This window comes from Bacteroides sp. AF39-16AC (assembly GCF_003602735.1).
Lineage (GTDB): Bacteria > Bacteroidota > Bacteroidia > Bacteroidales > Bacteroidaceae > Bacteroides > Bacteroides uniformis.
Genome location: NZ_QTLN01000001.1, coordinates 351,829 through 409,499, shown reverse-complemented (window position 1 = coordinate 409,499; position 57,671 = coordinate 351,829). Strand labels below are relative to the sequence as shown.

Here is a 57,671-nt window from a genome sequence, read left to right as displayed (position 1 = left end):
TTATTCTTGTGCATTGTCTTTTCTCTCTTCCATCTTCTTTTTTACAAATTCGATTTTGAGATTGGCTTCTTCCATATTCTTCTTTATTTCCGTCATGGATGACAGCAGTTGTGCCAGTTCGTAGACGCTGGCAAGGGCCTGGCGATCGGCGGTAGTCATGGTGATGGAATAGGGGCGTTCCCCTTGATAGTTGACTTTGATATTCTTGTCCTTGTTCAGATAAAGGAACCCCATGACGTTTCCGTCTTCTCCCAGTTTGAAGTCTGCCTTTTCAATCTTTTCACCGAGGTCAGTGGTTTCGTAGCTGTCTTTGGCGGCGGGTGTTTCGGCAAAGCTACCATCGGGAGCAGTGACTTTGACGGCCACATGGTGGATATTATGGGCTCCGCAATAAATGGAAGTCATGCTCATGACTCCGTTTTCGTCTACCTGGAAGCGAAGGAAAGAGCGATGCAGATTTTTTTCTATCACTTGGGAAGGATGAAGGTAATTGCCGATATTCTGGTATTCGGCATCTTTTTCAAAAGTGTATTTCCCTTTGATTGCATCGAAATCCTTTTGCTTGGCTTGAAGCATACTGTCCAGATAGACCAGGCTCTTTTCCTGCTCTTTCAGTTCCACTTCCTGCATCAGGCCGATGCCTGCACGGCGAGTTTCAAACGCTTTGGGATAGAGCATCTTGATGCTGTCAATCAGAATCTTCGCTTCATTGTAGTTGCCGAGTTCAAACGCTTCGCGGGCAGCTTGTAGTTTTTCACCAGCCTTCTTCTCCACATCTTCGCAAGAGAAGAGTGTACAGCATAGGCATGCAAGGAGTATTACTTTTTTCATATTTGTTGTTCTTGGAGTTAGAGTCCACAAAAATAGAAATAATATCTTTATCTTTGCAGCATTTTAATGTGCAAATGTGCTAATAGACCATTAACACATTTGCGTATTCATTACATTAGCGCATTATTTATGATAGATTTGACGGCAGAAGAACTGAAGCAATATTTTAGTGATGATATATTCAAGCGGATATCCGAAACGGCTGATGAATTGGGATTGGAATGTTACGTAGTCGGTGGATATGTACGTGATATTTTCCTGCAACGTCCTTCCAAGGATATTGATGTGGTGGTGGTAGGCAGTGGCATTGCCATGGCCGAGGCGCTGGGTAAGCGTCTGGGGCGTGGGGCGCATGTTTCCGTCTTCAAGAATTTCGGTACGGCACAATTGAAGTACTATGGTACGGAAGTTGAGTTTGTGGGTGCAAGAAAAGAATCGTATACACACGATTCCCGCAAGCCTATTGTAGAGGACGGTACATTGGAGGATGACCAGAACCGCCGTGATTTTACCATCAATGCACTGGCTGTTTGCCTGAACCGGGTGCGTTATGGCGAGTTGGTCGACCCCTTTGGCGGTATTGGAGACTTGAAGGAAAAGACCATCCGGACTCCCCTCGACCCTGATATAACTTTCAGTGATGACCCTTTGCGCATGATGCGCTGTGTCCGTTTTGCCACCCAGCTGGGATTCTATATTGACGATGAGACATTCGATTCTCTGGAGCGTAATCGCGAACGCATCTCCATCATCTCCAAAGAACGCATTGCAGACGAACTGAACAAAATCATCTTGTCACCTATTCCGTCTAAGGGATTCATTGAGCTGGACCGCTGTGGTCTGCTGGAACTGATATTCCCGGAACTTGTCAGGCTGCAAGGCGTGGAGACGCGCAATGGACGCGCCCATAAGGACAATTTCTACCATACGCTCGAAGTACTCGACAACATCAGCAAGAAGACCGACAACCTTTGGCTACGCTGGGCAGCTCTTCTGCATGATATAGCCAAGCCTGCCACCAAGCGTTGGGAACCCCGTGCGGGCTGGACGTTCCATAACCATAATTTCATTGGCGAGAAGATGATACCCGATATTTTCCGCAAGATGAAGCTCCCTATGAATGAGAAGATGAAATATGTGCAGAAAATGGTGAGCCTGCACATGCGTCCCATTGTGATAGCGGATGATGTAGTGACCGACTCGGCAGTGCGTCGTCTCTTGTTTGAGGCAGGTGATGATATAGACGACCTGATGACACTGTGCGAAGCCGACATTACTTCCAAGAATATGGAGCGTAAGAAACGCTTCCTTAATAATTTTCAGTTGGTACGCCAGAAGCTGAAGGATTTGGAGGAACGCGACCGTATCCGTAATTTCCAGCCTCCGGTCAGTGGTGAAGAAATCATGAAGACTTTCGGCCTTTCTCCTTGCCAGCAGGTAGGTGCCTTGAAGAGTGCCATTAAGGATGCCATTTTGGACGGCATCATTCCCAATGAATACGAAGCCGCCCGTGCATTTATGTTGCAACGGGCGGAGAAGATGGGGCTTAAGGAGTTATGAGTTATAAGTTGCATGTTATGTACCATGCGTTATAACTCATAACTTATAACTTATAACTCTTCTTTCTCTACTTGGAACTTGCGGCTTACTTTCATCAGGTTGATGGTGTAGGTCACTACGTTCTGGGCTTCTTGTATCATAGTCAGGTATACCATGCTGACTTTGATGCTGCCGCTCTGGCTTTGGATGCGTTGCAGCTCTTCGCGTTTCAGGTGAGACAACTGTCCGTTGAGGTCGTTGGCTTTGCGAATCTCTGTTTCCAGTTCATCATAATTGTTCGTTTCCAGCTTGTGGCGGCATACTTGTAACAGATAGCAGATGTCTTCGGCTACGTCTGTAAATTCTCCTTTCTGAATGGCATCCAGCGGATTGAAGTTATTGTCTATGTGCTCTAAGCAAGGTTCGCAAAGACGGCCTACGCTGTACACCAGTTCGCTGGCAAAGTCGTTGCCTTGATAGTAATAGAGTCCTTTTTCCAGTACGGTATTGTTGTCGAGACGGCACATGGCAAGTGTTCCGGTACGCTTCATCTGCTTGATGAGTTGTTTTTCGAATTTTACTGAGCCCATGGCACGACGCAGTCCGCGTAGATTCTCGTGTAGGAAGGAAGTGACGGTACGTTCAAAATTCTCTTCTGTGAATTCCATAATCTTCACCAGTTCTTCACGGGTATGCTTGCGGAGCAATTCGATGACTTCATTGTTGTCCGTACTCTTCATCAACTGTTTCAGGGTCTCGTTGCCTTTTTCTTTCTCCTTGCGCTTTTTGTACATCACTTGGCTACGAATCAGCATGAAGACTGCCAGACCAATCAGTGCCAGGATGGCAACCGTACCGCCGAAATGGATAATCAGTGCTACGAAGAAACAGATGGTGAACGCTGCTCCGGCAGTGATGAACCAACCGCCGATAACGCTGAGCACACCCGTAATGCGGAATACCGCCGAATCACGTCCCCAGGCACGGTCGGCAAGCGATGTACCCATGGCTACCATAAAGGTGACGTAAGTGGTGGAAAGGGGAAGTTTCAAGGAAGTTCCCAAGGCGATGAGCAGACCAGCCAATACGAGATTGACGGAGGCGCGAACCAAGTCAAAAGCGGCGCCGTCGGCTATGATGGCTTCATCCTTCTGGAAGCGTGTGTTCATCCACCGCTTGCTGCTTTCAGGCATCGTTTTGGATATTCCGTTAGCCAGAGTCATGCTGAAGCGTACCAGCGTACGGGCTATCGGGGTACTTCCGAAGTTCTCTTCACCGTCATCCTGGCGGGCAAGGTCCACGGAAGTCTTGATAACGTTGTGGGCTTTCTTGGATGTGCAGAGTGCATAAACCATAATGGCGCCTGCACCGATAAGGAAATACCACGGGGTTTTGGCTGCACCGAGGAGTGAGGACATCAGGAATCCGTCGGGGCCGGCGGCCGTACCATTGGCTGTATAGTCAATAAATGAGGAATATCCTGCGAGGGGGACACCGATAAAGTTCACCAAGTCATTGCCGGCAAAGGCAAGAGCGAGGGCGAAAGTACCCATCAGAACCACTACTTTGAAGACATTTATCTTGCACCAATGCAGTATCTGCATCAGTATGGTGAAGAATACAAAGAAACCGGTTATCAGCAATGCGGTATTGTCGTGTATCCATTGCTTGTTTTCAGGGGTCATGAATGAGCTGTCTTTCAGCCCCTTTATCAGCATGAAGTAGATGATGCTGGTGGCAGCTATACCACCGAACAGCGCGATGCTGTATTTCATGTTCTTCTTGTAGTTGAAGGTGAACACGATACGTGCCAGCCACTGTACCAGCATACCGAAGAAGAAGGCAATGGCTACGGATACAAAAATGGCCATGATGACAGACAGTGCCTTGTCTGTATTGATGAGGTCGCCCAGTCCCAATGCATCGCTATTATAGACCTTGATGAGCGCCAGTGCGAACGTACCTCCCAACAGTTCGAACACCATGGATACAGTGGTGGAGGTAGGCATTCCCATAGTGTTGAAGACATCTAATAGCACGACGTCCGTCAACATGACGGCAAGCAGAATGCACATGATTTCGGCAAAGTAGAAGTGCTCCGGTTGATAGATGCCGTGTCGTGCAATGTCCATCATGCCATTGCTGAGTGCCGCACCGATGAAGACGCCAATGCCTGCAATGAACAGTATGGTTTTGAAAGATGCTGCCTTTGCTCCGACAGCCGACTGAAGAAAATTGACCGCATCATTACTGACACCTACCACGAGGTCGAAAATCGCGAGTACGAACAGAAAGATGACGATACCCAGATAAATTGTTTCCATAGACATGTATTTTATTTCCGGCTGCAAAGGAAAGAGTTTGGTGTTGCAGGGAAATGTCATACATGTTACAGAAATGTTACAAAGCGATTGACGATTGATAATTGACGATTGATAATTATCGTTAATCCTTAATCCCTTGTTTCAAGTATTCGTAAAAGCTATATTGCGACCGTACCTTCTCCTTTTGCGGTCGCGACGACTTCCAGCGGTTTCGCAACCGGTCGTCCACAAAGCAGGCTTTTCGTTTGTCCGACAGTTGTATGTCGAGCATGTCGATGAGTTCTTGCTTCAAGTCCGGGTCCAGGATGGGGGTGACGGCTTCGATACGGCGGTACAGGTTACGCCGCATCCAGTCCGGCGAGCCGAGGAAGAGCTTGGGTGCGCCGCCGTTGCCGAAGTACCACACACGGGCATGTTCCAGAAAGGTATCCACGATGCGTGTCACGCGGATGTTGCGGCTGTACTTCTGCCCGGGGATGAGGCAGCAGATGCCGCGGACAATGAGGTCTATCTCTACACCGGCTTGCGAGGCTTCGTAGAGGCGGTCTATCATGGCAGGGTCTTGCAGGGCATTCATTTTTAGGATAATCCGTCCTTGCTTGCCTTGCCGGGCCAGTTCTATTTCGTGAGTGATGAGGCGGTTCAGCTCCGGAATGAGGTTGAAGCGTGCCACAAGCAGGCGGTGGAACACCGGATTTTCCTTTCCCTGCAGAGTACGGAACAAGTTGTGCAGGTCGTTTACAATCACCGGGTTGCAGGTGAATAATCCGCTGTCGGCATAGAGGGTGGCTGTCTTTTCGTTGAAGTTGCCGGTACTGATGTAGGCGTAGCTTGTCATTTTGTGCCCCTCCTTGTCGCGGCGTAGCACGAGGGCTACTTTGGCATGCACCTTCAGTCCCGGTATGCTGAAAATGATATTGATGCCGGCTGCTTTCATCATTTCGGCGGTGGCAAGGTTGTTCTCCTCATCGAAGCGCGCTTTCAGTTCCACGAAGACGGTGACTTTCTTTCCGTTCTGTGCGGCGGCTATCAGAGTATTGATGACGGTGGAGTTCTCGGCCACACGATACTGGGTCACCATGATTTCATGCACGGTGGGTTCGTGGACGGCTTCGTACAAGAAATGGATGAAGTGGTCGAAGGAATGGTAGGGATAATGCAGCAACAGGTCCTTCTTCTCCACATAGCGGAAGATGGATTCGCGTTCGTCCAGGCAGGTCAGCTTCATGGGCTGGGGTTTTTTGATGGGGCGTACGCTCTGGTTGGGATTGGGCAGATGCCGCAGGTCCTCCATGTTGAGGTGCTTGTCTCCCGGCACCAGTTCCCGGCGGTCTATGCGGTAGGCATCTACCAGAAAGTCGAGGAAGTCCCGGGGCATGGCGCGGTCGTATACAAAACGGCACACGGCGCCTATCTTGCGTTTCTTTACCTTCTTCTTCACCTGCTCGATGATTTCGGAGGTATTGGCGGCATCGTCTATCAGAATATCCGCATCGCGTGAAATCTTGATGCAATAACTGCTGTCCACTTCATAACCGGGGAAGATGGTATCCAGATTGGCTTTGATGATGTCTTCGATGAACATCAGATAATAGTCTTTCCCCACCTTGGGCAACTGGATGAAGCGCGGCACTTTGCTGTACGGCAGTTTCATCACGAAATATTGGATGCGGTTTGGAGAACCGACGGGAGCTCCTTTCAGATGAAGCCGTACGGCCAGATAGAGACGGTTGTCGCGCAGGAATGAAATCACCTTGTCCTTGCTTACGGGTACCGGGGCCAGATAGGGGAATATCTCTTCGCGGAAGAAATTGCGCACGAAGTCGTTATGAAACGGTTCCACGTTGCGGCTCTGATAGAATATGATGTGGTGTTTCCGTAGAGCGGGCAGTATTTTCTGTTCATAAATGCGGATACGCTCCTCCAGTTGACGGTTGACTTCCCGGTTGATTTCATCTACCAGCTCAGCGGCAGACTGCATGGTCTCTTCGTCGCTTTGTGAGGCTCCGGTGGCTATGGCCTTATGGTCGGCCACGCGTATCTTGTAGAATTCTTCCAGATTGGAAGAGTATATGGAAATGAAGTTGATGCGTTCGTATAGCGGCAGTGTATCGTCTTCGGCTTCCAGCAGCACGCGGTAATTGAAAGACAGCCAGCTGATGTCACGTTTGAAATATCTGTTCTCCATGGTATTGATGTGTTAATCACATTGTATTCTCCCCAAATATAATTACCTTTGTCCTAATAAACAAAGGAAAAATGACAAAAGTTGGTTTATTATCGGATACGCATGGCTTCTGGGATGAAAAATACCTGCGATATTTTGAAGACTGTGACGAAATCTGGCATGCCGGTGACATCGGGTCGCTGGAAGTGGCACAGAAGCTGGCGGATTTCCGTCCCTTCCGCGCCGTGTATGGCAATATTGACGGGCAGGAGATACGGCAGCTTTATCCGCAGATTCTCCGTTTCACGGTGGACGGGGCGGAAGTGCTGATGAAGCATATCGGCGGTTATCCCGGCAACTACGACCCTTCCATCAAGGGCAGCATCCTGGTGCGTCCCCCAAAGCTGTTCATCAGCGGGCACTCGCATATACTGAAGGTGAAGTATGACAAGACGCTGGATGTACTGCATATCAATCCGGGAGCTGCTGGCATTCAAGGTTTCCATAAGGTGCGTACGATGGTACGCTTTGCTATTGATGGAGGTACATTCAAGGACTTGGAGGTGGTGGAACTGGCAGGCTGATGCCATAAAACCGCTTGCTTCGACACACGGAACAGTCTGTTTCGGCGTGTGGAACACTTTGTTCCACTGTAGTGAACACTTTGTTCCACTATGGCGAACATTTTGTTTCATATTGTATGAACACTTTGTTTTATAGCATGTGAACAAAGTGTTCATCGTTGTGAACTAATATGTTATCTGTATTTTTGGCATGAGGATGCCGTGTGTCTTGAGTGTCTTTATACTCGATTTCGGGGCTTGCAGATACTTTATCTGCAAGGCATCTGCAAGGGGTATCTGCAAGCATTCAACTTGTTGTATTACAGTGTACTAGATGCCTAATCCTTGCAGATGGCAGATAAAATGAGAAAAAAACTTTATGTAGCGGCGCGAAAGAAAATCTATACCGATAAGACGAAACAAGTTTTCTCTTGATTCGCTTAATTGAATTTTTCCATTATCTTTGTACCCGAATAGCAAGTAGAGCCGTGGGGCATCGTCCTCCTTCTTATTTTATTCTCCATTTTGAAGTATCACCGAAAAAGAACTGAAATATGAAAGGAATTATTCTTGCAGGTGGCAGTGCCACTCGTCTCTATCCGTTGTCCAAGGCTATCTCCAAGCAGATAATGCCCGTCTATGACAAACCGATGATATACTATCCGCTATCTACATTGATGTTGGCGGGAATTCGCGAAGTGCTTATCATCTCTACTCCACGTGACTTGCCCATGTTCCGCGAACTGCTGGGAACCGGCGAAGAACTTGGTATGTCTTTCTCCTATAAGATACAAGAGAACCCCAACGGGCTGGCACAGGCCTTTGTGCTGGGCGCGGAATTCCTGAACGGCGGGCCGGGATGCCTCATTCTGGGCGACAACATGTTCTACGGTCAAGGCTTTTCGGCCATGCTGAAGCGTGCCGCTTCCATCGACAAGGGTGCCTGCATCTTCGGTTATTATGTGAAAGACCCCCGTGCTTACGGCGTTGTGGAGTTTGATGCCAACGGCAAAGCCATCTCGCTGGAAGAGAAGCCCGCAGAACCTAAAAGTAACTATGCCGTCCCCGGTCTTTACTTTTACGACTCCAGTGTAACGGCAAAGGCTGCCTCTTTGAAACCCTCTACCCGTGGTGAATATGAAATCACCGACCTCAATCGCCTTTATCTGGACGAAGGTACACTGAAAGTGGAACTTTTCGGCCGTGGCTTTGCCTGGCTCGACACCGGCAACTGCGACAGCCTGCTGGAGGCCAGCAATTTTGTGGCTACCATCCAGAACCGCCAAGGATTCCGCGTCAGCTGTATCGAAGAGATTGCCTGGCGCAAGGGCTGGATAGATGTAGACCAACTGTATCGTCTGGGCGAAAAACTTGGCAAGACCGAATATGGCAAATATCTGATGGAGTTGGCCGAGTCGAAACGCTGATAGAATGAGGATGCGTCTATATGTTTTTGATACCCCTCATTGCTGATACTATTATTTACTTTAGTTATTTCATTAATCATTAATCACTAATCATTTTCATGAAAACCTATCTCGTAACCGGTGCTGCCGGCTTTATCGGCGCCAACTATATTAAATACATCCTGGCAAGACATAATGATATTAGAGTGGTGATACTGGATGCCCTGACCTACGCAGGCAACCTGGGTACCATTGCCAACGACATTGACGACGAACGTTGCTTCTTTGTAAAAGGAGACATCTGCGACCGCGTACTTGCCGATGAACTGTTTGCTAAATATAAATTCGATTACGTGGTGAACTTTGCTGCCGAAAGCCACGTGGACCGCAGCATAGAGAATCCCCAACTTTTCCTGATGACCAACATCCTGGGTACACAGAACCTGCTCGACGCCGCCCGCCGTGCCTGGGTCACGGGTAAGGACGAGTCCGGTTATCCTGCTTGGCGCAAAGGCGTCCGTTATCATCAGGTATCTACCGACGAAGTCTACGGCTCACTTGGTGCCGAAGGCTACTTCACGGAGCAAACTCCGCTCTGTCCGCACAGCCCCTACAGCGCCAGCAAGACGAGTGCCGATATGGTGGTGATGGCTTATCATGATACTTATAAGATGCCCGTCACCATTACCCGCTGCTCTAATAACTACGGCCCTTACCACTTTCCGGAAAAGTTGATTCCGCTCATCATCAAGAATATCCTCGAAGGCAAGAACCTCCCCGTTTACGGCGACGGCAGCAACGTGCGCGACTGGCTCTACGTGGAAGACCACTGCAAAGCCATCGACTTGGTTGTCCGCAAGGGTGTGGAAGGCGAAGTCTACAACGTAGGCGGTCACAACGAAAAGACCAATCTTGAAATTGTAAAGCTCACTATTGCCACTGTCTACCGCTTGATGAAGGAGGAACCCCGTTACCGCGAAGTATTGAAGAAACAGGTAAAAGCAGCCGACGGCACGGTTGACATCAGTTGGATAAATGAAGATCTTATCACCTTCGTCAAAGACCGTCTGGGCCACGACCAGCGCTATGCCATCGATCCCACGAAGATTACCGATGCCTTGGGCTGGTATCCGGAGACGAAGTTCGAGGTTGGCATCGTCAAGACCATCGAATGGTACCTGAACAACCAGCCGTGGGTGGAAGAAGTGACTAGCGGCGATTATCAGAAGTATTACGAACAGATGTATGGAGGAAAGTGATAATCACTAACTCAGTGCCACTGCCAATAGTAATCCTAAGAACAGCATATTGCGCGAAGTCTCGCCCAGTATGCTGTTCAGCTTTTTACCGCTGCCTATGTTCACCATCTTGCGCCACGTCAGTGCGTGCATGTATAGGTAGACGCAGGGAGCCCAGATAAATTCCGGCGGAGTCAGCTTGCCCGTGTAGACAAACCAGAAGCAAAGCAGCACGGCGGCGATGCCCAGTGCCAGATACATATTCTCACCGAACCTTTTGCCGTAGCGCACCACCAGCGTACACTTGCCGCTTACGGCATCCTGCTCGCGGTCGCGATAGTTGTTCACCATCAGCAAGGTGTCTATGGCGAGGCCACTGACGAGCGACAGCACCACCGCATCCATATTCAGTGTATAGGCCTGCACGTAGTAGGTGCCGCATACGGGCACGAAACCGAAGAACACCAGCACCAGCACGTCGCCCCATCCCCGATAGGAGAGCTGTGTGGTATAGAGGAAAGCAAACAGTATGCACACCACGCCCAGCACTACCAGTTCCCAGCCTCCGTGGGGCAGCTGCCCCCAGACGGTGAACAGCACTGCCAGCCCTGCCAGACAAGACAGTGTCAGTGCGATGCCGATACCGGTTTTCATGGCCGTCGACGTAATCCAGCCTTCGGCGCAGGCGCGCTGCGGACCCAGCCGGTCTTCCCGGCGGTCGGTCCCTTTCTGAAAGTCGAAGAGGTCGTTGATAAAGTTGGCGGCAATCTGCATGCCGCAGGCAAAGAGGGCGCACAGCAGGGCAGGCGCGGTCTTGAACTGCCCGTCGCTGAAGGCAAGGGCACTGCCCAGCAGTACCGGGATGATGGCTCCCGTCAGCGTTTTGGGGCGGGCGGCGAGAAACCATGCATAGGGTGAATTCTGTTTAATCTCGTTCATTGTAGTTCCAATTTAGTTCGGCATCTGCCAGCAAAAATACTGAAAATCCCTATATTTGCACCCACTTATGATGAAGAAGTTAGTCTACATATCCATTCTTTTTTTGCTGCTCTTGTCTTCCTGCCGGTCCAAGCGGATGATTACCGTGTCGTTGCCGCAGCCAGTCATGCAGGCAGACAGCACGCAGCTTGGCGATACTATCGGGTTGCCTGCCCGCCTTTCGCCGATGTTCACCTTTGACCAGTCTGATTTGCGTAATGTCCGCCGCCAGCCGGCGAAGGGCGAGGTAAAGAAACAGCAGATAAAGAAAACGGCACCGGTACAAAAGGTAATTGTGCAGCGAGGTACAAGAATCACATCGAAAACCACCCACGTAGGCTCGGCCTATAAGGGCGTCAGCCGCATTAAGACGTACGACTTCACGCATCGCGACGTGCCTGCCGCCTTCGAGGGCTTCCGCATCGCCTTTGTCTCCGACCTGCACTACAAAAGCCTGCTGAAGGAGGAGGGATTGAAGGACCTGGTCCGCCTGCTCATAGACCAGAAGGCCGACGTGCTGCTGATTGGCGGCGACTTTCACGAAGGCTGCCAGTACGTGCCGCCCGTCATGGCTGCCCTGGCGCAAGTGAAGACGCCGTTGGGTACCTATGCCGTGCTTGGCAACAATGACTACGAGGCTTGCTATGACGACATCGTGCGTGAGATGAGGCATTATGGCATGCATCTGCTGGAGCATAAGGTGGACACTCTGCGGCGTGGCGGCGAGCGGATTCTTGTGGCGGGCGTGCGCAATCCTTTCGACTTGGGCAAGAACGGCACATCGCCCACACTCGGCCTTTCGCCCGACGATTTCGTAATCCTGCTGACGCATACGCCAGACTATGCCGAGGACGTCCCGGTGACAAACTCCGATCTCATCCTGGCCGGACACACGCATGGCGGGCAGGTGACGCTGTTCGGGCTTTATGCACCGATAGTCCCCTCGCACTACGGGCAGCGGTTCCTCTCCGGGCTGAAGTACAACTCAAAGAACATCCCGATGATTGTCACCAACGGCATCGGCACTTCGCAGAAAGCTATCCGCATGTTTGCTCCCGCAGAGGTGGTGATGATTGTGCTGCACCGGCTGACGGACTGATTTATTCTTCGGGCATCAGCACCACTCCCAGTTTCTTCTTGCCATCCATCTTTACCACCATCGGCTGGTGGAAATGTACATGCCGCAGGTACTTCGTCTCGTGTACGGCAGGCTGTGTATTCAGGAATTCCTGGTTGTATACGCCGTCATTCATAAAGGCGTTGATGGTAAAGTATCCCACTCCAAAGGAGGTCAGGTTCTGGAAGAAGTGGGTTCCCTGGCTGGGGTCTACCCGGTAGTTGGTCAGTCCGGCTTCCACTATCACGCGGGCGGCGCTGATGTGCGGCCACTTCACGGGGATGCCGAGCCAGGTGTCACTGCTACCCCAGCGTCCGGGACCTACAAGGACATAGTTGCGGCCTTCGTCCAGGAACTGCTGGTTCAGCTTCTCTATCTCCCAGGCAATCTCCTGGTTGTGGGAGGCACTATAGTCGTCTGTCTTCACATAGATAATGTCATGTATCTCGTTCATGATGCCATGTCCCAATGAGTTGTTGGAACGGAGCAGTACCTGGTTGTCTGGAATAGCGGTAAGGTCTTCATCCAGCATCTCCTTGGTGTCGACTATCGGGCGGATTTGCAGCAGGTAGAAGGTGCCGGTTTTGTCCTTCTCGCGGCTCATGGTGGCGGCAAACTCTATCTCTACGGGACGGCGCATCTCCTGCTCTCCGTATTTCAAAGCCAGTTGCAGGATGCGTGGCAGGGGGAATACGTCGTGTTGCAGGATGTTGGCAAAGGTGATGACTTTGCGTCCGCCGGGATAAAGCCCGTCGCGGATAATCTGGTCGTAAGGGTCGTAGGTGGAGGCTATGTAGTTCAGTGCTCCGTCCTTTTCCGCTTCTTTGACGTGCAGTTTCAGCAGGTTGAAGCCGTCGTCGATGGAGAAGTCGTGACCGGCATTGCGCAGGTCGAGGGCATAGAAGCGGGTCTGAGTCTCTTTGAGGGCAATCTCCATTTCGCTGGTTTGCAGCACCTGGTTGGGGTGATAGGGCGAGAAGCGGAGCGTCATGCCACCGTCCACGATGTATTTACCTAAACCGAGCGCCAGATTGACGATACCTTCTTCTGCCTTCTCGTCGCCGATGGGGTAGTAGTTGAGCGAACGTGCCACGCCGGACATGCTGGGGTAGTAGCGATCACCATACTGGTTGCCCACTACCTCTTGCAGGATGACAGCCATCTTTTCCTGGTCGATAACGTTGCTCGTTGCCTGCATGTATGCCTTCGAGTCGCGGAAGTAGACCGAAGCATATACTCCCTTGATGGCATCGCTCAGCATGCGCAGCATCTCGTACTTGTCGTCCAGATAGGGAATCATGTAGGTGTTGTAGATGCCGGCGAAGGGTTGGTAGTGCGAGTCTTCCAACAACGAGGACGAACGGATGGCAAGGGGCGACTTCACCACGTCGAAGAAGGTGAAGAAGTCCTCCACCAGGCGGTCGGGCAGCTTTGCTTTGAGGAAGTAGCGCAGGATGACGTCATCGTCGGCATCGGACAAGGCTATCTGATACAGATTGTTGGTATCCATAAACTCGTCGAACACATCGGTACAGAGCACGATGGTCTTGGGGATGGCGACACGGGCATTCTCAAACTCTTCGAACTCGGGGTGATGCTTCACCAGGTTGTCGATGAAAGCCAGTCCGCGCCCCTTGCCTCCCAGCGAACCGTCTCCAATACGGGCAAAGTTGGAGTATCGGTCAAAGCGGTCGCGCCTGAAGACTGCCACTACTCCCTGGTTTTTCATCTTGCGGTATTTCACGATAGCCTCGAAGATAATTTTACGGTGGGCATCCACGTCTTGCAAGCTATTCCAGGTGATGGGCCGCAGGAACTCTGCCACGGGAAACATGGCACGCGAGTAGAGCCAGCGGCTGACGTGGTTGCGGCTGATGTGGTAAAGGAATGATTCTGCCGGAACAGCAAAAAGAATGTTCTGCAGCTCTTTGAGATTCTTTACGCGGGCAATCTCTTCCAGCGTGTCCGGGTTGCGGAAGATAAAGTCGCCGAAGCCGAAATTGTCTGATACAATACGGCGCAGGTCCACATCCATCTTTTTGGAATTCTTGTCGATGAAGGCGGCATCGTATTTGGCTGCATACGCTACGTTGTCCGATTCGCTGGACTGTATGATAAGGGGTACAAACGGGTCTTCCTTGCGGATGGCGGCACAGAGCTTGATACCGGCCAGTCCGTCCTTCTCGCCCCGTTCTACGCGGGGGAAGCGTACGTCGGTGATGACACCTAATATATTATTCTTATATTTTTGGTAGATGCCAAAGGCTTCTTCATAGGTACGTGCCAGTACAATTTTGGGACGTCCCCTCATGCGCAGTGTGCGCTGGTGGGCATTCAGTGCTTCAGTAGAGAATTCCTGGCTCTGCTTCAATACGAATTTATACAGATTGGGCAGGATGGAGGAGTAAAAGCGGATGCCGTCTTCCACCAGCAGGATGAGCTGCACACCCACTTCGTTGACGTCGTGCTCCAGGTTCATCTTGTCCTCTATCAGCTTGATGATGGAAACCAGCAAGTCGGTGTTTCCCAGCCAGCAGAACACATACTCAAAGGGACTGAGGTCTTCATTGGCAATACGCTTGGTGATGCCGTGGCTGAAAGGGGTAAGTATCACCATCGGAATCTGTTCATACAGGTTTTTGATGTATCGTGCCACGTCGAAGCTGTCGTTGTCTCCCGTGCCCGGCATGCAGATGATGAGGTCGAAAGAGATGGAGGACAGCTGTGTCAGCGCCTCCTCGCAAGTGGAAACCTGCGTGAAACGGGGAGGGTAGCGCAAGGAGAGCGAAGTGTATTCATTGAATATCTTTTCGTCGATGCGGCCGTCATCTTCCAGCATGAAAGCATCGTAAGGATTGGCTATCAGAAGGACGTTGAAAATGCGCCGTGTCATGAGGTTGGCAAACTGTGTGTCCTTGAAATAGAGCTGGTTTAATTTGAACTTACTGAGCATGGCTTCTCATGATTTGTTGGTTTCGGAAGGCAAAAGTAATAGAAATCGAACCTATTCGGATAGTTTTTCGACCGTTTTTTTTATATTTATGCGTAATATTGCATCCGAAAAACAATATATGACCTATGTCTGCTCCATATCCGTTTCCATATAAATCCGTTGCATGTACATTTCTGCTGTTATGGGTGTTCGTTTTTTTGTCCGCTGACTTGTTTGCCGGTTCATTCCGCACCTTGGGTATCAAGGAGGGATTGGGCAGTCGGCAAGTATTCCAGATAAACAAGGATTCAGCCGGATTTGTCTGGGTGTATACTCATGTCGGGATAGATCGTTATGACGGGAATGAAATCAAGCATTACAAGTTGGACGGAATGGTTGATTCCAGGGACAATATCCAGTCTTCCACTACCATGATGTGTGATAAGGAGGGTATTGTCTGGGTTGCATTGAAGAATGGAAAAATCTATGCATACAACAAACTGACGGACTCTTTCCAATTGCGTGTGGACTTGGCCGATTACCTGCCTTCTCCGGTATTGTATAATATGCTGTTTGATGACGAAAACCGTTTGTGGTTGTGTATGTCAAAGGGGCTTTATTCTTGGGAAGAAAGTGCAGGGCTGTCTTTTGCCGGATTGAAGGGGCAATCTGTCCGTTGCATAGTCCAAATGGAAGATGAAGTGTTTTTTGCAGGCACCGACAAGGGTGTCTTCCGGCTGACGAAGGCAGGAGCGGCAGGTTCTTCGTCTTTTGAGACGAGGCCGGTTGACCTGCATACAGAGATGCATGTGGAATCGCTCTATGTCTTCGGAGCGAAGCTGTTCATCGGTACCTTTTCAAACGGCGTATTTGTGCTTGACGGTCCCGAAGGGCAAATACATTCCTTGAATGACCGGATTCCTCATGTACCTATCCGTTCGTTTGCAAGGACAAAGGATAATTTGCTGCTGGTGGGAGCCGACGGTGCAGGTGTTTTTTGCATGGATGTCGCTACCGGAGAACTTTTGAACCATTATATGAATAACGGGGATGATGACAAAAGCTTGAGTGGTAATACGGTATCCGATATTTGTGTGGATGAATCCGGAGTTGTATGGATTGGCACTTCTACGAATGGCATCAGCTATCTGGATCCGGAGATGCCGGATGTCTATAGAATCAGGCACGAACGCAATAATGATAATTCCCTGAAGTCGGACCATGTAAATGTGATGTTTCAGGACTCGGAGGGAGATTATTGGTATGGTACAAACAACGGCGTCAGCCTCTATCAACCTCGGTCACGCAAATGGACCCACTATCTGGACGGTACGGAATATAGTGGCAAAGTGGTATTGGCGCTTGCCGAAGACTCCGGGGGAAACATCTGGGTAGGTGGCTATGGTATCGGTGTCTATTGTATTCATAAACAGACCGGACGGGTACAGAAGAAAGAGAAAAGAAATGCACATCCGGAGAAGGGAATGGCCACCGACTATGTTTATGCCATTTATGCGGAAGGGGATTATGTCTGGTTCGGTGGTATTGAAGGAGAGTTTACCCGTTACGATATACGGACGGATACTTATACATATTACCCGATTGATTGCATAGGTGACATAAAGCCGGGTAAGGGGGGCTCATTACTGATTGCCGGTTGCAGCGGGTTGGCCGTCTTTGATAAGAAGTCGGGAGACACGCAGTGGCATCAGACGTTTGGAGACATCTCTCTGAATTATCCTATCCGTTGCCTGATGCAGTCCTCATCCGGCGATACCTGGCTGGCTACAGACGGGGAAGGCCTTATACGTGTTGGGCCGGATGGGAAAGAGGCGCATGCCTATACCGTAGATGACAATCTGGTTTCCAATTCCATCAACAGCCTGCTGGAGGATAACGAAGGGCGTATCTGGTTCAGTACGGAGAAGGAATTGTATTGCTTGGATTGTTCCCGGGATATTATCATCAGTGCCAATGATTTTTTGGATGTCAGCTGGGGATATTACAATCCGAATGCTGCCCTTAAGTTGAAGAATGGATGTCTTGCTTTCGGCACCGCAGAAGGGGTTCTTTCCTTTCTCCCGTCTTTGGACTTAGGGCCCCATGTGTCTGTTGAGCTGATTCTGACAGACTTTAAACTGCTTTACGAATCGGTCAAAGCGGGAATGAAAGGCTCTCTTTTGCAAACGAATATCAATGATACCCGGAAAATAGATTTGAAGTATAATCAAAACTCCTTCTCTATTTCCTTCTCTGCCATCAACTTTGCAGTCCCGCATCGTATCAGGTATGAGTATAGGCTCGAAAATCACAATGAAGAGTGGGAACACTCCAATTCAGTGCGGAACGTGAGCTATATGAATCTCTCGTCCGGTAAGTATGTATTCCGCTTGCGGGCATTTGATAAATACACCGGGCAACAGGTGGGAGAAAGAAGTCTGGACATTGTCATTCATAACCCTTACTGGGTTTCGTGGTGGGCGCTGTTCATCTATTTCATTTTGTTGTCTGTCTTTGTCTACATGTTTGTGCAGTATAGGAGGCATAAGGTGAACGAGGGGCGTATAAGGGACAAGATACGTTCCTTTATCAGTATAGCCCATGATATCCGTACACCGGTTACTTTAATAAAGGCTCCGCTGAGCGAGCTCGAAGCGCAGGAGGGACTTCCGGAGCAGGGTAAGAAAACCGTTGCGGTGGCTATGAAGAATGTGGAAAAACTGATGGGAATGATTACTCAACTGCTTGAGTTGCAGAAAACGGAACTGCATGCCGAGGAGTGTCTGAAGGTTTCTCCATACGACATTAAGGCTTATCTGGAGGAAAAAATGGCGGAGTTTCACTTAGCTGCCATGCAGAAGAGCGTCGGGATAGAGTTGGAGGTGGAGCCGGATATGCCCAAGGTTTGGATTGACCGGGAGAAGATGGATCATATCATAGACAATCTGCTCTCCAATGCCTTGAAGTATACAGAGAAGGGAGTCATCCATATACTGGTGAAGACTGCAAGAAAGAAATGGACTATTGAAGTGAAGGATACGGGCATCGGCATTCCGAAAGAGGAGCAGGGCAATATCTTCCACGAATATTATAGAGCCCAGAATGCCATGAACTTTGAGGAAACCGGTTCGGGCATCGGTCTGATGATTACGCGCCGCATTGTGAAACAGCATCACGGCACCATCTCTTTCAGTAGCGTGGAAGGGCAGGGAACTACGTTTACGGTAACTTTCCCGCAGAGGATAAAGGCGAGCGTGGCGGTGGAAGCGAAGGCTGACGGCCGGGAAGAAGCTCAGGCCGCTACCGGGGCTGTGCATGAAGAAACGGAACGTGCCGGGAAGAATGTCCTTCTTCTGGCAGAGGACGATGCGGATATGAGGGAGTATCTGGTGGACAGCTTGTCTTCCGAATATAAGGTAGTTGCCGTGCCCGACGGCGGAAAGGCATTGGAGACGGCAAGGGAAATCAATCCTGATATCATTATCTCGGACATTGTGATGCCGGTACTGGAAGGTGATGAATTGTGCCGGATTCTGAAGTCATCGGTAGATACAAGCCATATACCTATTATATTACTGACCGCACTGAGTGAGAGGGAAAATATCATCTTCGGACTGGAAGCCGGTGCCAATGACTACATCATCAAGCCTTTCGACTTGTCTGTGCTGAAAGTGCGTATCAGGAATATTCTTCAGAATAGGCAGCATTTGCGCGAAACCGTGTTGGCGATGGATGCGCAGCCCGAAGAGACAGACTATACCAGCCAGTTGGACAAGGAGTTTCTGGACAAGGTTATGAAAGTGATTGAGGAGGAGTTGTCCGATTCGGAATTCTCCATCAATGACTTCTGCCGGATGCTGGGCATGAGCCGCACTTCTGTCTACAATAAAATAAAGACGCTGACCGGGCAGGGACCGAATGACTTCATCCGCATTGTCCGTTTGAACAAGGCAAAAGAGCTGCTGGTTTCCCGGAAATATTCGATAGGGGAAGTGGCGAATATGGTCGGATTTTCTGACCCGAAATATTTCAGTACATGCTTCAAAAAGCAGTTTGGTACCAGTCCCAGCAAAATTTAGAGCCATGAAGACTGCTTTTGAACCACCGCTGACAAGTATTAAACCTTTTTTGTCAGAGAATAAACCCTTGTCTCCCTGATAGTGCGTAATATTGTGGACAGTAAACAATATTAAAAAACGCATATAAAAAATGGAAACGTATTTAGGTCTTGATTTAGGAGGCACGAAGTTGCTGATTGGCGAAATGGATAGCCGTGGCAACATTTTGAGGTATAAGAAATATGACTCCGGTTACTTTAATCAGCAGGCTGCGCTGGAAATCATCAAGTCGTCGCTCGATGATTATATCCGTACCGTGGGCTGGTATGACCAGAAACCGGTAGCGATGGGTGTTGGGCTGATAGGGCGTGTAGATCCCAACGAAGGTGTCTGGCTGCAGATTGACCCGAGCAGGACACAGCGGATTGAGTTGGCAAAGGAACTGTCGGATATATATGGCATGCCTTGCCATATAGACAATGATGTGAAGAGCGCTACAAGAGCCGAACGCGTCTGGGGATTCGGACAAATTTCCAAAAACTTCATATACGTAAATGTAGGTACAGGCATTGCCGTGGGTACGGTGATAAATGGGAGACAAATCCGTGGCAGTCATTTCAATGCCGGCGAAGTGGGACACGTGCGTGTAGGTGTGAACATAGGCATTAAATGCGGTTGTGGACGGATGGACTGTGTGGAGGCGATTGCTGCCGGCATAGGTTTTGACAATTGTGCCCGTCTGCTCCGCAACCAGTATGAGACCGGCCTGCATATTCCGGCTGAAAAAGGGGAACGGGTGATTGTGAGTGAGGTGTTTGCACTTAGTCAGAAAGGTGACCCTCTCTGTACGGTGCTGGTAGAGAATGCAGCTGAGGCGCTTGCCAATCTTATAATGAATCTGGTACGTATGATTGACCCGGACACGGTGGTGTTGGGTGGAGGCATTGTGGCCGACGGGTATATGCACGAGAAGATTCTGGAGAAACTTCATCCTACGACCATGCGTTTTGTCAGCAACGGGGTTGTCATTACGAAACTGAATCCCGGATTTATCGGGCTTCTGGGGGCCGGTGCGGTGGCGATGAATATGTGATTAGGAATTAATGATTAAGAATATGAAAATAACAATAACAAAGAATGAAAAGGAGTTTGACTGCACGGCTGCATGGCGCATCATCGGGCAGATGTTGAATGAACCGGAGAGTGTGATAGGACTTTCGACGGGACGTACTACCGGCAATCTTCATCGGTTGGTGGGAGAAATCTATACTAAATATCCGTTTAAGGTGGATACCGTTACTTTCTTCGGATTGGATGAGGTAACGAATGTGCCGCGCGAATATGCCGGAGCATGCTACACGATGCTGAAAACGGAGTTGATGGATACATTGGGCATCAAGGAAGAGAATTTTTTGATGCTGCCTACCATTTCTGGTGATTTTGAACAGTCATGCAGGGATTTCCAGCAGGAAATTGCGAACCGTGGCGGTATTGATTTGCTGATTTTAGGGTTGGGTGAGAACGGACATCTGGGATTCAACCAGCCAGAATCTCCCTTTGGCGGTGAAGCATGGGTGACCCGGATGAATGTGGAACTGGAAGAACGCATCCGTAGAGAAACGGGTACTCCTCCCGATAAAGAGTTGGGAGGGGCTACTTTGGGAATAAAGAACATTATGCAGGCACGCCGGATTGTACTGGTTGCCAAAGGGACTAATAAAGCGGATATTGTCAAGCGGATGCTTGAAGGGCCTGTGACAACAGATGTTCCTGCTTCCATCCTTCAGCTTCATCCCAACTGTGAATTTCTGCTGGATGAGGCGGCGGCAAGCATGCTTAACTGCTAAGTCGCCTTGCAGGCGGCTGATAACTAATTATTTGAATTAATAATCAAAATACTATGACACAACAAGAAAAACAAATAAACTATATGGGGCCATTCATCACGATGGTGTTCTTGTTCTTTATTGTAGGTTTCCTTACGACTGCCAATACTCAGTTTCAGGGTCCTCTGAAAGAAACTTTTCTTTCGGAAGTGGGCGGGTTGAAAAATACTTTTGCTACTTTGATTACTTTCTCCTGGTTCCTTGCTTATCCGGTTTGTGGAGGGGTAGGCTCGTCGTGGATTAGCAAATACGGATATAAAGGAACATTGATGCGTGGATTGCTGGTGATGATTGTGGGACTTGGTTTGTTCTTTGCCTCTTCCTATTTCACAGTACACTTTCCTGAAGCGAATTGGCATGCAGGAAATAATGTTATCCCTGGAGGGTTCTTGATTTTCTTACTGGGTTCTTTCGTGGTAGGGGCTTCGGCCACCATTCTGCAAGTGGTTATAAATCCTTATCTGACGGCTTGCCATGTCAAGGGTACCCAGTCCATTCAGCGTTTGGCTATAGGCGGTTCCGCCAATTCTGTGGGAACTACGCTTGCTCCTTATTTCGTGACCGGTGTCGTGTTCGGCGGTCTGTCTATGGAGGACATTCAGATTGACCAGCTGATGGTTCCGTTCCTGGCATTGATGGCTGTTATTTCTTTGATTGTATTGTTGTTGATGAAATTGTCTTTGCCCGATATCCAAGGAACCAGGGTAGAGAAGGGAGAAAAGCTGGAAAAAAGTGTATGGTCCTTCCGTCATCTGACATTGGGCGTGGTGGCTATCTTCTTTTATGTAGGAGTGGAAGTCTGTATCGGGGCCAATATCAATCTGTATGCCATCGAGATGGATTATGCTTCTCCGGCACTGATGGCTACGCTCTATTGGGGTGGTATGCTTGTGGGCCGCCTGGTGGGGAGCAGCCTGAGCAGGATTTCTCCCCGCGTGCAGTTGACGGTTACTACGGTATCGGCAGGACTACTCGCCCTACTGGCCATTCTTCTGAATAATCCGTGGCTGCTCACGGCAGTAGGTCTGTTCCATTCCATCATGTGGGGAGCTATCTTTACTTTGTCCGTTGCCCATTTGGGAAAATACACTTCGGTGGCTTCGGGTGTGTTCATGATTGGAGTGGTAGGCGGTGCCATATTGCCCTTGTTGCAAGGAGTGCTTGCCGATGTTCTTGGAGGCTGGAGATGGTCATGGCTCATCGTTCTTTTTGGAGAAGCGTTTATGCTGTATTATGCATTGATAGGTTCACGGGTCCGTCAGACCTGCGATAATTTGTAATTAAAGATAGTACTTATGAAAAAAATTAGAATGATGATGGCTGCCGCTTTGGGCGTATTGGTTTCATGCGGTAGCGTTAAGTCGGGAGAAGAGGTCGTTGCGGCTTCCCGCGATTCAAAGGTTGTGGTTGCTTATGTCACTTCGTGGAGTGAGGTGATGCCCGACCCGCAGTACATGACGCATATCAACTATGCGTTCGGTCATGTAAACGAGAGCTTTAACGGTGTCAAGATTGATAATGAGGAACGTTTGAGACAGATTGTTGATTTGAGGAAACAGAAGCCGGAGCTGAAAGTGCTGCTTTCCATCGGCGGCTGGGGAAGCGGACGTTTCAGTGAGATGGCTGCCAATGATGAATATCGCCGTGCTTTTGCCGCGGACTGTGACCGTGTGGTGAAGGAGTTCGCTTTGGATGGCATTGACATCGATTGGGAATATCCCACCAGCTCTATGGCAAATATATCCTCGTCACCGGACGATACGGAGAATTTTACACTTCTGATGCAGGATATCAGAGCTGCCATCGGCAATGAAAAGGAACTGACACTTGCCACCGTAGCTTCTGCCCGTTACATTGACTTCAAGGCTATCTTGCCTTCCGTCGATTTTGTGAATATCATGGCTTATGACATGGCTTCTGCTCCCAAGCACCATTCGGCGCTTTATCCGTCAGGACATAGCGGTGACATTACTTCGGACGGTGCCGTTACTGCACACTTGAAAGCGGGCGTACCGCCTTCCAAGCTGGTGATGGGTATGCCCTTCTATGGTCGTGGAGGTGACGGTTATCCCAGCTTCCAAGACTATAATAAGGTAGGGAATACGGATACCCAATATACTGAAAAGTGGGATGAGGTGGCTCAAGTGCCTTATCTGGCCGATAAGAATGATACGTTGGTATTTGGTTTTGAGAATCCCCGTTCACTTGCCATCAAGTGTCAGTATATTCTGGATAAAGATTTGCTGGGAGGCATGTATTGGGATTATAGCGGAGACAATGAACAGGGTGATTTGCGCCGTACGGTAGCAGAAAACCTATTGGGCAAGCCGCACAAGGCGAAGATACTGGTGTTGACGGAACGTGGCGGACAGCACGGAGGATTTACGGATGCCGGTTTGAGGTGGTTGGCGGCCGAAGGTGTAAAGGGGAATTTCAGTATTACCGAGATAAACAATGCCAGGAACATAACGGAGGCTTACTTGTCGCAGTTCAGCCTGGTTATTCAATTGGATTTCCCGCCTTATACTTGGCCGAAGGAAGCGGAAGATGCGTTCGTCAAGTATATAGAAGAAGGCCGTGGCGGCTGGATAGGTTTCCATCATGCTACTTTGCTGGGCGAGTTTGACGGTTATCCCATGTGGCAATGGTTCTCTGATTTCATGGGTGGTGTACGTTTCAAGAACTACATAGCTCCGCTGGCCGACGGTACGCTGATTGTGGAAGATAAACAGCATCCGGTAATGAAGGATGTTCCGGCCTCTTTCGTGGTGCCCGATGACGAGTGGTATACTTATGACAAGAGTCCGCGCCCTAATGTACATGTATTAGCCAATGTAGACGAATCGAGCTACACGCCTGCATCGGACATCAAGATGGGCGATCATCCGGTGGTTTGGGTCAATGAAAGCAAAAAGGCACGCAATGTTTATTTCCAGATAGGGCATAGTAGTAAGTTGTACGAAACGGAAGGGTTTACGACCATGTTCAGAAATGCCATTAACTGGACTTTAGAAAGGTAATACTTTTTATAATCAATGGATTTGGAAGAAAACGGGTACGTACAGAAACGTATCCGTTTTTTTATGGGTTTAAACTTTATCACTTTAAGTTTAAAATAAAACGTTTTTTATGGATGTGTTAGTAAATGAACTCCTTATGAGAAATATTCAACTTCCATTTCTTGTTTAGTACGTAATTTCGCTTATCGAAGTATTGGAATTTGTATCAATACAATATGAATAACTTTCTATTTTATAAACTAATACTATTATCATGAAAAGAAAAAGAGTCCTTTTGCTGCTTTGCATTCTCAGTTGCACTTTGCAGCTCTTCGCACAACAAATTAATGTGCAGGGTATCGTTTATGATCCTTCTGGAGAAACGGTTCCGGGTGCTAATGTCAGTATGAAAAGTAATCCGGCTGTGGGTACTGTGACGGATATTGATGGGAATTTCAGTCTGAAAGCTTCTGTGGGTGATGTGTTGGTCTTCACCTTTATCGGTTATGAGCCTATTGAGTATAAACTGACTGCTGCAGATACAAATCTGAAAGTCCGTTTTACTGATTCTTCTGAGTTGCTGGACGAGGTAGTTGTAGTAGGCTATGGTGTACAAAAGAAGAGTGTACTTTCGTCTGCTGTGAGCCGTGTTACCAGTGAAGAGTTGGATAAAGGTAATCCTACAAATATTCAGAATGCTTTGAAAGGTAAAGTTTCCGGTGTACAGATTATCTCTAATTCAGGTCAGCCCGGTGCGGAATCAAAGATTCGTATTCGGGGTACCGGTACGGTCAACAACTCCGATCCGCTTTATATAGTAGACGGCATGCCGTCTGAAAGTGGTATCAGTCATTTGAATCCTTCTGATATTGAGTCTATTGAAGTGTTGAAAGACGCAGCTTCCGCCGCTATTTACGGAGCCCGTGGTGCTAACGGTGTTGTGCTAATAACTACGAAGAAGGGTACTAAAGGGAAGGCTACTTTGAACTATGAATTTACGTACGGTATTCAGAATCCTTCCAAGAAGGTGGATTTGCTGGGTAGTGCGGATTATCAGATGTTGATGAATGAAATGGCTGCCAACGCAGGTAAGGACCCTTATTTCCCGACTGTTTCCAGCGTCAATACCGACTGGCAAAAGGAACTGCAGAACAAGAATGCTCCTATTATGAACCACAAGGTTTCGTTGAGTGGAGGTACGGACAACTCTACCTATTATGCTTCTTTCGGTTATGTAAAGCAAGAAGGTATTTATGCCAAAGGACATGCTGATTATGAACGCTACAATGTACGCTTGAATTACAATAATGTATTACTGGACACGAAATCACGAAATTGGTTGAATAAGATTAGTTTTGGTGCAATTGCAAGCTATTCCAAGTCAATCCAGACTGGTAATACTATTGGCAATAGTGAAGCTGCAGGCTTGATTACTTCCATGAATATGTTGCCTCCTACCGAGCCGGTTTATCAGACCGACCCTGCTATACTGGAGCAATATGCCGTAACTTATCCAAATCATGTCATTGCTCCCAACGGCCTGGCATACAATATCATCGAGATGCGTGAAATAACCAATCCGCTGGCAGCCATGCAGGTCAGTCATAACCAGAGGACTATGCCTCAGAATTTCGGTGCGAACTTTAACCTTGATGTCGACTTGTTGCCAGGCTTGAAGTTCAAGACTACCTATGGTGCGGAATGGGTGTTCAATTCCATTAAGAATGTAACTCCAGTCTACGAGCTAAATGCTACCAGTAAGAATGCCACTTCCAAGGTAGAGGATAAGAAAAGGGAGTCTTCCTATTGGCAGTGGGAAAATGTACTGTCGTATACAAAGTCTTTCGGCCGTCATAATATAGGTGCACTGTTCGGTACAAGTATGTCTTCCTACCATTACTCCAATTTGGAAGCGGAAGATTATAATCTGCTGGTGGTGGATATAGACAAGGGATATATAGACACGGCCACAGCGCCCGAAGAACAGTCCAAAGTATGGGGTGGGGCGGAAGATCACCGCATTGCATCCATATTCGGACGTATCAATTATAATTATGATGAAAAGTATTTGTTCGAAGCGGTAGTGAGACGGGACGGTTCGTCAAACTTCAGTCGCGAGCACCAATATGCTACATTCCCTTCGGTTTCTTTGGGTTGGGTGTTGACTCGTGAGAAGTTCATGGAAAACAGACCTTCCTGGTTGGATTTTGCCAAGATACGTCTAAGCTGGGGACAGAATGGTAACGAACGTATTGGCTCCTTTGCCTATACAAGTATGATGAGTCAGGGTAAGAATGCAGTCATAAATGGAAAGGTATATACGGGCATGCTGCCCAGTGGCTATGCCAATGCTGATTTGAAATGGGAGACCTCCGAACAGACCGACTTGGGTATTGACTTGCGTTTCTTCAACAGTGCATTGACATTCTCTGCCGACTATTTCGTGAAGAAGACGAAGGACATGCTGCTTTCCATGCCGATTCCTCTTTATACCAGTTATGGCAGTATGACGGTCAATTCGGGTACAGTGAAGAACGAAGGTATCGAGTTCGAAGCGTCCTATCGCTTTAAGGTGGGTGAAGTGAATCTGGGTATCAATGGAAATGCTTCTTATGTGAAGAATACCGTAACAGACCAGGGCCCCGACCGTGTCGGTCTCAATAATATCGGCGGTGGTATGGGCGGCCAGGTCAGTTGGAGAGAGAACGGGCGTCCGTACGGCTTCTTCTACGGTTACTTGCATGATGGTATTTTCCAGAATCAGCAGGAGATAGATAGCTATACCTACGTAGATTCTAACGGAAAGACTCAGCTGATACAGCCGAATGCCAAGCCTGGAGATATTCGTTTTAAAGATTTGGATGGTGAAAATGGGTTGAATGGTGATGACCGTACCATGATAGGCAAGCCGAACCCTGACTGGACATATGGATTCACTCTTTCTGCCGATTGGAAAGGAGTTGATTTCAGTGCATTCTTCCAGGGAAGTATCGGAAACGACATTTATAAACTGTACAGACGTTCCAATGTGACTTTTGGTAACTACGACAAATCTTGGCTGAACCGTTGGCATGGTGAAGGCACTTCCAATTGGGTGCCACGTGTGATAGATGGTGACAACAATAACTATCAGGTTTCAAACTTTTTTGTGGAAGATGGTTCGTATATGCGTTTGAAAGTGTTGCAGATTGGCTATAGTCTGCCCGGACAGATGTTGCAGCGTGTCGGCGTCAAGGGGCTGCGTTTCTTTGTGCAGGGCGAAAATCTGTTTACAATTACCAACTACAGCGGTTATGATCCTGAAGTGGGAACACGTGATGGATTTGACGGGGGAACATATCCGCAAGCACGTACTTATACTATCGGTGCGAATATTACATTTTGATTAACCTAAAAATTAGATACAATGAATAAGATATTAAAGGTATTGGCTTTGGGTGCGATGGCTTTGTCGACCACAGCTTGTTCAGATTTTCTGGAAGTGAATCCGAGAACTCAGGTGTCAGAAACCGAATTCTATAAGACGGAAGACGATATGATGAAGGGCTTGTATGCCGTGATGAATGAAATGCAGACCCGTATGCCGGAGGTTTGGTCTTACTCTTCTTTGCTGGGTGATGAGTCCGAAACCGGTGGTGGTATCGGTGAGGGGTCTTACAAGACGAAATGGGATACTTTTACCTATGACGCGACTTCTTGTTTCGGTGCATGGGGATATGGTTCTTGGTGGAATGAGTGGGATTTTGGCTTGTTCAATGGAGTCATTGCTGCCAATCTGTTGATTGACAAATTGGCCGGATGCAACCTCAGTGCAGACTTTGTCAATTCCATTTCTGCCGAAGCGCGCTTTTACCGTGCCATTTTCTATTACCATCTGTTTATGGGGTATGAGCAATTCCCGCTTATCAAACATTATCTGGCAGCCAGTGAAATGTATAGCGTTGCCAAAGGAACCCGTGAAGAAATTTATGAGTTTATGATGGGTGACTTGGATGACGAAGTGACTAAGTATCTGCCCCAGCGCAGTGCTACACAGCAGGGACGCGTTTGCCGGGATGCTGCCAAGCTGCTTCGTGCCAAAATTATTTTGTTCCATCGTGATGAGACTAAATATCAGGTGGCATTGAATGACATGAAAGAAATAATCACCAGTGGAAGATACCGGTTGAACCCTGATTATCAAAACTTATGGGTGAAAGACGGAGAATGGTGTGCGGAATCTATCTTTGAGGTATGTTATGCCGGCAATAACTCCGGTGAAGGGTTTGGTCTTGCACGTTCTTTGGGTGGTCGTAACATTGTTGACCCGAGAAGTGCCGAGCAGGGCGGCTTGGGCGAAGGTTATGGGCAGAATACCATGCCGAGTACTGTTTACAACATGTTTAAGGAAGGTGATACGCGCCGTGAGGGAACAGTCATTGTCTATGCGGACGAGGCTAAAAAAGTGGCAGAAATGGTGGCCAAAGGTGAACTACCGGCAGGAAGTGCTTTCCAAGTCAGTGACCAGCAGGAAAATTACGAGGGTCTGGGGCACTATAAGATTCATCCGAGAAAGGAGACGACGTCTACGGTGAATCCTACGGATAACTATTATAACTCTTGGCGTATTTACCGTTATGCCGATGTTTTGCTGCTGGCTGTGGAGCTTGATGTACGCATCAACGGAACTGCCAGTGCCGATGCGCAAGGCTGGTTCGACCAGGTCAGAGACCGCGCTTTCAAAGACAAAGAGCATCGTATCAACTTGGCCGGAAAGAGCAAGCAGGAGCTGTTGGATATTCTTTTTGAAGAGCGTGGGTATGAGTTTATGGATGAAATGCAGCGTTGGTTTGATATTCTGCGTTTCGATAAAGGAACAGAGATTTTAGGTAACAAAGGTTGGACGGAGAAGTTCAGATACTTTCCAATTGACCAGTCGGAAATGGATAGAGCTAAAGGTGGCTTGACACAGAACCCTGGCTGGTTATAAGTTTTGATTGTTTTTTTCTGAAGAGTCCCCGGTATTTCCTTGTGAATAATACCGGGGATTTTTTGTTCCTTCACAAAGTTTGTTTTGGCAAAACATCTGTCATGCTATCACGCAAATGGGTGTATTGTTTTGATTATAAATCAATTAAAGCGTGATAGATACCCGTGACAGATAAAAAACGTTACAACCATCTATCACGCTTTCCAATCTTTCTAAAAGATGATGCCTCCTATTTATTGGGTGAATCGTAAAAGTGGATATTGTCTTAGTTCTCAACATGAAACTTTTAGTTTTGAGACTAAATACGAGAAGTTTTGATTGGGGAAACTTTTGGTTTCAACGATATGAAACTGTCATTCCGGCCCGTTGGGAACCGGCAAGGGTATCTATATAAAACGACCGAAACAGATACTTTTCGAAGGAAAAGTATCTGTTTCGGCATAAAAACGTAGTGTTAACATAGGAAATAGGGGAATTATCCCCTATTTATTCTCTTGATTGCTGTTATGGAAACCGTTTTATTTGAGGAACGGGTTGCCGCTTTTGTCTTTGCTCACTACCCAGCGGAAAGCATTAACCAATAGCAGGTTCTGTGTACCGTCGATAAACTCTTCGTCACCATGCCCCATATTCAGGTAAATCATTCTGTAATTCTTGTTGGACCATACGATGGGGAAGTCGCCAAAATTCACTACATCCTTGATACCCAGTGGATAGTTCTTGGGAGATAGGGACAAGAGTACCTCTACGTCCTTGTTCTGGCGGGGGCTGGGAGTCCATTGGTACCATTCGCTGGCGGGAGCCACGAATGATGCAGGCAGATTCTTGGTAACGGGATGTTCTTCGTTGTCGACTTCGACCAATACCGGCTGGGGAGGCCAGTTGTTGCAATAGAACACCCCACCACCAAGAAACTTAACGAACCAGGGCCAATGCGTGTTTTTGTCGTTGTAGGCTGCTGCGTGGAAACCTACCCAACCGCCTCCGTTTTCCATGTATTGCTCAAAAGCATCGCGTTCGGCCTTGGTGTTGGGGGATGTGTTAAGCATGATAATGACATTGTATTCTTTCAGTTTCTCGTATGGGTATTTTGAAAAATCGGTAGTAATATCCAGAACAAAGCCGTCACCGTAATTGAGCTTCTTGAAGAAAGTGGTTGCTTGTTCTGCAAATTGTACGTGTGCTTCTTCCGCATGTTGCGTGTAATAAATCAAGGCCTTGAAGCGAGGAGCTTTGGCATAGTTTGCCGGATAACCTTCGGGGACTTGTGCGTACGTCAGCAGGGTGCAAGCCGTAAACAATAAAATAAACAGATGTTTCATAATTTGTAATTTATAATTTATAAGTTATTAATTCTCCATTATCTAATATTCCGCAATCAGAGACAGCCATTTGCCTGCCGAGGTAATCCATACCTCTTTATAACAGGCATTGTTGGTTTGCGGCCAATAGGGGACATCGTCGTTACCCAGGGTACGGATACCAACGGGCATCTCTCCTGTCATTTCTCCCGAAGAGAAGGTATTCAGTTGCGGATAGTTGTGTCCTTCTCCATAAATCAAGGATTGTCCGAAAGGATTCTTGCCTACGGTCCAGTACAACTGTTCCAGACCGATGTTGAGCAGTTCCTTGTCCTTCAGGAAGTTTCCGCAGATGGCGGCGGACTTTCCGTTGGAAAGATGGATGGCGGTATTGCCGTTGAAAATGTTGAACCACACGGGGAAACGTTTCATGTAGTGCTCTTTGTCCAGTTGTACTCCTCGTTTAATCTGTTCCGTGTACAGTTCCTTGGCATTGGCAGGGGGAAACAGATGGAGGGCGTAGAAGTTGGTGGTATCCTTATATTCCTCTGCATGGTAAACACCGCTTGGAATCATACCGTAGGGATGGGTATACTTCATCATTCCTTTCAGATAGTCTCCATATAGTTGTATGGAATTCACCCATTTAGGGTAATCGGGGTGCTCCTTCTGGGTTTCGCAAAGCATCACCATAGCCTGCATATAGACCTGCTCGCGCGACTGGTGTATGTAATGTACGATGGATTTGCGGGATTTGTCCCGGTAGAAGAATCCGCGTGTCCCGTCTTTGTCTTTCAGCGGTTCCGTGCGCTGGCAGTCGAGGGTGTAGCGGATGTATTCGGCGGCGATGTCCGCATAAGAAGGTTTTCCGGTCAGCTTGTATAATTGGCTTGCCGACCAGGAGATGGTAGCCATATACTGACTTTTCGAAGTGTTGTAACTGTGTTCGTAAGGCTGGACGAACTGGTCGAAGCCATCTTTTTTGAACTTCTCCATAGCAAAAGCGAAATCTTCTTCGGCCACGCGCAATAGGTATTCCTGCAGCATCGGGTCGTTGTCCAGCGTCATGGAGGCGTAAGCTTCGTATCCGGCATAGAGAAAGTTGTCAAATGCCATGTTCTGTACACGTACGGAAGATATGTCGTCCAATGTATTGAACACACCGTCTTGCCAGATAAGCAATCCCATGCTGCTGGCGCGGTAACCATCGCCGTAGCGGTTCTTTAGGATGAACTCTACTCCCCATTCCGCCTCTTCACGCAGGCGGGCGGCGAGGGCTGGGTTGATATTTCTTTGTTTATTATAGGCTTCGAGCAGAGCAAAGGTCACGTCTCCCGTCTGCAAGGTTTGCTGGGACAAGTCTCCTGCATCGTGCCATCCGCCGGAGTAGGAGATGCTGCGTCCGTCATGTCGGGACATGAGGTCTACGTGGCAGGTGGAATGCTTGCCGGGAACCGGATGTCCACAGCGCTGGCAGAAGATGAAGTTCAGCACTTTCCATTGTGAATCTTCCCAAAGTCTTTCTCCAATCCGGAAGGTGGGAGTTAGCGATGTTCCGACCTTCAGCTGATACTCTCCGGGATTATTGAAGGAGGTGAAATCAATAAGGCCAAATTCTCCGAGAGTGGTTTTCTCTTTTCGGATGTCTCCTTCGTAAGCTATTTCTCCGGTTGGGGTAAGCAGTTGGAAGCGCTTTCCGGCGTCTATGGTGAGGTTTGTGTTGATGAGGGCGGTTTTGGGGTGGTTGACGGCATAGCCGGTTGTCGAGTAGGAGATTTTTCCATCGGCAGGTATCCATCCGCTGACTTTCTCAGGGGCTTTCACCGTTTGCAGTTGTAGATTGTCCAGGTAGTAGATAGCTGAATCTCCTGTAGTCCGGTCTTTGCCTTTGAGGGCTGTGCTGAAGGTGATGGATATCACCTTGTCGCGCTGATACTCGTCTATTTCGAGGAAGCATTGGTTCCACTCCTTATTAATAAGGTTAATGAGGTGTGAACCCGAAGGCTGATTATATCCTTTCTTGGCAGGAGTATCTGCATTGCGAAACGTGAGGTTCATGTTGACGATGCGCGCGCCGTCGCAATCGGGATAGATGGAGAATACGATGCGGTTGTACTTCTCCAGATTGGCGCCGTCTAGATGATAGGTAACACTGCTGTTTCCGTAGGTGGCATAGTCTGGGTCGGAAGGAGAGCCGGTCGCCCTTTTCCCGGTGAATGTGGGGAATTGCAGTTTGATGCTGCCTTTGCCGGAAACGGTCTTTTCCGTACTGAAGGACATGCTTCCTGCGCCGGAATGACTCCATCCCTCTGTACCTGCCGAGCGGGTGAGAGGAGCGCTTTGCAAGACCTCCTTTTTCCATCCGTTGGTTTCGAAAGAGTTTTCAATATCCAGGGGGAGGGGTTGATGTATCAGTCCGCTTTCGTGGAGTTGTCGTTCCAGTTTGGGGTCTTGGGTCAGACGTGTCTGACCGTATGCGGCAATACTGCCGAGAGATAAAAGGTATAAAAATAATAATGTCTTTCTCATGTTGATGTCAACCTTTGGTTTCGGTTGCAATGTTAGCCATTATTAGGCAGAAGGAGGTTTGAAAACTGCCATAAAAGCTTTAAAAGCTATCCGAAGTAGAGGAAATATGAATTTCGGTAGATGTATAATCCCTATGATGTACGACTTATAATGCCAAAGAAAATACTAAAATCGTATTTTCATAACAGAAGAAAATTGTAACTTTGCGAAGTTATGTCACAATGTTAACCTATGATGCGTATCTTGATTTTAATAATAATGCTGTTGCCATGTTCGCTTGGTATGTATGCATCTGCAATAGATAGCCTTTTGTCTGTTCTGGATAAGACTATCGTGATGCGTAGACAATACGAGGAAGAAAAAGAACGGTATATTTCTTTGATAAAGGATGAGTTGAAGCAAGGGAGGCTTACTGACATGGAGCGTTATCTGATACAAAATCGTCTTTTTGCCGAATATAATTCTTATATTAGTGATTCTGCATTACATTATATAAATGAAAATATTCTTATTGCCACACGGCTAAATAATAGGCAATGGATAAATAGTTCTATATTAAATAAAGTACATATTCTAAATACTTCGGGCCTTTTTGTTGAAGCAATGGAATTGCTGAAATCGCTTCCTCGTAACACGTTGGAGGGTGAAAATATAGTGGACTATTATGTATGTTTTGAAAACCTATATCTCTATCAGGCAGAGTACGCCACTGATCGGAACTACGTGAACAATTATCTTCGGATAGCAAATTTGTATAGGGATTCTATAATCAGCCTAGTACCGGAAGATACTTATAGATATGTAGTCGTGCATGCACCTCAGCTCATTGACCAGGGAAAAAGTCAGGAGGCTATATGTTTATTGAAGAATTTTTTACCTCGGTTGAAATCCAATACGCGTGAGTATGCAGTAGCTACTTCAATTCTGGCTTTTGCTTATCATGTCGTGGGGAACAAGCAGAAAGAAATGGAAGCACGTATTAGCAGTGCCATTGCTGACATTAGGGCAGTGGTGAAAGAAAATTATTCTTTGTGCGCATTAGCGGAATTACTTTATGGAATGGGCGATTTGGAACGTGCTAATCACTATATCAAGATTAGTATGGAAGATGCTAATTATTATACTACTCGGTTGCGTAGTTCGCAGAATTCCAAGATGCTTCCGCTCATAGATCGTGCTTATCAGCAAGAAAAGGAAATACAGCAACAGCGGCAGAGAATGTTTATTACAGGCATATGTATCCTTTCTGTTTTCCTTCTATTGACAGTACTGTGTGTGCTATGGCAAATGAAAAAATTGTCTTATGCCCGTAAAAAAGTTGTTGCTGCCAATTCCCAATTGAGTATATTGAATAGTGAATTGAAGAAGCTGAACAAGTCTCAACATGAGGCTAATGAACGATTATTGCATACTAATCAGACTCTTACGGAAGCCAATCATATTAAGGAAGAGTATTTGGGACGTTTCCTCAGTTTAAGTTCCTCTTATATAAGTAAGATGGAAGAATATCGCCGCATATTGAACAAGCAGGCTGCTGCCGGTAAACTTGAGGAGTTATATCGTACATTGAAGTCCGACCGTTTCATAAATCAAGAGTTGAAAGAGTTCTATCACAATTTCGATGTATCTTTTCTTAAGATATTCCCTAACTTTGTAGAAGAATTTAATCGTTTGTTGCCAGTTGAAGAACAATTGCATCCTAAAAATGAAGAATTGCTTGTTACCGAACTGCGCATATTTGCACTGATTCGTTTAGGTATTACAGACAGTGCGCGTATTGCAGAATTTTTGCGTTATTCCATAACTACCATCTATACTTATCGTTCCAAGCTAAAAAACAAGTCTCTTTGTAAAGAGGACTTTGAAGAACGAGTGATGAAAATAACTTCTTTTTGATTTTATCCTCCTTTTGAGGCTTTCTTCTGCCTTAAAAAGTTTAGAAATGATTTAGAAATTAGTAGCAATAGCATTTTTGTAATACGTTGTATTATAGTTGATTGCCTGTTGCAGGACTTTAGATTTTTATCTCAGCCCAAATCGTGCGTTTGTTTTGATAATACATTTGCATCAATCTATTTATTGTTTAACTAATTTCTAATAAGATGAAAAAGAAAAGTCTAAAGAGATGCCTTAAAAAGCGCATGATCCTTTTACTGGGTTTTCTTATGATGACTGGTGTTGCTGTTGCGCAACAACTTCAGGTACAAGGAAAGGTGACCGATGCAACGGGTGAAGGTCTTATCGGTGCAAGTGTATTGGTAAAGGGTACAACTTCGGGGGTGATAACTGACATTGACGGTAACTATGTGTTATTGAATGTCAATCCTGATGCAATACTTATTTTTTCTTATGTAGGTTACCAAACGCAGGAACTGAACGTATCCGGTAGAAACAAGATTGATGTTGTCTTGCATGATGACCAGCAGGTGTTGGAAGAAGTTGTAGTAGTGGGTTACGGTTCATTGAGTAAAAAAGAAGTTTCCAGTTCCATTGTACAAGTGGATAAGAAAAATTTTAATTTGGGGGCTATGAATAACCCGATGGAAATGGTATCGGGAAAAGTCGCGGGCTTGAATGTCAATACGCAGGCAGCTGCCAATCCTAACTCCAGTTCTTCATTACAAGTACGTGGTGCAACATCTGTTTCTGCAAGTAATAGTCCTTTGATTGTCATAGATGGTGTGGCAGGTGGCGATATCCGTAACATCGCTGCACAGGATATTGAATCTATTACGGTATTGAAAGATGCGGGTTCAGCTGCTATTTACGGAACGCGAGGTGCTAATGGTGTGATTTTAGTTACAACGAAACGTGGCTCGGGTGAAGCTGGAAAAACGGTAGTCACATATGACAGTTACATCGCTTTTAATGTAGCCAAGCCCTCTCCGGATATTCTGTCGGCTGATGAATTCCGTCGTTCGAGACGAGGTACAGACTATGGAGCCGACACTGACTGGTATGGACTGATTACTCGTGATGTAGCATACGACACAAACCAATATATATCTATTGATGGTAGCACAAAGAATGGTTTCTATGGTGCTTCCTTCAATTACAAAAGTGCCAATGGACTTGACATCGTGAGTGGTCGTGAAGAATTTGGAGGTCGTTTTTCTATGGAACAGCGTGTACTGGAGAATCGCTTACAATTCAACGGTTCGTTGAGTGCACGTCGTGTAAATGAAACCTGGGGAAATGATGGTTTCTTCGATAGGGCACTCACAATGAATCCTACAATGCCGGTATATAATGCAGACGGTTCGTATTATCAGCCTACTTCTCCTACGGGTGCAACCAATCCGGTTGCGGAGCTTGCTTTGAGAGATAACAACGGCCAGCGTATGTATTTGTTGGGTACGGCTGAGGCTAAACTGAATATTTTGCAGACAGAAAAGCATTTGTTGAATACAACATTAAGTTACTCATTGCATTACAATGACATGAAGCAACAATATTATGCTTCGTCTGCCGGTTCGGAGTCCTATTGGAATGGTTATAAAGGACGTGCGGAAATGAAGTATCAGAAATGGTACACCAATCGATTGGAGTGGTTGGGAAATTATGCACTGAACTTGGGCGACCACAATATTAAGGCTGTAGTGGGCTATACTTATGAGAAGTCTATCTGGGAACAGATTGGTGGTAGTAACAACGACTTCTCTTTTGATAATACGAAATATTGGGATTTGGGTAGTGGCTCTTATCTGAAGGATGGTTTGGCAAGTTTATATAGCGGTCGCTCTGAATCGACACTTATTGGCTTCTTTGGTCGGTTGAACTATAATTGGAAGGATATGCTTTTTGCATCGGCTTCGTTGCGCTATGAAGGCTCTTCCAAATTTGGTGCTAACCAAAAGTGGGGGTACTTCCCAGCAGCTTCTTTGGCTTGGGAAATGATGGAGATGGGCTTTATGAAGAATACCCGGAAAGTGTTGACCAGTTTGAAACCACGTGTTTCTTTCGGTATTACCGGTCGTTCGGATTTTGATGCTTATAAATCACTTTCTACTTATAATACCAATGGTAGTTATCTCTTTGACGGGCGTTGGGTAACGGGTTATGCTCCCTCTAGTAATGCTAATCCGGATTTGGCTTGGGAAAAGAGCGTTGCGATTAATCTGGGTGTTGACTTTGTTCTATGGAATCGTTTACGTGGTTCAGTGGAGTATTTTGACCGTAGTTCTAAAGACTTGCTTTATACGTACACGGCACCTCAACCGCCTTTTGTCTATTCCACTATTTTGGTTAACGTTGGAACAACGAAAAATACCGGTATAGAAGTATCTTTGGATGGTGATATCCTTACTAAAACAGCAGTGAAGTGGACGAGCGGAATCAATTATTCTTATGGAAAGACTAAGTTGACCAAACTTTCTAACGATATTTACAAGGCATCTTATCTCGACCTTTACTTAAAACCGGGAACTGGTTCCAGCGAATATTTCTTCCGTGTGCAGGAAGGGGGAGAGATAGGGCAGTTCTACGGTTATGAATATGCAGGTGTTGACGAAAATGGCAATATGCTTATTTTGAATGATAAAGATGAGCAAATACCTATTTCTCAGGCTGATGCCAAGTATAAACGTTATATTGGCAATGGTGCTCCCAAGCACTTCTTGTCTTGGAGTAACAACCTGACTTGGAAAAACTTTGATTTGAGTGTATTCTTCCGCGGTACATTCGGTTTTGATGTATTCAACATGCGTAAATATGGTATGGGGCTTCAGGGATGTGGTACAGATAATGTTCTTCGCTCTGCGTATCTGGAAGATAAGAATATCCGTACCGGTGGTGGAGTAATATCTTCCTATTTCCTGGAGGATGGTAGCTTCATAAAACTGGAAAATGTAACCTTGGGATATAATTTTACTCCTAAGAACCGTAAGTTACTGGATAATATGCGCATATATCTGTCTGCCAAGAATCTGTTTACCTTGACCGGATACTCAGGTAATGACCCTTCAATTATAGACGTGAATGGTATCCAGCCGGGAGTAGATAGTAATAGTGCTTATCCTACAGCAACTCAATTGAGTTTAGGTGTGACTCTTCGCTTTAAATAAATGAGAAACAAATTATTAAAAATATGAAAGATATGAAATATATAAAATGTCGTTGGTTATTGGCGATGATTATGTCATGTTCACTTTTCTCTTGTACTAATTTGGACGAGGAAGTGTTCGATCGTGTGGATGCCGGAATTTATTATCAAGATGAGACGAGTGTTCAGGGGGCAGTGGCAGCCATCTATTCAAAAGCTGCATATAGTTATTTGGAATACTTCTGGTATTTGCAGGAGTTTTCTGCCGACCAGGTGGCATGGCGCAGTTGGAACGGTGGACTTTGGGGATGGGATGAGGCATTGAAGTTTGCTTTGTCTTCACATACCTGGACGTCAGAATCAACCATTATTCGCCAAACTTGGGAGAATGCGTGGACTACTATTGGGCTTTGCAATACGCTTATTACAGATTTGCAGGCAATCAGCCCCGCATCTATACGCATGACTGAGGATGCTTTGAATAGTTATATTGCCGAAGTACGTACCCTGCGTGCTTGGGCATACTACAATATCTTTGAGATTTGGGGTGGAGCACTTCCCTTGAACATTTCTTCGGGTGCGGAAATCCCTGGTTCTGCAGATACTGATTTTGATAAGGGGTGCAAGATTATCTACGATTTTATCAGTCAGGAATTGGATGAGTCAGTTACAGATCTTATGAAAGAAGATGGTTCTGGAAAGACTCGTAACCGCATGAACCAAGCTGCCAATCGTATGATTAAGATGCGCTTGTTGCTGAATTCTGAGGTGTTTATCAAACAAAACAGTTATAATGAGTGTGCCACTCTTTGCCAAAATATTCTGAATGGCGATTATGGTACTTACAGTATTACCGATGACTATCGTGATATTTATTCGATAAACAATGTAGAATGTCCGGAAGTTGTAATGGCATTGGCGATGGAAGTCGGTCAGGTCAATACCGGTTGGATGCGTAACATGCCTTTCATGCCTTACAATTGTTGGGATTACTTTGGAGGTACATACAGCCAGAGCGGATGGAATTGTGTATGTTTGGCACCTTCATGGGATAATTCTGGAAATGTACAGCCGTATGGTGGTACTGACAATCCTAAGAGCTTTCTTACCGACTACGGTGATAAGTTAGGTGCAGTTTATGAACGTTTCCACGATAAAGATATCCGTAAGCAGAACTATGTGTATAATGAAACAACAGGAAACTATCAAGGCATTTTTTTGAAAGGGGCTATTAAAGCCAACTATGGTAAGGGTGCGGCTTTGAAAGCAGATGCCGACCGTGACGGTCAGGATTTGGTTTATGTGGATCAAGTGGGTACATTCCTTAATTTAGGACGTAATCTGGAGACTGTCATGTCACCTCGCTGGGGTGAAACGAATTCAGGTGTCCGTTTGGTAAGATATCCGGTTTATCCGGAGAGTGCAGGCATTGATTTCCAAAACATCGATGAGGTGGAATTCCGTTTGAGTGAAGTGGTCTATACTCTTGCTGAATGTAAAATGCGTGCAGGTGATACAGAAGGTGCTAAAGAGCTGGTATATAGAGTTAAAACACGCTATTTTACAGATAAATCGGCTCTCGAACAGCCCGGTCCTGGTTTTACATCCTTTGATATGGATTGGATGTTGAGTGAATGGGGACTTGAATTCTTGGGAGAGGGGCGTCGTCGTCGTACAGACTTGCGTCGTTTCGATAAGTTTACGCAAGGGCAATGGTGGTTCTTTGGCCGTGCCACGGACGACGGTTTAAGCTATCCGGCTAAACGTGACCGCAAATACGAGTGGTATCCCTTGCCCCAGTCTGCCCTTATGGTAAATCCGGGACTGGTACAGAATCCTAATTATTAATCATCCTATAATAATAGTAACAATGAAAAAATATATATGTAATCCGCTATGGCTTTTGTTGCTTTTTGTAGCTTTCATCAGTAGTTGTGACAAGGAGGAAATTGTGTTTGACCATGAGTTGCCGCAATTTGAACTTCGTAGCGATGCTATTTTGCTGGAGGTGATTATGCCCCAAGGAACTGGTGCCGATGAAATAATTTATATTGCAGGCGATTTCAATGGAGGTCAGGATGCTGCTTCCGGAGACCTTAAGTGGCAGATGGAGAAAGCTGCAAACAATGATGTTAAATGGGGCATATACCTCTATCCGGAAGATTTTGTTAATGGAAAGACACTTGCCGATGGCTTTTATTTCGTTTCTAAGACACAAGGTATAGAGCGTACTTTGCAGAATGAGGATGCTTTACATCAAATTTCGGCTAAGGTAGGTACTCGCACTGATATAACGGTAACCCGCTGGAATGCTTATTTTGAGGAGCCGGAAGACCCAAGTGAAGTGACCCATGACGGTTATGCTGTGTTCGTGATGGACAATACAGGTTGGGATGTACTGTCACTTTATGCGTGGGGAAATGATTTGCCGGAACTTTTTGGAGGTTGGCCCGGTATTTCACCTACTGGTAGCGTTGAGATAAAAGGAATTACCTATAAATACTTCGATACAGGTGAAGCAAATAAGGGATTGGTTTACAATTTGATATTTAACGATAATGGAGTAGGTTCACAATTTGATGGACCACAGAACTTTACTCTTGACCGTGACATATATTTGGAAATCACAGAAAGCGGTTGGACGGAAATAGATCCGGATGCAGTGGTCATCCATGATGGTTATACCATTTTTATTGAAGACCAGTCCGGATGGGCAGAAACAACCATATACGCGTGGGGAAATGATATACCGGAACTCTTTGGCAGTTGGCCAGGAATATTACCAACCGGTAGTGTTGAGATAAAAGGTGTCACGTATAATTATTACGATACAGGTGAAGCAAATAAGGGATTGACTTACAATCTGATAATGAATAATAACAATGGAGGCTCACAATTTGACCTCGCAGCAGTGACGCTTGATCGAGATTATTATTTCCGTATTACGGACATAGCTGGTGAGGAGATTGACCCTAACAATCCGGACGGAGACTCTGAACCGGAATCTGAAGCGGCTTTTGTTTCTAATCAGAATAATTTCTTGAAATGAGTTTTGTATAGTAATGAAGATGTTAAATGACCTATTGGTGGAATGAGATTGGGGATAGGATATCTCTTTTCAATCTTGCGGATATATGTCCCAAGGCTTGGTTTTTCTATCCCAAGTCTTGGGATAGAAAAACCAAGCCTTGGGAAGAAGTTATCTCTTAGCTCTTTTGTTTTTTAGTATTGGCTTCCGGGATTTTTAGTATTAAGGCTTAGTATCTTTTCTGCCAATGCCCATTACTGGAGAGTTTGGATGCTCCTTTTGCAGATATCAGTTCCGCCAATGAGTATAAGTATAGATAAAAAGTAGAAATATGAAAAAAGTAATAATTGCGACACTGCTCTTTACGATGCTACATTCTTGTATGGGGTGTAGTGATAGTCAGAGTGACATGGAACCGATTCCCGTCCCACAGGAAGAATACATGGCTTCGGATATGGTGATTTATGAGGCAAATCCCCGCATTTTTGCCGAAGAAAATGCGTTCTCTGCCATCAAAGCAGAGCTTGACCGTATTCAAAGTCTGGGGACTACCGTGCTTTGGCTGATGCCTGTAAATGAGCCGGGAGTACTGAAAAGTGTGAATTCACCTTATTGTATAAAGGATTATAAAAAGCTGAATACACGTTACGGAACAAAAAAAGACTTGAAAGAACTGGTAGATGCTGCCCATGCCAAAGGAATGAAAGTGATTCTTGACTGGGTTGCCAACCATACTTCGTGGGACAATGCTTGGGTGACTGAGCATCCGGATTGGTATACACAGGATGCAAATGGCAATGTGGTACAACCTCAAGAACAGCCTTGGGCGGATGTTGCTGACTTGAATTTTGACAACGAAACCATGCAGCAAGCCATGATTGATGCCATGAAGTATTGGGTAACAGAAATTGGTATTGATGGATACCGTTGTGATTATGCCGAGGGGGTACCAGATGCTTTCTGGAAGAAAGCAATCGCCGAGCTCCGTACACTTGACAATAATTTGCTGATGCTTGCCGAAGGCGGAAAAACGTCTTTAATGAACAATGGTTTCAATCTGCTCTACGGCTGGAACTTCCATAGTAAACTGAAAGACTATTATGCCGGTAAATGCTCACTTACTGACCTTTATGCTATGAATACTTCCGAATTGGAGGGAATGCCGAAGGGTACGTTACGGTTACGCTATTCTACTAATCATGACCAGGCAAGTGAGGCTTCACCGATAGAATGTTATGGCGGTGAGCGTGGTGCCATGTCTGCTTTTGTATTGACGACTATGCTCGAGGGGATACCTCTTATTTATAGTTCGCAGGAAGTAGCCTATCCGCGGTCACTTAACTTTTTCAATTACGGAGTTATAGACTTGAAGTCCAATGAAGTCTTTGCGCAAGAGATGGCAGAAATCATCAGAGCCTATAAAGCTACGAGCAGTGTACGTGGTGGTGAACTGGAAGTTTATACTACCGGAGATGTCGCTTCATTTTATCGGGCAGCAGGCAGTCATGGCATGTTGGTCATGGTGAATACTGCCAATGAGTCTGTACAAGTGAAAGTACCTATGGAGCATGCTGGCAAGACCATGACCGATGTGATTGCCGGTGTGGATGTGGAGTTGCCTACAGTAATGACGATGGAACCTTATCAATATTTTATATATCAACAATAACGGATGTATATGAAACATGTATTATTAACAGTTGTATTTCTGGGAATTGCTTGTGTGGCGATGGCACACGAATTGTCATCTCCCAATGGGAATCTGAAACTCAATGTTGTGCTTGATTCCGAGGGGGGGCCGGTCTATAGCTTATATTACAAAGGAGAGCCGGTTGTAGAACCTTCTGCCTTGGGAATACTTATGGAAGAAGCGGATTTGTCAAATGGCTTCCGGATTCTTGATGCAACAAATTCTACTTTTGATGAAACTTGGATGCCTGTATGGGGAGAGTATGAAAAAGTCCGTAACCATTACAATGAACTTACTGTCACTCTCTCACAACCGGCAAAGCACGACCGTATGATGATTGTACGTTTTCGATTGTTTGACGATGGACTCGGATTCCGTTATGAGTTGCCGGAGCAGAAAACCATGAATTATCTGACGGTAAAAGACGAACTGACGGAATTCAATCTGACCGGTAATCATACACTCTATTGCATTCCCGGTGATTATGATACGAATGAGTTTGCCTATACTACTGCGGCCATTTCCGAAGTGCGCGAAGCTATGGAACGTAATCTACGTAAAAAAGGATATGAAGCTAAAGCGACTTCATTCACAGTACAAACACCCCTTATGATAAAGACTACCGAAGGACTTTATATCAATATTCATGAAGCTGCCTTGGTAGATTATTCTGCCATGTTGCTGAATGTGGATGATAAAGAGTTTAACTTTTCTGCTCATCTTACTCCCGATAAATTAGGAAAGAAAGGATATCTGCAATTACCGTTGCATACCCCGTGGCGTACAATTATGGTTAGTGACGATGCACGTAGCATCCTTGCTTCTCAGTTGATTCTTAATCTGAATGAACCTTGTAAGCTGGAAGATACTTCTTGGATTAAGCCACAGAAATTTATCGGTGTCTGGTGGGAGATGTTTACTGGTGGAGGAGGTACATGGGCATATAGCGACTATTATAAGGCTAAACCCGGCATAACCGACTATTCAAAGTTAACTCCTAATGGACATCATCCGGCCAATACTGAACATGTGAAAGAGTACATAGACTTTGCGGCGGAGAATGGTATTGATGCGGTATTGGTTGAGGGCTGGAATGAAGGTTGGGAAGATTGGGCATCCTATCGTAAGGATCGTCAGTTCCTTTTTGACAAACCTTATCCGGACTTTGATGTTGCGGTACTACATGCCTATGCCAAATCAAAGGGAGTAAAGATTATCATGCATCATGAGACGGCTGCTAATGCTGCCGACTATGAGCGGCAGCTGGATGTAGCCTTTCAATTTATGGTAGATAATGGCTATAATTCTGTAAAGACCGGATATGTGGGCTCAATCATTCCCCGTAGTGAATATCATTCCTCACAATGGATGAACAATCATTATATACATGTGGTGAAGCGTGCTGCTGATTATAAGATTATGGTAGATAGTCACGAGGCTGTTCGTCCCACCGGCTTGTGCCGTACCTGGCCCAACTGGGTAGCGCAAGAATCTGCCCGTGGTGGTGAGTTTGAATCTATGGGGGGCAATGATCCGGATCATACTTGTATCTTGCCGTTTACTCGGTTGAAGGGTGGTCCGATGGATTACACTCCTGGTATTTTCCAGACAAAACTTTCGTATTATAATGGTTCGAAACCTAAAGGTCAGGCGGGTACTACATTGGTAAAACAATTGGCTCTATATGTAACGATGCCCTCTCCGTTACAGATGGCAGCAGACCTGCCGGATAATTATCGCCGTTTTCCCGATGCGTTTCAATTTATTAAGGATGTAGCGGTGGATTGGAGCAATTCTTGGTATCTGGAAGCCGAACCGGGTGATTATATCACAGTGGCTCGTCAAGCCAAAGGAAAACAAGAGTGGTATGTAGGTGCTATTACCGACGAACATCCTCGTACGGCAACTATTCCTTTCTCTTTCTTACCCGAAGGAAGGAAATATATTGTTACCGTTTATGCAGATGGTCGGGATGCAGACTGGAAAGATAATCCGCAGAGCTATGACATCCGTCGTGGCATAGTAACGTCAAAGAGTGTGCTGCGTCAACCTCTGGCAAGTAGTGGAGGGGTGGCTATCAGTGTTCGAGAAGCAACAAAAGAAGAGGTAAAAGGATTGAAGAAATTATGAAGCTTGTCCGTACATAGTAATTATTATGTTGCGGATTTAATACAAGCATTTAAGAATTAAAGTTAGCAATTGGAAAGGCATAGTCCGTGAGGATTGTGTCTTTTTTCGTAAATTATTCGTCATTTCTTATTTTCTTTATTATAATTTTTTCTATATTTATGCCGTTATGGCGAATTGTTGACAGAATAGGAAAAGAATAGACCATTTAGGTATGAATAGAGAATGCCGGGGATTTGACATTTTATCATTCTTTAATCAAAATATAACCGTAAAATTTAGCTGTTTTGAAAAGTTTTCTTATATTTGCGGTGTTATTCATTGACATTTTGTTTGAATAGCGTGAAGTCAACAAGGTAATAACCTTTAAAACGTAATATTATGAATATCGAACGTATCATGGCCTCTTTAGAGGCAAAGCACCCCGGCGAGTCTGAGTATCTTCAAGCCGTAAAGGAAGTTCTTCTTTCCATCGAAGATATCTATAACCAACATCCTGAGTTCGAGAAAGCGAAAATTATAGAACGTCTGGTTGAACCTGACCGTATCTTTACTTTCCGTGTAACGTGGGTGGATGATAAGGGTGAAGTTCAGACGAACCTCGGCTATCGTGTGCAGTTCAACAATGCCATTGGCCCGTACAAAGGCGGTATTCGTTTCCATGCTTCCGTAAATCTTTCTATCCTCAAATTCCTGGGATTTGAGCAGACTTTCAAGAATGCTTTGACTACATTGCCTATGGGCGGTGGTAAGGGTGGTTCCGACTTCTCTCCGCGCGGAAAGAGCGATGCTGAAATCATGCGTTTCTGTCAGGCCTTCATGCTGGAATTGTGGCGTCACCTCGGTCCGGATATGGATGTTCCTGCCGGTGATATCGGTGTAGGCGGTCGCGAAGTGGGCTATATGTTCGGTATGTATAAGAAGTTGACTCGCGAATTTACGGGCACATTTACCGGTAAAGGATTGGAATTTGGCGGTTCGCTGATTCGTCCCGAAGCAACAGGATTCGGCGGCTTGTATTTCGTAAACCAAATGTTACAAACAAAAGGCATTGACATCAAGGGCAAGACCGTGGCTATCTCCGGTTTTGGAAATGTGGCTTGGGGTGCTGCTACCAAGGCTACCGAATTGGGTGCCAAGGTGGTTACCATCTCCGGTCCCGACGGTTACATCTACGACCCGAACGGTATCAGTGGCGAAAAGATAGATTATATGCTGGAACTCCGGTCATCGGGCAACGATATCGTAGCACCGTATGCCGACGAATTCCCCGGCTCTACTTTCGTAGCAGGCAAACGCCCGTGGGAAGTGAAAGCGGACATCGCTCTGCCTTGCGCTACCCAGAACGAGCTGAACGGCGAAGATGCACAACACCTCATTGACAACAAGGTGACATGTGTAGGCGAAATCTCCAATATGGGATGTACGCCCGAAGCTATCGACCTTTTTATTGAAAATAAGATTATGTATGCACCGGGTAAGGCTGTCAATGCAGGTGGTGTGGCTACCAGCGGACTGGAAATGTCGCAGAACGCCATGCACCTCAGCTGGAGTGCAGCCGAAGTGGATGAAAAACTCCACGCCATCATGCACGGAATTCATGCTCAATGCGTAAAATATGGGACAGAACCTGATGGCTACATCAACTACGTGAAGGGAGCGAATATCGCCGGTTTCATGAAGGTGGCTCATGCCATGATGGGTCAGGGAATTATCTAAGAGAGAAACTTTGTTTAGTTGTATTTGTATTTGTGGTTTGTGCTGCTCTACGCCTGTGAAGGTATCGGGCAGTACTTTTTTTATTCTCAATTAAAAAAGTTGTATCTTTGTATCCGAGAAACCATAAATGACAAAGAGATGTTACTACCTGAATTGAAACTGAGACGTGATAAAATACGCTCTCTCATGGCTCAACAAGAGATTGATGCCGCTCTTATCGCTTGTAATGTAAACTTAATCTATACGTATGGACGTGTCGTCAGCGGTTACTTGTATCTGCCGTTGAATGCTCCCGCCCGTTTATTCATCAAACGTCCCAACAATATTGAAGGGGAACATATCCATCCTATCCGTAAACCGGAACAACTGCCTGACTTACTAAAGGAATGTGGTTTGCCCATACCTGCCAGGTTGATGCTGGAGGGGGATGAGTTGTCTTTTACGGAATATAACCGTTTGGCAGCGTGTTTCCCTGAAACGGAGGTGCTTCCTTGTGGTACGGCCCTTATCCGGAAGGCCCGAAGTGTCAAGACTGAAATAGAGATTGAGATGTTCCGTCGTTCCGGCATTGCACATGCCAAGGCCTACGAACAAATACCCTCGGTTTATAGACCAGGAATGACAGACCGCCAGTTATCCATCGAAATAGAGCGCCTGATGCGTTTGGAAGGTTGTCTGGGTATTTTCCGTACCTTCGGACAAAGTATGGAGATTTTTATGGGAAGTCTGCTGGCAGGAGATAATGCTACTGCGCCTGCCCCCTATGATTTTGCTCTGGGAGGCGAGGGACTTGATCCGTCACTGCCTATCAGTGTGAACGGTGCACTGTTGCAGCCCGGCCAGAGCTTTATGGTCGATATGGGGGGTAACTTCTATGGCTATATGGGAGACATGAGCCGTGTATTCTCTATCGGAAAGCTGCCGGAAAAGGCATATGTTGCCCATCAGGTTTGCCTGGACATACAAGAGGCTGTTGTAGAAAAAGCGAAACCGGGTGCTGTTTGTGAGGACCTTTACAATCTCGCTATCGATATTGTCACCAAAGCGGGCTTTGCCGACAACTTTATGGGAGCCACTCAAAAAGCCAAGTTTATCGGTCATGGCATCGGACTGGAAATCAATGAAATGCCGGTGCTGGCTCCACGCATGAAGCAGGAGCTGGAACCGGGCATGGTCTTTGCTTTGGAACCGAAGATTGTTTTGCCAGGCATTGGTCCCGTCGGTATCGAAAACTCTTGGGTTGTAACAGCGGAAGGAGTGGAGAAACTGACGTTGTGTAAGGAAGAGATTGTGGAACTTTGAAAATTGATAATGGATAATGGAAAATTGCCATGCGGTTTCAATAAATACGCTGCACTGTTTATTTTTCCATTATCCATTTTCAATTATTTTACCCTTCTGTTAAGCTGATTATTCGCTTTCGAAGGTTTGGATTTACCAATCCGTTTTCCGGTTGGCTTGGCCTTGTTGCTCCGTTTGGGCTTTATGCCGGAATGGTTACTCGCCTTCATAATATTCACATAAGTAGTAGCGGGCTATAAAGTCCCAATATTGATGCAGTGTTTCTTTTCCTTTCAGGAAGGGAAGTTCCACATCGGGTAGAATTCCTTTGGCCATTCCGTATTTCAGCAGGTCGAACGGACACTCTCCGGGTTGGCAGAACATCTTGTAACCCTCTGCAGCAGCGCGTTTGGCATCGTACATCGGGTTATGTTCTTCACAGAAATAGGCGGCCACGTTGTGGGCTACGAGCATACCTTTGGCGTTGGCATAAATCACGAACTCTTTTTGGTATTCCAGGTCGGGCAATAGTGCGGACCGTTTGTTTTCCCATCCCAAGACATCGACAAAGAAAGTGCAAAGCTCCTTGTAATCGGTGAAGTATAGCAGCGGTTTCCCCTGGCTGTATTCCAGACAGCGGGCGGCATCTTTACTCAGTTTGGTTTCCGGAGTGACTTCCGGCAGCGGAGTAATGGGCATATCCAGTAAATCAAGTCCCATTACCCAAAGGAAGGAAGATTCTCCCTCGCTGATGGGAGCTTCTTCGAAACGTGCATCCATCAGTTCATAGGCGCTTTGGCTTAATGCAAGCAGGTCTTTGTCATAAGGACTGAACAAGGTGTATTCCTTGTCAAAAATACTAAATTGTGATTTCAATGTCCACAGTACGAATGCAATGTCTTCCTGATTTATTTCATCGGGCGTATAATCGTCACCCAGTGGATAGAACGGCAGGTAAGTTCCGTATACTCCTTGAAAGGCTTCGGAGAAAAGTTTCCAGCCTCCGCTTTGGGCAATGGCATCTTGAAAGTACATGCCGAGGGAGATGGCTGCGTCAATTTGGGTACGCAGGTCTTCCTTGTTGAACAAGGGAGAGGTCTTGACGAGGGGCAGGATGCTTGTGGCAAAGTCGAGGTACCATTTGTCCGTTGGCAGTACGTGGGTGCGTTCATTGGCCCCCAACCAATATTGCATGTTGATTGTTGTCATGATTTGTTTGTTTTAGATAAATATTATAGTCTTTTTAATGCCAATTTGATGACTTGTTCCACCGGTGCGCTTGGTTCTTCCTTCAAAATGGCAAGCACTACTTTTTGTGAGGGGGCTTGTGCAAAGCCCAGCATGGTAAGGGCGGCTACGGCTTCTTCTTGTACTTGTGCGTTGGCTGCCGATACCAGTGTACCTATGGTCCCTGCGTTGCCGGCTACAACGCTGCCGGTCTTGATTTTGTCTTTTAAATCCACAATTATCCGTTGGGCTGTTTTCAGCCCGATACCCTTGACTGTTTTCAGTAGAGTGGCGTTTTCCGTGCTGATGACATTTATCAGTTCGGATGGCGAGAGTGCCGAGAGAATCATGCGAGCTGTATTTCCGCCGATGCCTGAAACGGAGATGAGCAACAGGAATAGTTCGCGTTCCTGCTTGTCAGCGAACCCGTAGAGGACATAGGCGTCTTCACGGATAGCTTCGTATATATATAGTTTGCATTCTTTCTTGCCCTGGATGGCGGCATACGTATTCAATGAAATATTGACGCCGTATCCCAGTCCGTTGCAGTCTATTATTGCGGTTGCCGGACTTAGTTCGGCAATTCCGCCTCTGATGTATTCTATCATAATTCTTTTGCTTGTTGGCCCCAAATGTGCCTTGCGTACATATCATCTGCGAATGTATGAATTATTATTGGACTTTCACTCACTAAAAAAAGAAAAACTGTGTGAAACAGCAGGGAGTTCTGCCGATATAATAAATTAAAATGCTTACTTTTGCGCCGATAAAGTAGAAAACTGATAAATAAATTCATAAAAAGAATGAAAAAAGTAAGAGCAGCCATCGTTGGCTATGGTAATATCGGGCATTATGTGCTCGAAGCCCTGCAAGCAGCTCCCGATTTCGAAATTGCCGGTGTAGTACGCCGTGCCGGAGCTGAAAACTGTCCTGCGGAACTGAGTGCATATCCCGTTGTGAAGAATATCAAGGAACTGAAAGGCGTGGATGTTGCTATCCTTTGTACGCCTACCCGCAAAGTGGAAGAGTATGCAAAGGAGATCCTTGCTTTAGGCATTCATACTGTGGACAGTTTCGATATCCATACGGGTATCACTGCCTTGCGCCGCACACTGGATGCAGAGGCTAAAAAGCATAATACGGTATCCATCATTTCTGCCGGCTGGGACCCGGGTAGTGACTCCATTGTCCGCACCATGCTGGAAGCCATTGCTCCGAAAGGCATTACCTATACTAATTTTGGTCCGGGCATGAGCATGGGACATACCGTGGCTGTAAAGGCCATCGAAGGTGTGAAAGCCGCTCTTTCCATGACTATTCCTACAGGAACCGGCATTCACCGTCGTATGGTGTACATTGAGTTGAAGGATGGTTACGAATTTGATAAGGTGGCTGCAGCCATCAAAGCCGACCCGTACTTCGTGAATGACGAAACACATGTAAAATTGGTTCCGAGTGTGGATGCACTGCTCGATATGGGTCATGGGGTAAACTTGACCCGTAAGGGTGTGTCCGGCAAGACGCAGAACCAGCTATTTGAGTTCAACATGCGTATTAACAATCCTGCCCTCACGGCACAAGTGCTGGTATGTGTGGCGCGTGCCGCTATGCGTCAGCAGCCGGGTTGCTATACAATGGTTGAAGTTCCGGTAATAGACCTGCTTCCGGGCGACCGCGAAGAGTGGATCGGCCATTTGGTATAAGACACAGAAAAAACAGATGATGTGTTTGGCTCAAACGCATCGTCTGCTTGCCCCGAACACATCATCTGTTTGATGTAAATGCATCATCCGTTCTACTGCGAATGGATGATGCGTTTTTTTATGTCTTGTTCTTTAAAAGAAATACCTCAGTATATCGTTGAAGTTTGCCCAAATCAGCAAACCGAACAAGAGGAACATGCCCACCATCTGCGCACGTTCCATAAACTTGTCGCTGGGCTTGCGGCGTGCAATGATTTCGTAAATGAGGAATAACACGTGTCCGCCGTCCAGTGCGGGGATGGGCAGAATATTCATAAAGGCAAGGATGATGGAGAGGAATGCCGTCATGTACCAGAACTGGTGCCAGTCCCACGTGGCGGGGAAAATACTGCCGATGGTTCCGAAACCTCCGAGTTGCTTGGCTCCTTCCTTGGAGAAGAGATATTTCATCTGGCCTACGTAGCCTTTCAGAGTCTTTACCCCCAAAGATACGCCGGCAGGGAAAGAGGAAAGGAAACTGTATTCCTTGCGGACAACGGGCAGCAGTTTGTCGGTTGCCGTACGTGCTGCTACGCCTATTTCATAGTCGGCATTGGTCATCATGCTCAAGGTGTCTGTCACACCGTTACGGACGTATGTCAAGGTTACCTCATGGGATGCATTGGCTTTCTTGCGCTTCAGCATCTCTTCTTTGAAGTCGTAGTAGGCTATTGACTTTCCATCCAAGTGGGTGATGCTGTCACCTACTTGCAGACCGGCGGAAGCGGCAGGGTATCCTACAATCAGGCTGTCGACTACATAAGGGAAACGGAAACTGGCGAAACGCACGCTGTCTGCCAGCAAGCGGTTCATCATGTCTTCGGGGATGTAGACTGAAGCAGCTTCCCCGTCACGCAATACGCTTACCTGGCGGGCATCGACAATACTGGTCAGCAGGTCGCCGTCATAGCGTTCGAATGGTACCCCGTCGGCAGATATTAGGATATCGCCGTCGCGGAAGCCTATGGCTTTGGCTGTTTCGTTAAAATCCATACCCAATGGGGCTTTTTGTACTGGTATATATTCGTCGCCCCAAGTAAAGAGTATCATGGAATAGATGAACAATGCGAGCAGGAAGTTGAACAATACACCGCCTACCATAATTAGCAGGCGCTGCCATGCCGGCTTGGCACGGAACTCCCATGGCTGCATGGGTTGCTTCATCTGTTCGGTATCCATAGATTCGTCTATCATACCTGCTATTTTTACATAACCACCTAAGGGTAGCCACCCGATACCATATTCCGTGTCACTGTGTTTGGGCTTGAACTTGAATAATGTGAACCAAGGGTCAAAGAATAAGCAGAACTTTTCTACCCGCGTCTTGAACAGACGCGCAAAAAGGAAGTGCCCCCCCTCATGAACAATAACGAGCAACGAGAGGCTCATAATGAGTTGCAGGGCACGAATCAAGAATGTTTCCATCTAATTATTTGCTGTTTTACGATTTTTATAATTTTCGCAAAGGTACGTTTTCTTATTTAACGTATCAAATGAGTAGATGTTTTTTATAATTCTTTTCATTCCGGTGTATCTATCAAATCAGCTCTTCTGCTATCCGTCGGGCTTCGGCATCCGTAGCCACATAGTCTTCATAGGTGGGCTTCTGTAAGTAGGATACACGCGACATGGTCTTTTCTATTACTTCACTCATGCCAAGGAACGAAATTTTGTCCTGCAGGAAGGCGGCTACCACCACTTCATTGGCGGCATTGACAATGCAAGGCATATTGCCTGCACGATGTAGCGCTTCGTAGGCCAGGGCGAGGTTACGGAAACGGGTGATGTCCGGTTGCTCGAACGTCAGTTCCGTACACAGCTTGAAGTCCAGGCGCGGGAAAGAGGCTTTCAACCGGTCGGGATAGGAGAAGGCGTATTGGATGGGCAGGCGCATGTCCGGCATTCCCAGTTGTGCTTTCACGGCACCGTCCTCAAACTGTACCATGGAGTGGATGACGGATTGCGGGTGTACCACGACTTCTATCTGGTCGGGACGTACACCGAACAGCCATTTGGCTTCGATTACCTCGAACCCTTTGTTCATCATGGAAGCAGAGTCTATCGTGATTTTGGCGCCCATGTCCCAATTGGGGTGTTTCAGTGCTTGCGCTTTGGTGACGGTTGCCAGTTGCTCCATGGTGCAGGTGCGGAACGGACCTCCGGAGGCAGTCAGTATCACTTTTTCTATTTGGTTGCCTATCTCGCCGGCCAGGCACTGGAAAACGGCGGAGTGCTCGGAGTCGACGGGCAGGATGGGGACACCGCTGAAGCGTGCCAGGTCATTGATGAGCTCTCCCGCCACCACCAGCGTCTCTTTGTTGGCAAGGGCTATCGGCTTACGGGCTCGGATGGCATTCATGGTGGGCTTCAGCCCTGCATATCCCACCATGGCGGTCAATACCATATCAATGGGATTTTCGGTCACAATCTGGCAAAGGGCATCTGCGCCGGCATATACCTTGATAGGTAGGTCGGCAAGCGCTTCTTTCAGTTGCGTGTATTTCGATTCGTTGGCTATTACCACTGCCTCAGGCTTGAATCTGCGTGCCTGGGCTATGAGTTCCTCTACGCGGTTATTGGCGGTCAATACGTATGCTTCGTACTGGTCGGGATGTTCTTCGATGACCTGCAACGCTTGTGTACCGATGGAACCGGTAGAACCGAGTATGGCAATCTGTTTCATTTACTATTATGCTATTTACAATTTACTATTTGGAGACTAAAATACGATGTAAAGCTCGGGATTTACGGCCCTGCCCTTATGCCACAGCTCGAAGTGAAGGTGGGGACCGGTGGACAGCTCGCCGGTGTTTCCTACCAGTGCGATGGCTTCACCCCCTTTCACCGTATCTCCTTCCCGTTTCAGCAGAGAGCCGCAATGCTTGTAGACTGACACGAAGTCCTGGTTGTGCTGTATTTCTATCAGATAACCCGTCTCGGCAGTGTAGGTACTCAGTATGACGGTACCGTCTAAGGTGGCCAATACGCTTTCGCCCGGATTGGCGGCAATGTCCGTGCCGAAGTGTTTTGTTTCGGCATTGAAGGGAGATGAAATCATGCCGCGTGTGGGGCGGTAGAAAATCAGTCCGTCTATTTCGGGGCGAGCGGTGATGCTCGTCAGGTTGTACTTTTCTGTCTCCTCGTACTGTTTGCGGAATTCGGCTTCCCGTTGTGTACGTTCCATGAGCGAATCTTCGCGCAGGTGGGTCAACGAGTCGATGGAATGTATGGTATCTGCCTTTATCTTGCCCTGGAAGATGTCCTGGATATTCATGATATAGAGGTTCTGTCTGTTCACCAGTTGCTGGAGGGAATCTACGCGCAAGGCATTCTCCACTACCTGGGCACGGATTTCACTGTTCATATATCCCGGCAGGTAGTTGCGCAGTGGGGTAAAGGCTACGATCAGGGAGGCGATGAGAAACAATACGAACAGCACGGAGAGCAATACGGACAGCCCGTTCAGCTTGGATACGCGCAACGTGATGATATCCTCAAGGGTATTCTCGTTCGTAATCGTCAGTCTGTACTTGAACTTGATGTTACTCCAAAATGCTTTTCTTCGTTTCTTTTTCATACCTCTTCTGTTTCGTCCAAAGCTATCAAACCTTCCGGCAGGTCTACGGTGATGACCTTGTGCTTCTGGTCAATGTCTATGATAAACTCTTCTTGTGCCGGCACCAGCAGTTCTTCTCCCTGATAATCTACCACAAACAGTGTGTTGATGGTCGATGTGTCCACGTCCGTCACTTCTCCCAGCGTGCCGTGATGTACTTCCTCCATACGAAAACCGACGAAGAAGTCCCAACTCAGTTCACCTGGTCCTGCCTCTTCTGCATGCTTTACGGGGAAGTAGACCTCAATATTAGTGAACATGCGGGCGCGTTCTGCCGTGTCCACGCCTTCCAGTTTGACAAGGGCGGTGGTGTCGGAGCGGAAACGGTATTCTTCCAAGAAGAAAGGCACCAGTATACCATCCAGCAGGCAGATTAGGTATTCGGCTTCCACCCGGTCGAAGATGTCATCCGTAAAAGTGAACGACAATTCTCCGTGAATACCGTGGGGCTTGTTGAATATACCTATCTTATATACTTCTTCTCTCTTTATCATCTTATTCTATTCTTGTTATTCTTGCTCCGAGCGCATTCAGTCGTCCTTCAATATTCTGATATCCCCGGTCTATCTGCTCTATATTATGGATGCGGCTGATGCCGTCCGCACTCATGGCAGCTATCAGCAGGGCGATACCGGCACGGATATCGGGCGAGGTCATGTTGCCGCCGCGTAGTTTGAAGCCGTGGTCATGTCCGATGACAACGGCACGGTGCGGGTCGCAGAGGATGATTTGCGCTCCCATATCTATCAGCTTGTCCACAAAGAACAAGCGGCTTTCGAACATTTTCTGGTGAATGAGCACACTGCCTTTTGCCTGAGTGGCAACCACCAGCAGTACACTGAGCAAGTCCGGCGTCAGTCCGGGCCAGGGTGCATCTGCAATGGTCATGATGGAGCCGTCGATAAAGGACTCTATCTGGTATGTTTCTTGTGCCGGCACGTAAATGTCGTCTCCCCGCTGCTCCATTTTGATGCCGAGGCGGCGGAAACTGTCGGGGATAATTCCCAAGTTCTCGTAGGAGACGTTCTTGATGGTCAGTTCACTACGGGTCATGGCTGCCATACCGATGAAACTGCCCACTTCAATCATGTCGGGGAGGATGGTATGCTCGGTACCGTGCAACTCGTCCACTCCTTCGATGGTTAGGAGGTTGGAGGCGATACCCGTTATCTTGGCTCCCATTCGGTTCAGCATTCTGCAAAGTTGCTGTACATAGGGTTCGCAGGCGGCATTGTAGATGGTGGTCTTGCCTTTGGCAAGGACGGCTGCCATTACGATATTGGCGGTTCCCGTTACAGATGCCTCATCGAGCAGCATATAACTGCCATGCAGTTGTTTGGCTGATATTTCGTAGATGCCACGCTCCTCATTATAGATGAAGTCGGCTCCTAAATTCTGGATGCCGATGAAGTGCGTGTCCAGACGGCGGCGTCCTATCTTGTCTCCGCCCGGCTTGGAAATCATGGCCTTGCCGAAACGCGCAACCATCGGCCCCACCAGCATGACGGAACCCCGCAGGCTGGAACATCTCTTCAGAAACGCGTCACTTTCCAAATAGGCGAAATCGACATCGGCAGCTTGGAAGCTGTAAGTGTCGATGTCCTTTTTTGATACGCTGACTCCCATATCCCGCATCAATTGGATAAGGTTGTTGACGTCCAGTATGTCCGGGATATTGTGCACAGTCACCTCTTCGGCAGTGAGCAGCGTGGCGCAGATAATCTGCAACACTTCGTTCTTCGCTCCTTGGGGGTAGATGTCACCGGAAAGGCTGTGTCCTCCTTCGATTACAAATGATGCCATGAAATTAGTGATTAGGGGTTAGTGATTAGTGATTAGTGATTAGTGATTAGCATGGTGATGCCACATGGCATTAACCACTAATCGCTAATCATTCAATTTTAGTATTTCCGTTTATTGTTCCGGTTGTTGTTCCGATTGTTCTGGTTGTTCATCTTCGGACGGTAGTTCAGGTCGATACGTTCTGCCATGAGACGGACGATGCTGTCGGTCATTTGCAGTTTTCCGTCAGAGAGTTCGGTGAGGTCGTCTGAAATCTTACGGTCATCGACGGTATCTTTGTTCCATGCCATGTAGTCTTTCTTCATGTGGTTACAAATGAGCGCTATCAAGTTCTGCTTCTCTTCTCCTTCCGGAAATTCGATGGCTTTCTTTATCAGTACTTCCAGTGTACGGCCATAGTGGCGGTAGCGGATTTTGGTACTGGGGTAGGGGATGCTCTCCGGCTTGGTATTCAGATTGTCCTTGCGGATAATTTCGTACGGATAATCTATATCCAATTGGAAGTTGGCCATGATGGCAAGGTGGTCCCATAGCTTATGTTTGAAGTCGGGTACATCGCGCAGATGGGGAAACATGTTTCCCATGATGTTGATGATTGTGTTTGCGCAACGCTGGCGTTCTGCACGGTCTTCGATTGTCAGCGCGTGGTCTACCATATTCTGGATGCTGCGACCATATTCGGGCAGGGGCATCCGTTTTTGTTGAGTGTTATATTGCATCTTTAATTAGTGATTAATGTTCAATGATTAGTGGTTAGTGATTAGTGGTTAGTGATTAGTGATTAGTGATTAATGGGCTACGTAGTGATACCGCATGGTATTCATCCCTAATCCCTAAACCCTAAATAAGTTTCTTTGGCGTGCCGGCTACGAATTCCTTCAAATAGAAGGGTTCGAAATAGGCCACATCCTTGAAATCTTGTTCGGCTATTGCCTTCTCTGCCAACGGAAACATCATGCCGGCAAGCGGGCGGATGCCGTCGATGAAGTGTGCATTGGGATGCGTGATTTTCTCTTTGCATTTGGCTGCACCGTCACCGAAGAAATAGACGGGATGTTGCTCTAAAAATTCCAGGTAGGAGTTTTCGTCCACAATATCGGCTGCAATGTCGCGCACCGATTTCAAGGCACGGTTGTAGATGGCAGCATAGACTTCCATGCGGCGGGCGTCAATCATCGGGCAGAGTAATGCGTCGTCGGGCAACTCATCGTGGTAGAGCAATACCGGTACACACTGAACTTTCAGGGTTTCCAGCCCGATAAGTGGCAGGTTACGTCCATAGCAGACACCTTTTGCCATTGACACGCCGATACGCAACCCGGTATACGAACCAGGGCCGCAGCTCACGGCGACTGCATCCAACGGCATGGCATGGCTATCGGCAAAGGATAGCGCCTCGTCCACAAAGACTCCCAATGAAACGGCGTGTGAAGGGCCATTCAGGTCCTCTTTCTTGAAAACGTTCTGTCCGTCCTCGCTCACGGCTACGGAGCAGGCAGAAGTGGACGTTTCAATATGCAAGATACATGACATAACTTTTATTCTTGATTTTATTGTGGC

37 protein-coding genes are annotated in these 57,671 nt (G+C 47.0%); 21 read left to right on the top strand and 16 right to left on the bottom strand.

Features of this window, described 5'->3' with window-relative positions:
- Positions 1 to 831: a hypothetical protein gene (locus DW039_RS01630; protein WP_117713856.1), complete on the bottom strand. Its 831-nt coding sequence runs from the start codon at positions 829 to 831 to the stop codon at positions 1 to 3.
- 129 nt (positions 832 to 960) lie between these two features.
- On the opposite strand from DW039_RS01630, the gene DW039_RS01625 reads away from it, so the two are divergent.
- Complete coding sequence (locus DW039_RS01625; RefSeq protein WP_008664002.1) at positions 961 to 2,391, top strand: CCA tRNA nucleotidyltransferase; 1,431 nt, start codon at positions 961 to 963, stop codon at positions 2,389 to 2,391.
- A gap of 50 nt (positions 2,392 to 2,441) precedes the next feature.
- On the opposite strand, the gene DW039_RS01620 is transcribed toward DW039_RS01625, so the two are convergent.
- Positions 2,442 to 4,694, bottom strand: a complete 2,253-nt coding sequence (locus tag DW039_RS01620) for an inorganic phosphate transporter (RefSeq protein ID WP_117703666.1) — start codon at positions 4,692 to 4,694, stop codon at positions 2,442 to 2,444.
- Positions 4,695 to 4,815: 121 nt separating this feature from the next.
- Positions 4,816 to 6,882: an RNA degradosome polyphosphate kinase gene (locus DW039_RS01615; protein ID WP_120381607.1), complete on the bottom strand. Its 2,067-nt coding sequence runs from the start codon at positions 6,880 to 6,882 to the stop codon at positions 4,816 to 4,818.
- Between the two features lie 71 nt (positions 6,883 to 6,953).
- Here DW039_RS01615 and DW039_RS01610 point away from each other — a divergent pair, with 71 nt between their 5' ends.
- The 3 genes from DW039_RS01610 to rfbB all read left to right on the top strand — a co-directional run bounded on the left by DW039_RS01610 (position 6,954) and on the right by rfbB (position 10,089).
- Positions 6,954 to 7,445: a metallophosphoesterase gene (locus tag DW039_RS01610; RefSeq protein WP_120381606.1), complete on the top strand. Its 492-nt coding sequence runs from the start codon at positions 6,954 to 6,956 to the stop codon at positions 7,443 to 7,445.
- Between the two features lie 533 nt (positions 7,446 to 7,978).
- A complete protein-coding gene (rfbA, locus tag DW039_RS01605; protein ID WP_120381605.1) occupies positions 7,979 to 8,851 on the top strand; it encodes a glucose-1-phosphate thymidylyltransferase RfbA in 873 nt (290 codons plus the stop codon).
- A 98-nt stretch (positions 8,852 to 8,949) separates the two neighbouring features.
- A complete protein-coding gene (gene rfbB, locus DW039_RS01600; protein ID WP_120381604.1) occupies positions 8,950 to 10,089 on the top strand; it encodes a dTDP-glucose 4,6-dehydratase in 1,140 nt (379 codons plus the stop codon).
- Between the two features lie 6 nt (positions 10,090 to 10,095).
- On the opposite strand, the gene menA is transcribed toward rfbB, so the two are convergent.
- Positions 10,096 to 11,007 carry a 1,4-dihydroxy-2-naphthoate octaprenyltransferase gene (menA, locus tag DW039_RS01595; RefSeq protein ID WP_120381603.1) on the bottom strand — a complete coding sequence of 304 codons (912 nt, stop codon included), beginning with the start codon at positions 11,005 to 11,007 and terminating at the stop codon, positions 10,096 to 10,098.
- 70 nt (positions 11,008 to 11,077) lie between these two features.
- Between menA and DW039_RS01590 the strand changes: the two genes are divergently transcribed.
- Positions 11,078 to 12,145, top strand: a complete 1,068-nt coding sequence (locus DW039_RS01590; RefSeq protein ID WP_165853090.1) for a metallophosphoesterase — start codon at positions 11,078 to 11,080, stop codon at positions 12,143 to 12,145.
- A 1-nt stretch (position 12,146) separates the two neighbouring features.
- On the opposite strand, the gene DW039_RS01585 is transcribed toward DW039_RS01590, so the two are convergent.
- Positions 12,147 to 15,116: a PEP/pyruvate-binding domain-containing protein gene (locus DW039_RS01585; RefSeq protein ID WP_120381601.1), complete on the bottom strand. Its 2,970-nt coding sequence runs from the start codon at positions 15,114 to 15,116 to the stop codon at positions 12,147 to 12,149.
- Positions 15,117 to 15,241: 125 nt separating this feature from the next.
- On the opposite strand from DW039_RS01585, the gene DW039_RS01580 reads away from it, so the two are divergent.
- The 7 genes from DW039_RS01580 to DW039_RS01550 all read left to right on the top strand — a co-directional run bounded on the left by DW039_RS01580 (position 15,242) and on the right by DW039_RS01550 (position 29,007).
- A complete protein-coding gene (locus DW039_RS01580; protein WP_120381600.1) occupies positions 15,242 to 19,174 on the top strand; it encodes a two-component regulator propeller domain-containing protein in 3,933 nt (1,310 codons plus the stop codon).
- 130 nt (positions 19,175 to 19,304) lie between these two features.
- Positions 19,305 to 20,246, top strand: a complete 942-nt coding sequence (locus DW039_RS01575; protein ID WP_120381599.1) for an ROK family protein — start codon at positions 19,305 to 19,307, stop codon at positions 20,244 to 20,246.
- Between the two features lie 22 nt (positions 20,247 to 20,268).
- A complete protein-coding gene (locus tag DW039_RS01570; RefSeq protein ID WP_005833056.1) occupies positions 20,269 to 21,000 on the top strand; it encodes a 6-phosphogluconolactonase in 732 nt (243 codons plus the stop codon).
- Between the two features lie 53 nt (positions 21,001 to 21,053).
- Positions 21,054 to 22,319: an MFS transporter gene (locus tag DW039_RS01565; protein WP_008665144.1), complete on the top strand. Its 1,266-nt coding sequence runs from the start codon at positions 21,054 to 21,056 to the stop codon at positions 22,317 to 22,319.
- 15 nt (positions 22,320 to 22,334) lie between these two features.
- Positions 22,335 to 24,059, top strand: coding sequence for a glycosyl hydrolase family 18 protein (locus tag DW039_RS01560; RefSeq protein WP_120381598.1), 1,725 nt, complete (start codon positions 22,335 to 22,337; stop codon positions 24,057 to 24,059).
- Between the two features lie 253 nt (positions 24,060 to 24,312).
- Positions 24,313 to 27,423, top strand: coding sequence for a TonB-dependent receptor (locus tag DW039_RS01555; protein WP_057281639.1), 3,111 nt, complete (start codon positions 24,313 to 24,315; stop codon positions 27,421 to 27,423).
- Positions 27,424 to 27,444: 21 nt separating this feature from the next.
- Positions 27,445 to 29,007, top strand: a complete 1,563-nt coding sequence (locus DW039_RS01550; protein WP_005827028.1) for a RagB/SusD family nutrient uptake outer membrane protein — start codon at positions 27,445 to 27,447, stop codon at positions 29,005 to 29,007.
- Positions 29,008 to 29,525: 518 nt separating this feature from the next.
- On the opposite strand, the gene DW039_RS01545 is transcribed toward DW039_RS01550, so the two are convergent.
- Entirely contained in the window at positions 29,526 to 30,329 is an 804-nt protein-coding gene (locus DW039_RS01545; protein ID WP_008665150.1) for a ThuA domain-containing protein, read from the bottom strand.
- Positions 30,330 to 30,371: 42 nt separating this feature from the next.
- Positions 30,372 to 32,837, bottom strand: coding sequence for a glycoside hydrolase family 9 protein (locus DW039_RS01540; RefSeq protein WP_120381597.1), 2,466 nt, complete (start codon positions 32,835 to 32,837; stop codon positions 30,372 to 30,374).
- A gap of 231 nt (positions 32,838 to 33,068) precedes the next feature.
- Here DW039_RS01540 and DW039_RS01535 point away from each other — a divergent pair, with 231 nt between their 5' ends.
- The 8 genes from DW039_RS01535 (at position 33,069) to DW039_RS01500 (ending at position 47,744) form a co-directional block, all read left to right on the top strand.
- On the top strand, positions 33,069 to 34,733 hold the full coding sequence (locus DW039_RS01535; RefSeq protein WP_005827019.1) for a DUF6377 domain-containing protein: 1,665 nt from the start codon (positions 33,069 to 33,071) through the stop codon (positions 34,731 to 34,733).
- Between the two features lie 206 nt (positions 34,734 to 34,939).
- On the top strand, positions 34,940 to 37,900 hold the full coding sequence (locus DW039_RS01530; RefSeq protein ID WP_005833037.1) for a SusC/RagA family TonB-linked outer membrane protein: 2,961 nt from the start codon (positions 34,940 to 34,942) through the stop codon (positions 37,898 to 37,900).
- Positions 37,901 to 37,932: 32 nt separating this feature from the next.
- The gene (locus DW039_RS01525) at positions 37,933 to 39,726 is read left to right on the top strand and encodes a RagB/SusD family nutrient uptake outer membrane protein (RefSeq protein ID WP_119992891.1); all 1,794 of its coding nucleotides are present in this window, start codon (positions 37,933 to 37,935) and stop codon (positions 39,724 to 39,726) included.
- A 22-nt stretch (positions 39,727 to 39,748) separates the two neighbouring features.
- The gene (locus tag DW039_RS01520) at positions 39,749 to 40,927 is read left to right on the top strand and encodes a hypothetical protein (RefSeq protein WP_057097532.1); all 1,179 of its coding nucleotides are present in this window, start codon (positions 39,749 to 39,751) and stop codon (positions 40,925 to 40,927) included.
- A 310-nt stretch (positions 40,928 to 41,237) separates the two neighbouring features.
- Positions 41,238 to 42,575, top strand: coding sequence for an alpha-amylase family glycosyl hydrolase (locus DW039_RS01515; RefSeq protein ID WP_008665154.1), 1,338 nt, complete (start codon positions 41,238 to 41,240; stop codon positions 42,573 to 42,575).
- 3 nt (positions 42,576 to 42,578) lie between these two features.
- Positions 42,579 to 44,726, top strand: coding sequence for a glycoside hydrolase family 97 protein (locus DW039_RS01510; protein ID WP_008665155.1), 2,148 nt, complete (start codon positions 42,579 to 42,581; stop codon positions 44,724 to 44,726).
- 378 nt (positions 44,727 to 45,104) lie between these two features.
- Positions 45,105 to 46,442, top strand: a complete 1,338-nt coding sequence (gene gdhA, locus DW039_RS01505) for an NADP-specific glutamate dehydrogenase (protein WP_008665157.1) — start codon at positions 45,105 to 45,107, stop codon at positions 46,440 to 46,442.
- A gap of 138 nt (positions 46,443 to 46,580) precedes the next feature.
- Positions 46,581 to 47,744, top strand: a complete 1,164-nt coding sequence (locus DW039_RS01500; RefSeq protein ID WP_005827001.1) for a Xaa-Pro peptidase family protein — start codon at positions 46,581 to 46,583, stop codon at positions 47,742 to 47,744.
- A 195-nt stretch (positions 47,745 to 47,939) separates the two neighbouring features.
- Here the strand turns inward: DW039_RS01500 and DW039_RS01495 are convergent, their stop codons facing one another.
- Entirely contained in the window at positions 47,940 to 48,932 is a 993-nt protein-coding gene (locus tag DW039_RS01495; RefSeq protein ID WP_035449080.1) for a DUF3843 family protein, read from the bottom strand.
- A 23-nt stretch (positions 48,933 to 48,955) separates the two neighbouring features.
- Positions 48,956 to 49,558 carry a Holliday junction branch migration protein RuvA gene (gene ruvA / locus DW039_RS01490; RefSeq protein ID WP_005833022.1) on the bottom strand — a complete coding sequence of 201 codons (603 nt, stop codon included), beginning with the start codon at positions 49,556 to 49,558 and terminating at the stop codon, positions 48,956 to 48,958.
- A gap of 195 nt (positions 49,559 to 49,753) precedes the next feature.
- Here ruvA and DW039_RS01480 point away from each other — a divergent pair, with 195 nt between their 5' ends.
- Positions 49,754 to 50,653, top strand: coding sequence for a diaminopimelate dehydrogenase (locus DW039_RS01480; protein ID WP_022401162.1), 900 nt, complete (start codon positions 49,754 to 49,756; stop codon positions 50,651 to 50,653).
- Positions 50,654 to 50,785: 132 nt separating this feature from the next.
- Here the strand turns inward: DW039_RS01480 and rseP are convergent, their stop codons facing one another.
- From rseP to tsaB, 7 genes are all read right to left on the bottom strand, one after another.
- Positions 50,786 to 52,117 (bottom strand): RIP metalloprotease RseP, encoded by a 1,332-nt coding sequence (rseP, locus tag DW039_RS01475; protein ID WP_005826988.1) that lies wholly within the window; start codon positions 52,115 to 52,117, stop codon positions 50,786 to 50,788.
- A gap of 112 nt (positions 52,118 to 52,229) precedes the next feature.
- Positions 52,230 to 53,375, bottom strand: a complete 1,146-nt coding sequence (locus DW039_RS01470) for a 1-deoxy-D-xylulose-5-phosphate reductoisomerase (protein ID WP_120381596.1) — start codon at positions 53,373 to 53,375, stop codon at positions 52,230 to 52,232.
- A gap of 36 nt (positions 53,376 to 53,411) precedes the next feature.
- Entirely contained in the window at positions 53,412 to 54,269 is an 858-nt protein-coding gene (locus tag DW039_RS01465) for a M23 family metallopeptidase (RefSeq protein WP_044467615.1), read from the bottom strand.
- Positions 54,266 to 54,802 carry a ribosome maturation factor RimM gene (gene rimM, locus DW039_RS01460; RefSeq protein ID WP_005826980.1) on the bottom strand — a complete coding sequence of 179 codons (537 nt, stop codon included), beginning with the start codon at positions 54,800 to 54,802 and terminating at the stop codon, positions 54,266 to 54,268. Before rimM ends, DW039_RS01465 begins: the two co-directional genes overlap by 4 nt.
- Position 54,803: 1 nt before the next feature.
- Positions 54,804 to 56,111, bottom strand: a complete 1,308-nt coding sequence (gene murA, locus DW039_RS01455) for a UDP-N-acetylglucosamine 1-carboxyvinyltransferase (protein ID WP_044467614.1) — start codon at positions 56,109 to 56,111, stop codon at positions 54,804 to 54,806.
- A gap of 98 nt (positions 56,112 to 56,209) precedes the next feature.
- Positions 56,210 to 56,830, bottom strand: coding sequence for a DUF4290 domain-containing protein (locus DW039_RS01450; protein WP_044467613.1), 621 nt, complete (start codon positions 56,828 to 56,830; stop codon positions 56,210 to 56,212).
- Between the two features lie 121 nt (positions 56,831 to 56,951).
- Entirely contained in the window at positions 56,952 to 57,644 is a 693-nt protein-coding gene (gene tsaB / locus DW039_RS01445; protein WP_044467612.1) for a tRNA (adenosine(37)-N6)-threonylcarbamoyltransferase complex dimerization subunit type 1 TsaB, read from the bottom strand.
- Positions 57,645 to 57,671: the final 27 nt, after the last annotated feature.

What these genes read in the sequence shown, in the direction of transcription:
- DW039_RS01520 (WP_057097532.1), top strand. Translation starts at nt 39,749, where the DNA reads ATGAAAAAATATATATGTAATCCGCTATGGCTTTTGTTGCTTTTTGTA.
- menA (WP_120381603.1), bottom strand. Translation starts at nt 11,007, where the DNA reads ATGAACGAGATTAAACAGAATTCACCCTATGCATGGTTTCTCGCCGCC.
- DW039_RS01480 (WP_022401162.1), top strand. Translation starts at nt 49,754, where the DNA reads ATGAAAAAAGTAAGAGCAGCCATCGTTGGCTATGGTAATATCGGGCAT.
- rfbA (WP_120381605.1), top strand. Translation starts at nt 7,979, where the DNA reads ATGAAAGGAATTATTCTTGCAGGTGGCAGTGCCACTCGTCTCTATCCG.
- murA (WP_044467614.1), bottom strand. Translation starts at nt 56,111, where the DNA reads ATGGCATCATTTGTAATCGAAGGAGGACACAGCCTTTCCGGTGACATC.
- DW039_RS01500 (WP_005827001.1), top strand. Translation starts at nt 46,581, where the DNA reads ATGTTACTACCTGAATTGAAACTGAGACGTGATAAAATACGCTCTCTC.
- DW039_RS01515 (WP_008665154.1), top strand. Translation starts at nt 41,238, where the DNA reads ATGAAAAAAGTAATAATTGCGACACTGCTCTTTACGATGCTACATTCT.
- gdhA (WP_008665157.1), top strand. Translation starts at nt 45,105, where the DNA reads ATGAATATCGAACGTATCATGGCCTCTTTAGAGGCAAAGCACCCCGGC.
- DW039_RS01630 (WP_117713856.1), bottom strand. Translation starts at nt 831, where the DNA reads ATGAAAAAAGTAATACTCCTTGCATGCCTATGCTGTACACTCTTCTCT.
- DW039_RS01525 (WP_119992891.1), top strand. Translation starts at nt 37,933, where the DNA reads ATGAAATATATAAAATGTCGTTGGTTATTGGCGATGATTATGTCATGT.
- DW039_RS01495 (WP_035449080.1), bottom strand. Translation starts at nt 48,932, where the DNA reads ATGACAACAATCAACATGCAATATTGGTTGGGGGCCAATGAACGCACC.
- DW039_RS01610 (WP_120381606.1), top strand. Translation starts at nt 6,954, where the DNA reads ATGACAAAAGTTGGTTTATTATCGGATACGCATGGCTTCTGGGATGAA.
- DW039_RS01545 (WP_008665150.1), bottom strand. Translation starts at nt 30,329, where the DNA reads ATGAAACATCTGTTTATTTTATTGTTTACGGCTTGCACCCTGCTGACG.
- DW039_RS01580 (WP_120381600.1), top strand. Translation starts at nt 15,242, where the DNA reads ATGTCTGCTCCATATCCGTTTCCATATAAATCCGTTGCATGTACATTT.
- DW039_RS01555 (WP_057281639.1), top strand. Translation starts at nt 24,313, where the DNA reads ATGAAAAGAAAAAGAGTCCTTTTGCTGCTTTGCATTCTCAGTTGCACT.
- rfbB (WP_120381604.1), top strand. Translation starts at nt 8,950, where the DNA reads ATGAAAACCTATCTCGTAACCGGTGCTGCCGGCTTTATCGGCGCCAAC.
- DW039_RS01625 (WP_008664002.1), top strand. Translation starts at nt 961, where the DNA reads ATGATAGATTTGACGGCAGAAGAACTGAAGCAATATTTTAGTGATGAT.
- DW039_RS01470 (WP_120381596.1), bottom strand. Translation starts at nt 53,375, where the DNA reads ATGAAACAGATTGCCATACTCGGTTCTACCGGTTCCATCGGTACACAA.
- DW039_RS01585 (WP_120381601.1), bottom strand. Translation starts at nt 15,116, where the DNA reads ATGCTCAGTAAGTTCAAATTAAACCAGCTCTATTTCAAGGACACACAG.
- DW039_RS01560 (WP_120381598.1), top strand. Translation starts at nt 22,335, where the DNA reads ATGAAAAAAATTAGAATGATGATGGCTGCCGCTTTGGGCGTATTGGTT.
- DW039_RS01450 (WP_044467613.1), bottom strand. Translation starts at nt 56,830, where the DNA reads ATGCAATATAACACTCAACAAAAACGGATGCCCCTGCCCGAATATGGT.
- DW039_RS01465 (WP_044467615.1), bottom strand. Translation starts at nt 54,269, where the DNA reads ATGAAAAAGAAACGAAGAAAAGCATTTTGGAGTAACATCAAGTTCAAG.
- DW039_RS01615 (WP_120381607.1), bottom strand. Translation starts at nt 6,882, where the DNA reads ATGGAGAACAGATATTTCAAACGTGACATCAGCTGGCTGTCTTTCAAT.
- DW039_RS01550 (WP_005827028.1), top strand. Translation starts at nt 27,445, where the DNA reads ATGAATAAGATATTAAAGGTATTGGCTTTGGGTGCGATGGCTTTGTCG.
- rimM (WP_005826980.1), bottom strand. Translation starts at nt 54,802, where the DNA reads ATGATAAAGAGAGAAGAAGTATATAAGATAGGTATATTCAACAAGCCC.
- DW039_RS01535 (WP_005827019.1), top strand. Translation starts at nt 33,069, where the DNA reads ATGATGCGTATCTTGATTTTAATAATAATGCTGTTGCCATGTTCGCTT.
- rseP (WP_005826988.1), bottom strand. Translation starts at nt 52,117, where the DNA reads ATGGAAACATTCTTGATTCGTGCCCTGCAACTCATTATGAGCCTCTCG.
- tsaB (WP_044467612.1), bottom strand. Translation starts at nt 57,644, where the DNA reads ATGTCATGTATCTTGCATATTGAAACGTCCACTTCTGCCTGCTCCGTA.
- ruvA (WP_005833022.1), bottom strand. Translation starts at nt 49,558, where the DNA reads ATGATAGAATACATCAGAGGCGGAATTGCCGAACTAAGTCCGGCAACC.
- DW039_RS01540 (WP_120381597.1), bottom strand. Translation starts at nt 32,837, where the DNA reads ATGAGAAAGACATTATTATTTTTATACCTTTTATCTCTCGGCAGTATT.
- DW039_RS01575 (WP_120381599.1), top strand. Translation starts at nt 19,305, where the DNA reads ATGGAAACGTATTTAGGTCTTGATTTAGGAGGCACGAAGTTGCTGATT.
- DW039_RS01530 (WP_005833037.1), top strand. Translation starts at nt 34,940, where the DNA reads ATGAAAAAGAAAAGTCTAAAGAGATGCCTTAAAAAGCGCATGATCCTT.
- DW039_RS01570 (WP_005833056.1), top strand. Translation starts at nt 20,269, where the DNA reads ATGAAAATAACAATAACAAAGAATGAAAAGGAGTTTGACTGCACGGCT.
- DW039_RS01620 (WP_117703666.1), bottom strand. Translation starts at nt 4,694, where the DNA reads ATGGAAACAATTTATCTGGGTATCGTCATCTTTCTGTTCGTACTCGCG.
- DW039_RS01565 (WP_008665144.1), top strand. Translation starts at nt 21,054, where the DNA reads ATGACACAACAAGAAAAACAAATAAACTATATGGGGCCATTCATCACG.
- DW039_RS01590 (WP_165853090.1), top strand. Translation starts at nt 11,078, where the DNA reads ATGAAGAAGTTAGTCTACATATCCATTCTTTTTTTGCTGCTCTTGTCT.
- DW039_RS01510 (WP_008665155.1), top strand. Translation starts at nt 42,579, where the DNA reads ATGTATATGAAACATGTATTATTAACAGTTGTATTTCTGGGAATTGCT.